This is a genomic window from Hungatella hominis (genome assembly GCF_014288005.1).
Lineage (GTDB): Bacteria > Bacillota > Clostridia > Lachnospirales > Lachnospiraceae > Hungatella > Hungatella effluvii.
Genome location: NZ_JACOPB010000015.1, coordinates 115344 through 158835, shown reverse-complemented (window position 1 = coordinate 158835; position 43492 = coordinate 115344). Strand labels below are relative to the sequence as shown.

41 protein-coding genes and 1 pseudogene (1 of these 42 running past the window's edge) are annotated in these 43492 nt (G+C 50.4%); 4 read left to right on the top strand and 38 right to left on the bottom strand.

The features are described 5' to 3' along the window. A pseudogene (locus tag H8S75_RS24805) lies at positions 1-677 on the bottom strand (hypothetical protein); the annotation flags it as partial. A 312-nt stretch (positions 678-989) separates the two neighbouring features. Between H8S75_RS24805 and H8S75_RS24800 the strand changes: the two are divergent. Further along, on the top strand, positions 990-1895 hold the full coding sequence (locus tag H8S75_RS24800; protein ID WP_187023816.1) for a DUF2156 domain-containing protein: 906 nt from the start codon (positions 990-992) through the stop codon (positions 1893-1895). Positions 1896-1982: 87 nt separating this feature from the next. Here the strand turns inward: H8S75_RS24800 and H8S75_RS24795 are convergent, their stop codons facing one another. From H8S75_RS24795 to H8S75_RS24765, 7 genes are all read right to left on the bottom strand, one after another. Then, entirely contained in the window at positions 1983-3386 is a 1404-nt protein-coding gene (locus H8S75_RS24795) for a glycoside hydrolase family 5 protein (RefSeq protein ID WP_187023815.1), read from the bottom strand. 16 nt (positions 3387-3402) lie between these two features. Next, positions 3403-4947 carry a sulfatase gene (locus tag H8S75_RS24790; RefSeq protein WP_243270442.1) on the bottom strand — a complete coding sequence of 515 codons (1545 nt, stop codon included), beginning with the start codon at positions 4945-4947 and terminating at the stop codon, positions 3403-3405. Between the two features lie 23 nt (positions 4948-4970). Continuing rightward, complete coding sequence (locus H8S75_RS24785; RefSeq protein WP_187023814.1) at positions 4971-7217, bottom strand: glycoside hydrolase family 3 N-terminal domain-containing protein; 2247 nt, start codon at positions 7215-7217, stop codon at positions 4971-4973. Between the two features lie 19 nt (positions 7218-7236). Next, the gene (locus H8S75_RS24780; protein WP_187023813.1) at positions 7237-9282 is read right to left on the bottom strand and encodes a beta-galactosidase; all 2046 of its coding nucleotides are present in this window, start codon (positions 9280-9282) and stop codon (positions 7237-7239) included. A gap of 5 nt (positions 9283-9287) precedes the next feature. Further along, positions 9288-10130 carry a carbohydrate ABC transporter permease gene (locus H8S75_RS24775; RefSeq protein ID WP_117633008.1) on the bottom strand — a complete coding sequence of 281 codons (843 nt, stop codon included), beginning with the start codon at positions 10128-10130 and terminating at the stop codon, positions 9288-9290. Between the two features lie 18 nt (positions 10131-10148). Further along, the gene (locus tag H8S75_RS24770; protein WP_187023812.1) at positions 10149-11033 is read right to left on the bottom strand and encodes a carbohydrate ABC transporter permease; all 885 of its coding nucleotides are present in this window, start codon (positions 11031-11033) and stop codon (positions 10149-10151) included. Positions 11034-11110: 77 nt separating this feature from the next. Continuing rightward, entirely contained in the window at positions 11111-12379 is a 1269-nt protein-coding gene (locus H8S75_RS24765) for an ABC transporter substrate-binding protein (protein WP_055659043.1), read from the bottom strand. A gap of 134 nt (positions 12380-12513) precedes the next feature. On the opposite strand from H8S75_RS24765, the gene H8S75_RS24760 reads away from it, so the two are divergent. Both H8S75_RS24760 and H8S75_RS24755 read left to right on the top strand, forming a co-directional pair. After that, positions 12514-14031 carry a sensor histidine kinase gene (locus tag H8S75_RS24760; RefSeq protein ID WP_187023811.1) on the top strand — a complete coding sequence of 506 codons (1518 nt, stop codon included), beginning with the start codon at positions 12514-12516 and terminating at the stop codon, positions 14029-14031. A 56-nt stretch (positions 14032-14087) separates the two neighbouring features. Then, a complete protein-coding gene (locus tag H8S75_RS24755; protein ID WP_187023810.1) occupies positions 14088-14786 on the top strand; it encodes a response regulator transcription factor in 699 nt (232 codons plus the stop codon). A 283-nt stretch (positions 14787-15069) separates the two neighbouring features. On the opposite strand, the gene H8S75_RS24750 is transcribed toward H8S75_RS24755, so the two are convergent. From H8S75_RS24750 to H8S75_RS24610, 29 genes are all read right to left on the bottom strand, one after another. Continuing rightward, positions 15070-15996 (bottom strand): nucleotidyltransferase family protein, encoded by a 927-nt coding sequence (locus H8S75_RS24750; RefSeq protein ID WP_187023809.1) that lies wholly within the window; start codon positions 15994-15996, stop codon positions 15070-15072. A 121-nt stretch (positions 15997-16117) separates the two neighbouring features. Next, on the bottom strand, positions 16118-19825 hold the full coding sequence (locus H8S75_RS24745) for an ABC transporter permease (protein WP_187023808.1): 3708 nt from the start codon (positions 19823-19825) through the stop codon (positions 16118-16120). A 17-nt stretch (positions 19826-19842) separates the two neighbouring features. Then, entirely contained in the window at positions 19843-20502 is a 660-nt protein-coding gene (locus H8S75_RS24740) for an ABC transporter ATP-binding protein (RefSeq protein ID WP_051079379.1), read from the bottom strand. 91 nt (positions 20503-20593) lie between these two features. After that, complete coding sequence (locus H8S75_RS24735) at positions 20594-21478, bottom strand: hypothetical protein (protein ID WP_187023807.1); 885 nt, start codon at positions 21476-21478, stop codon at positions 20594-20596. Positions 21479-21741: 263 nt separating this feature from the next. Beyond that, on the bottom strand, positions 21742-22647 hold the full coding sequence (locus tag H8S75_RS24730) for a cell division protein FtsX (RefSeq protein WP_187023806.1): 906 nt from the start codon (positions 22645-22647) through the stop codon (positions 21742-21744). Then, positions 22637-23353, bottom strand: coding sequence for a cell division ATP-binding protein FtsE (ftsE, locus tag H8S75_RS24725; protein ID WP_187023805.1), 717 nt, complete (start codon positions 23351-23353; stop codon positions 22637-22639). Before ftsE ends, H8S75_RS24730 begins: the two co-directional genes overlap by 11 nt. 57 nt (positions 23354-23410) lie before the next feature. After that, a complete protein-coding gene (flhB, locus tag H8S75_RS24720) occupies positions 23411-24472 on the bottom strand; it encodes a flagellar biosynthesis protein FlhB (protein ID WP_187023818.1) in 1062 nt (353 codons plus the stop codon). A 43-nt stretch (positions 24473-24515) separates the two neighbouring features. Continuing rightward, positions 24516-25298, bottom strand: a complete 783-nt coding sequence (locus H8S75_RS24715; protein ID WP_187023804.1) for a flagellar biosynthetic protein FliR — start codon at positions 25296-25298, stop codon at positions 24516-24518. A 15-nt stretch (positions 25299-25313) separates the two neighbouring features. Further along, positions 25314-25577 carry a flagellar biosynthesis protein FliQ gene (gene fliQ / locus H8S75_RS24710; protein WP_025532318.1) on the bottom strand — a complete coding sequence of 88 codons (264 nt, stop codon included), beginning with the start codon at positions 25575-25577 and terminating at the stop codon, positions 25314-25316. Positions 25578-25593: 16 nt separating this feature from the next. After that, the gene (gene fliP / locus H8S75_RS24705) at positions 25594-26373 is read right to left on the bottom strand and encodes a flagellar type III secretion system pore protein FliP (RefSeq protein WP_187023803.1); all 780 of its coding nucleotides are present in this window, start codon (positions 26371-26373) and stop codon (positions 25594-25596) included. Next, positions 26370-26744, bottom strand: coding sequence for a flagellar biosynthetic protein FliO (gene fliO / locus H8S75_RS24700; protein WP_002605076.1), 375 nt, complete (start codon positions 26742-26744; stop codon positions 26370-26372). Before fliO ends, fliP begins: the two co-directional genes overlap by 4 nt. A gap of 1 nt (position 26745) precedes the next feature. After that, the gene (locus H8S75_RS24695; protein WP_187023802.1) at positions 26746-27702 is read right to left on the bottom strand and encodes a FliM/FliN family flagellar motor switch protein; all 957 of its coding nucleotides are present in this window, start codon (positions 27700-27702) and stop codon (positions 26746-26748) included. A gap of 14 nt (positions 27703-27716) precedes the next feature. Beyond that, positions 27717-28604, bottom strand: coding sequence for a flagellar motor switch protein FliM (locus H8S75_RS24690; protein ID WP_187023801.1), 888 nt, complete (start codon positions 28602-28604; stop codon positions 27717-27719). Continuing rightward, positions 28601-29452: an OmpA/MotB family protein gene (locus tag H8S75_RS24685; RefSeq protein ID WP_187023800.1), complete on the bottom strand. Its 852-nt coding sequence runs from the start codon at positions 29450-29452 to the stop codon at positions 28601-28603. The genes H8S75_RS24690 and H8S75_RS24685 overlap by 4 nt, the downstream gene beginning before the upstream one ends. A 1-nt stretch (position 29453) precedes the next feature. Continuing rightward, complete coding sequence (gene flgC, locus H8S75_RS24680; protein WP_187023799.1) at positions 29454-29888, bottom strand: flagellar basal body rod protein FlgC; 435 nt, start codon at positions 29886-29888, stop codon at positions 29454-29456. A 12-nt stretch (positions 29889-29900) separates the two neighbouring features. After that, positions 29901-30257 (bottom strand): flagellar basal body rod protein FlgB, encoded by a 357-nt coding sequence (locus H8S75_RS24675; RefSeq protein WP_002605081.1) that lies wholly within the window; start codon positions 30255-30257, stop codon positions 29901-29903. Between the two features lie 16 nt (positions 30258-30273). Beyond that, on the bottom strand, positions 30274-30654 hold the full coding sequence (gene fliS, locus H8S75_RS24670; RefSeq protein WP_002605082.1) for a flagellar export chaperone FliS: 381 nt from the start codon (positions 30652-30654) through the stop codon (positions 30274-30276). A gap of 16 nt (positions 30655-30670) precedes the next feature. After that, positions 30671-33523, bottom strand: coding sequence for a flagellar filament capping protein FliD (fliD, locus tag H8S75_RS24665; protein WP_187023798.1), 2853 nt, complete (start codon positions 33521-33523; stop codon positions 30671-30673). Between the two features lie 11 nt (positions 33524-33534). Continuing rightward, the gene (locus H8S75_RS24660) at positions 33535-34011 is read right to left on the bottom strand and encodes a hypothetical protein (protein WP_002605084.1); all 477 of its coding nucleotides are present in this window, start codon (positions 34009-34011) and stop codon (positions 33535-33537) included. Continuing rightward, a complete protein-coding gene (gene csrA / locus H8S75_RS24655) occupies positions 33998-34276 on the bottom strand; it encodes a carbon storage regulator CsrA (protein ID WP_025531624.1) in 279 nt (92 codons plus the stop codon). Before csrA ends, H8S75_RS24660 begins: the two co-directional genes overlap by 14 nt. Beyond that, entirely contained in the window at positions 34270-34716 is a 447-nt protein-coding gene (fliW, locus tag H8S75_RS24650; RefSeq protein ID WP_187023797.1) for a flagellar assembly protein FliW, read from the bottom strand. The genes csrA and fliW overlap by 7 nt, the downstream gene beginning before the upstream one ends. Positions 34717-34743: 27 nt before the next feature. Then, positions 34744-35334: a DUF6470 family protein gene (locus tag H8S75_RS24645; RefSeq protein WP_055659071.1), complete on the bottom strand. Its 591-nt coding sequence runs from the start codon at positions 35332-35334 to the stop codon at positions 34744-34746. Between the two features lie 24 nt (positions 35335-35358). Next, on the bottom strand, positions 35359-36342 hold the full coding sequence (locus H8S75_RS24640; RefSeq protein WP_055659073.1) for a flagellin N-terminal helical domain-containing protein: 984 nt from the start codon (positions 36340-36342) through the stop codon (positions 35359-35361). 10 nt (positions 36343-36352) lie between these two features. Then, positions 36353-37828, bottom strand: coding sequence for a flagellar hook-associated protein FlgK (gene flgK / locus H8S75_RS24635; RefSeq protein WP_187023796.1), 1476 nt, complete (start codon positions 37826-37828; stop codon positions 36353-36355). Between the two features lie 28 nt (positions 37829-37856). Then, positions 37857-38303 carry a flagellar export chaperone FlgN gene (flgN, locus tag H8S75_RS24630; RefSeq protein ID WP_187023795.1) on the bottom strand — a complete coding sequence of 149 codons (447 nt, stop codon included), beginning with the start codon at positions 38301-38303 and terminating at the stop codon, positions 37857-37859. A gap of 12 nt (positions 38304-38315) precedes the next feature. Then, a complete protein-coding gene (locus tag H8S75_RS24625; protein ID WP_002605091.1) occupies positions 38316-38618 on the bottom strand; it encodes a flagellar biosynthesis anti-sigma factor FlgM in 303 nt (100 codons plus the stop codon). Between the two features lie 268 nt (positions 38619-38886). Further along, entirely contained in the window at positions 38887-39375 is a 489-nt protein-coding gene (locus H8S75_RS24620; protein ID WP_187023794.1) for a late competence development ComFB family protein, read from the bottom strand. Then, positions 39368-40141, bottom strand: a complete 774-nt coding sequence (locus tag H8S75_RS24615) for a ParA family protein (RefSeq protein ID WP_187023793.1) — start codon at positions 40139-40141, stop codon at positions 39368-39370. The genes H8S75_RS24620 and H8S75_RS24615 overlap by 8 nt, the downstream gene beginning before the upstream one ends. Positions 40142-40268: 127 nt before the next feature. After that, positions 40269-41114 carry a pyridoxamine kinase gene (locus H8S75_RS24610; RefSeq protein ID WP_187023792.1) on the bottom strand — a complete coding sequence of 282 codons (846 nt, stop codon included), beginning with the start codon at positions 41112-41114 and terminating at the stop codon, positions 40269-40271. A 556-nt stretch (positions 41115-41670) separates the two neighbouring features. Between H8S75_RS24610 and H8S75_RS24605 the strand changes: the two genes are divergently transcribed. Beyond that, positions 41671-42705, top strand: a complete 1035-nt coding sequence (locus H8S75_RS24605) for a transposase (RefSeq protein ID WP_187023791.1) — start codon at positions 41671-41673, stop codon at positions 42703-42705. Positions 42706-42957: 252 nt separating this feature from the next. On the opposite strand, the gene H8S75_RS24600 is transcribed toward H8S75_RS24605, so the two are convergent. Beyond that, positions 42958-43492, bottom strand: partial view of a flagellin N-terminal helical domain-containing protein gene (locus tag H8S75_RS24600; RefSeq protein ID WP_187023790.1) — the 3' portion only. Its footprint extends 974 nt past the window's final position; only the last 535 of its 1509 coding nucleotides appear in the window; its start codon lies off the right edge, out of view; it ends in the stop codon at positions 42958-42960.

Genomic DNA, 43492 nt, shown 5'->3' with positions numbered 1-43492 from the left:
GGACGTGGTGGCTGCGGCGGACGTGGTGGCTGCGGCGGACGCGGTGGCTGCGGCGGGCGCGGTGGCTGCGGCGGACGCGGTGGCTGCGGCGGACGTGGTGGCTGCGGCGGACGCGGTGGCTGCGGGCCGGGTGGCGGGCCCCACGGCGGTGGTCCCTGCGGCGGGCGCTGGCCTGACGGTGGGCGCTGGCCTGACGGCGGGCCCCATGTCATCGGAGTCTGCGGTACTACCTGCTGCATTCTCCAATCCGCATCCTGGGTGTTCACGCTGTTTACCTCGTACACTTCTACTTCTTCCACCTCTTCTACCGTTTCCGCAGTCTCTTCTCCCGGCTGTTCCGATGTATTTTGCAGTCCAAGCTCTGCTCCGTTTATAACTCCGTCCTCCAGAATCTGGCGGCATACGGAATCGCACACCTGATTCACTATCAGGCGGTCCGGAAATTCATCATACAGCGGACTGTTTTTATAATCCAGACGATCGCAGGCTGCCATCACATATTCCTGAATCCGCTTCATATGTCCCGGATACATTCCCTGCAGATACTCTAAATCCTGTAACATATGTTCCCTCTGCATCTTCGGCAGATTCTCCATAGCGCTTCTGTCTCCGTACAACATATACGGCTCCAGCACCTGGAAGTTATTCCCATAAGTATGCTCTAAATTATCCTGCACAGCGGTTATCACTCCCTGCTTCTTTCTATACATAACCATCTTATGCGTATTTTATCGAGATGTGATGGAAAAAACGAATTTTTTCCTGTTGCTTCTCTGTTTGCCAGTATTTTCGCCCCAACGCCTCCAGGGACAGGCCGGTCTGCCGTTCTGAATGATCTGCCATAAAAAAGTACTGGATTTCATCGCACTTTTATCTTATAATGGCCTTTTGGAAAATCAGGCTGTCCACATAATTACAGAATGGCAAATGTCTTATCTGGAAATGATAGGAGAATAGCAAGAACATTGAACGATAAAGTGAGGAAATATATGGAACTGCAATTTAAAGATCTGGACTCCAGCGCGCTGAAAACGCTGGCCCCCCTTTTTACCTTCAGAGAAAACAAGACCTGCGACAGCGTATTCTTAGGCCTTTTCCTCTGGAAAGATTACTATCAGGTACGTTACGCGGTCGGAGATGATAATACAATCTTCCTTCGTATTGCCGCGGATGGAAAGGAGTACGCTGCCCTTCCCATCTGTAAAGCGGCCGACCTGTCCCAATCCTTCGGCGTGCTGAAGGACTATTTTAACCAAACCCTGGGATTAAAGCTAAATATCTTCCTGGCCGACGAGGCCGCTGTCCGCCTCCTGAACCTGCCGGAGCACGAATTCGATGTCGAAGAACTGGAGGATGCCCGTGACTACTTATATTCCGGAGATGCCCTTCGTTCTCTCGCCGGCCGAAAGCTGCACAAGAAGAAAAATCTGGTCAACTCCTTCGTCAGGACCTGGGAGGGACGCTTCGAGTACCGCAGGCTGACCTGTGCGGAAGGCTCCGAGATCAAGAGTTTTCTCGCACGTTGGGGTGTCGCCAGGGAAGAACGCATGGAAGGCCAGCTGGAGCATGAGATTCTGGGCATCCATGAGATTCTTCGCTGCTGCTCTCTCCTCGATATCACGATGGCTGGAGTCTATATAGACGGTACCCTGGAGGCATTTACCATCGGCAGCTACAATCCCCTGGAGCAGATGGCTGTCATACACATTGAGAAAGCCAATCCTGAGATAAAAGGGCTGTACCAGTTCATCAACCAACAGTTTCTCATCCACGAATTTCCCGACGCTGTCCTGATAAACCGCGAGGATGATCTGGGTGATCCCGGTCTGAGGCAGGCAAAGCTGTCCTACTGCCCCGTAGACTTCGCCCGCAAATACAGAATCCGCCAGCGATAAATACCACCGCTGAAACCAAAGGACATGTATGCGGCGGACCAACGGTTTTCTTTTTCCGCGGTCCGCCTCTTTTTTCGTCTTTCTGCTTTAGTTTCTTCCATTGGAGAAACAAGAAACCGCCCGGCCGTCACCCCTGGTCTCCCTCCCGCTCTCCTTAAGTGCTTTGGCGTAAACAGCCAAAAGCTTCTGATACTCTTTATAATAACCGCAGTTTTCAAGCAGAAAAGATTCCGGCATACGACGGATTCTCTCCCATCCCCAGGCCTGAAGCTGCGGTTTTAACAGCTGTTCCTTCTGAAGCGTATACAGAAGCGCGCGCTGGCGGAACTGGAGCCTGTATTTCAGCGCCTCATCGACCTCCCCCGGAAAGAGAGCACACATGGTCTCCACCAGAGACTTCCCCATCTCCATTTCCCTGTAATGGGTCCATTTTCTCCGCATTTCCCCTGCAAAGCTCATCCATTCAGAGTCATCCCGCGGATATACCAGCCCCATAAACTGCGCATCCTTATAGCACCATAAGGTCCAGGATACGCCATACCGGCAGAATAAGCCCAGCGTGTCCTCCACCATCTCCATCACATGCTCCAGGCTGTGCCCCGCAATGTCGTACCCGGCCTCGCCGCAGAGCAGCGGACGGTTAAAGGGCAGCAGGCCGTCAAGCATAGTACGGAAGCGCTGTTCAAACACCTTTTGCCTTTCGCCCCGCGGATAACCCGGATCACATAAGTCTGCCTCCCAAACGGTGGGATAAAAATGGAAGGTCAGCGCAGTCTGCTCATCTCTGATTTCCTTTAAACAGGAGAAATCCATGGCAAAGGAATCCCCCTCCAGGAATATAATATGGTTCTCATCCACCTCGCGGACCGCAGCCGTCACCTTCTCATAAAACTGCTGAAGCTTTCCGTCCGCCGCCGGCATGAGAAACGGCTCGTTTAAAAGGTCGTATCCCAGCAGATACGGCTCATCCCTGTAACGGGCGGCAATATCCCGCCACAGGGATATGATCTGCTCCTGAAATACATCGTAATGCCAGAACGCAGGCGTTCCCGTCTGATTATCAGAATGCCAGTCCGGATTCTGCCCGCCCGGAACGCTGTGCAGATCCGGGAGAAGATAGATCTCATACTTGCGGCAGAATCCCAGCAGACGGTCAAAATAGCGGAATCCCTCTTCTTTCCGCAGCTCCATATTCTGATCATCCAGAAACAGTCTATAGTTAAACGGCACGCGAATCAGGTTGATGCCGGTATCCTTCAAAAGCTTAAAGTCCTCCTCCGTACAGAAGGAACAGACGAAATCATCAAAGAACCGGGCCGACTGTTCCGGTCCGAAAACCTCTGTAAAAGCTTCCTTCATCTGTTTTTCCGGCGTTGGGATTCCAAGCATAAAGTGTTCCAGATTCAGCCAGCTCCCGATGCCCAGCCCGGCGAACCGGATGCTCTGTCCCTGATAAATAAATTCATTTCCCTTTACTCTTACAAATTCCATAGTTCCTCCTCGGTTTTTACTCACCTGTTTCCTGTCTCCAGCCAAATTCCAGCTTCTCCATCTCTTCCAGCAGCCGTTCTGTAAATCCCCTTTCCGACAGCCCGAGGCGCTCATACTGTTCCAACGGTGCCTGGGCCTCTTTCATTCCCGCGGCCAGCTTCCTGCACATGGCCGCCTCCAGCTCTTCGTCCTCTATGGGATGCTCCTGGGCGTAGTCCTGCTCAAGATCGAAGAGGCAGGAGTCTTTAATAAAGCTTAAATCCCCCATACAGTCCGTTTCATTGTGAACCGGTATCCGGTAAACCGGGTATCTCGTATAGGGGAGAAAACGCCCCATTTCCATTTCCAGAGCATACTCCTCACCGAAGAACCGGCACAGCGTCGTCGGCATGGCACAGTACTGGTAACACGGCTTATTGTCCGGCGCCGCAGGCGCCCGGAAATACGTATAGCGGCCGTCGTATACATTGACCGCACGGCCGAACCAGCCATAGATTACCGCTTCCCTGGAAGGTGTATGCCTGAGAATCATCTCTGACAAATCCCAACCCTTTACGGTCTCCGGAACAGGAACAGCGTGGTGCTTCAATATTGTCGGCATCAGATCGATGTTCTGGGTCAACTGTTTTCTATACTCTCCGGCACATTCTCCGTGAGGCATTTTCACGAAGAGGGGGATGTGGGCCATCTCATTATACGCGTGCATATAATTTTTTCCGGTAAATCCGTGTTCTCCCAGCATATGACCGTGATCCGTGGTCAGGATCACCTGGGTATCCTCATACAGCCCATTTTCCTTCAGGGCATCGAGGAAACGGCCCAGCCACCGGTCCGCCATGGTCATGGTGGCCAGATAGCATTTCCGCAGATGGCATACTGCCTCCTCCGGTTCTGTGACAGGTGCATACCCCGGCCAGTTGAACTCCTTTCCGCTGTAATCATCCCCATACAGTTCATGGTAGGCGTCCGGTGCATCAAACGGTTCATGAGGGTCAAACGCCTCAACCATCAGAAAAAAATCATCCGCTCCCCGGTTCTCTTCGGCCCAGCGGCAGGCGGACAGGAAGGTGGCCGGAGTCGGATACGTCTTCTCCCCCCGCGCATATTCCTGCCGGTTTAAAAGATGCTGGACCGATTTGCGGCCGTATGCCTGCGGCTCTCCGAATGGGGGATTAACCCTCGAAATCCAGGGATCATTCTCCTGGCCGCGGTGGTAGTCCCAGGTATCGAACAGGGAACAGTAGTTTTCCCCACCCAGTTCAAAGTAATGGGCATGGTCCGTGGTAATGTGGGTGTAGACTCCATGTTTCCGCAGTTCCCCCTGAAGCGTCCGGTCGAAGGGCTCCATTCCTCCCCACCCGCGTTCCAGGAAATTCATGCGGCCGGTAAAAATATCCCGCCTGGCAGGCATGCAGGGGGCGGAGGCAATAAAATGATTATCAAACCGGACTGCCTCCTTTGCAAATGCATCCATGCACGGCGTGATTCCCACCGCATTTTCATCATAGGATTTTAAAAATCTTCTGTTTAATGTATCCATAAGGATCAATACGGTTCTCATGGTTTTCCGCTGCCTCCTGCCTCTCAAGTATTTTCTGATGCTTCCTGTTTTTTCAGCCGGAGTGGCGCAGAATGCTCCGTCCTGCTGTCCGTTCCGATGAAGACGAGAAATGCCCCCGCCTCGCTGTCCCATAAGCCCGGTTTCTGAAAGAATTTCAGATGGTCTTCCCCGATGGAGAAAGCCACTTTTGCCTCCTCTCCCGGCTGCAGTGTGAAGCGCTTCAAGCCCTTCAGCTGCTTCACCGGCCTCGCTGTGCTGCCGGTTACATCGCGGAGATAGAGCTGAACCGTCTCGGTTCCTTCCCGTTTCCCTGTATTTTTTATGGTCACAGACGCCTCGATCTCTTCTCCCGGCATCAGCTCGTTTTTGCTCAGACGGACCTCAGAAAGCTCCATGCTCGTATAGGTCAGTCCATACCCAAAGGAATACAGCGGATCGGCGGGTATGTCCTGATACCTGGAGACGTACCGTTCCGGCTTTCCCTTTCGGTAAGGCCGTCCCGTCATCAGGCTGTCATAATGGACCGGTACCTGCCCCACACAGTAAGGAAAGCTCATGGGAAGCTTTCCCGATGGCGTTCTCGTTCCGGTCAGCACATCGATAATTGCCCGGCCGCCTTCCATACCTGGCATCCACACAGAAAGCACGGCTCTGGCCCGCTCAGAAATAAAGCGCAGATCGAGAGGCCGGCCACTAAATACCACTGCCACTACATTGGGATTTACTTCGGAAACTGCGCGGAATAAGTCCTGCTGGATCTTTGGAATCTCAATAAATGCCCGGCTTGCGGCTTCCCCTGACTGAAAGCAGTGTTCACCGAGGGGCATGACCACCACATCGGCTTCCTCTGCGGCCTTTCGCGCTTCCTCCCTCCAGCGGTCTGTCTCTTCCTGCGTCGCACCGGAGGGCTTATACCGGTCAAAGCCCTCCAGCACCGTCCCCGGATCCAGCACGGGACAGCCGGTATGGTACATCACGGACCAGCCGGCCAGTGCTTCTTCCGCCGCCGCCCGTATGGTCTTTACCGCCCCGGTCTCGGCGCCTCCCGTAAAGGACCAACTGCCCAGCATATCCTGAGAATTGGTGTAGGGACCGATAAATGCGATCTTTTGATTCGGGGAAAGAGGCAGGATGGCAGCCTCATTTTTAAGCAGTACGAAGGATTTCACCGCCGCTTCATATGCCAGCTTCCGGTGTTCTTCACAGAGAGACGTGCGGGCTTCCCTCGCCTCGTCGGCTCCGTGGAAGGGATCCTCAAACAGTCCCAGCCAGTTTTTAAGCTCCAGAACTCTCAGGACACTTTCGTCGAGAAGCGCCTCATCCAGTATTCCGTCTTTAACCAGTCCGACCAGATACTCCGGATATACACCGGACATCATATCGATATCGACTCCCGCTTCCAGCGCGCGACGCGCGGCATCCGCCCCGTCTTTGGAGACACCGTGAACCACCGTCTCTCCGATCGCCGCGTAATCCGAGATCAGTACGCCGTCAAATCCCATTTCACCGCGCAGAATTTCCCGGAGCAGCGCTCTGTTTACGGTTGCGGGTATCCCGTTCACCGTCTGAAAGGCGGTCATAGCCATTCTGCTTCCGGCCTTTACGGCGCTCTCATAGGGCGGCAGATAGAATTCATGAAATGTCCCATTGGAGAGCTCCATCGTCTGATATTCCCGCCCGCCTTCCGGCGCACCGTATCCCGCGAAATGCTTGACGCAGGCGGCCAGAAAATCCGTTCCGCCCTGCTGTCTCTGATAGCCTTCCACCATTGCCTTCGCGTACAGACTGTTTAGATACACGTCCTCACCCGTGGATTCCATCACGCGCCCCCATCTGGCATCGCGCACCAGATCCACCATAGGAGAAAATGTCACATGGAGCCCGCCCGCCGCCCCCTCTTTTGCCGCCATGGCCGCACAGTCGCCTGCAAATTCCGGATCGAACATGGCGCCCTGTGCCAGCGGAATCGGATAGATAGTCTTATACCCATTGATGATATCCAGCATAAAGAGCAGGGGAATATGGTGCGGCTGTCGTTCCATATACGCGCTTTGAATTCTTTTTATATTGGCTGCTCCATAGACCCCCAGCACAGAACCGGCCAGATGGCCGTAGCTTTTCCTGATCCTGGCATTCTCCTCCGCCTCCGGCCCTGTCTGTTCCAACACTTCCGTGCCGTCAAACCAGTCGCCGGTTACCTGAAAGAGCTGTCCTGCTTTCTCCTCCAGGCTCATATCATTTAACAAATCTATTAGCTGTCTCTGCTCCATTTTCCTGTCCTCGCCTGTATTATACAAATACTTTCACCAGCATAACCCCCGCCGCATCAACCGCAAACACCTCTCCTCGACAGATCTCCCTCCCGCTCAGCAAATCCTTTCCGCTGACAGAGACCGCCAGCTCCTGTTTCTTCCCGGAATGGTTCAATAGAAACAGGTATTCCACGCCGTCTTTTTTCCGCACCGCCATCTCGATTCCCTTTTCGGATAAGGCGGCCGCCGTTTCCACCGTATCATGGGAGGCTGTTCGCATCCCCTTTTCCTTACACACATCCGTGAATAACCTGAGATAGAATTCCTCTCCAGACCGTGTTCCAACGTAATATGCCAGACCGTCTCCGTACCGGTTCCTGGTGATAACGGGCGTGCCTGCATAAAAGTCCTCCCGGTAACGGGCAAGCACCTCCGCCCCCTCCGTGTGCATAATGTCGCACAGCAGTCCGGCCGGATAGGTTTTCCCTTCATAGCAGAAGGAATTCCGCTCCGTTTCCGGCAGGGAGTCGGTCTCTTCCACCCAGATTCCAGTGAGTTTTCTGAGTTTTCCCGGGTAACCACCCAGAGTAATCCGGTCATTCTCATCCACATATCCGCTTAAATAAGAAAAAACCGCTGTTCCTCCGGCTCCAACGAATTCCTCCAGCCGCCCGGAGACGCCGTCCTTCACCATATACAGAAGCGGAGCGGCAATCAGTTCATATCCACAAAAGCCGTCCTCCATTCCGATTATATCCACCGGAATATGAAGCTTTGAAAGAGCCCGATAGTAATTCTGAAGCTCCTCCAGATATTTAAGCCTCACGCTGGGACCTGCCGAGCACTCCAGCGCCCACCACGTATCCCAGTCAAAGATCAGCGCCGCCTTTGCCGGAACACGGGCTCCGACCACCTCTTTGCCCAGTGCCTTCAGTTCCATTCCAAGAGCCTGACACTCTTTAAACACACGGGTATTTCCATGGCCTGCGTGGTCGATGACGGCCCCATGAAACTTCTCACAGCCCGCTCTGGAGCGCCTCATCTGGAAAAACATCACCGTGTCCGCCCCATGGGCCACGGCCTGATAGCTGAGGAGCCGCATGACGCCGGGGCGTTTCAGGCGGTTGTCGTTCAGCCAGTTGCAGGTACTGGGCGTCTGCTCCATCAGGAGGAAGGGCTGGCCATGTTTCAGCCCGCGCATCAGATCATGGTTCATGGCAATAGCGGCAGGATCGGCCCCCTCCGCCGGATAGTTGTCCCAGGAAATGACATCCAGGCTGGCCGCCCATTTCTTATAATCCAGCGGCTTATACGCGCCCATGAAGTTGGTGGTGATGCAGGCATCCGGGATCTGCGCCCGGATGGCTTCCGCCTCCGCCCGGTAATTGGCCAGCATGCTGTCCGAATTAAACCGTTTGTAGTCCAGTGTTATGGCCTGATACATGCTTCTGGCTTCCTCGAAATGTTCACTCACCATGCTGGGAGCCACGATCTCATCCCAATCATAGAAGGTATGCCCCCAGAATCTCGTGTTCCACAGTCGGTTCAGATTTTCAATGGTTCCGTAACGCTTTTTCAGCCAGACACGGAACGCCTTCTCGCAGTTTTCACAGTAGCACGCGCCTTCATATTCATTGCTCACATGCCAGAGCACGATATTCTTCTGTTCCCGGTAGCGCTCCGCCAGCTTCCCGGCCAGCCGCTTTGCATACTGCTTAAATACAGGGCTGTTGGGACAGGAATTGTGGCGGCCTCCGAATTTTCTCCTGCGGCCTTCAAAATCCGTTCTCAGGACCTCGGGATACCGTTTGGCCATCCACGCCGGATGAGCCCCGGTGGAGGTGGCCATACAGATAGCCATCCCCTGTTCCGTCACCCGCTTCACCGCCGAATCCAGCTCTGCGAAGTCATACGCCTCCTCTGACGGCTGGAGTGACGCCCAGTTGAAGACATTCAATGTCACCACATCGATTCCGGCCTGCTCAAGGAGTTCCATGTCCTGTTTCCATATATCCGGCGTCCACTGCTCCGGATTGTAATCTCCGCCATATAAAATCTTCGATACCTTATCAGAAAATGCCATACGTTTTACCCCTTCAAACCGGAGAATGCGATTCCTTCCACCAGATATTTCTGCCCCACAATGAAGATCAGCAGCATCGGAATCAGGGCACACACCGTGCCTGCCATAATCAGGCCGTACTCCGAGCCGTACTGGGTACGGAAGGATGCCAGGCCGATCTGAATGGTTCTCAGCTTATCGGATGTCAGGTAAATCATCGGAGCCATATAGTCGTTCCACATAAAGTTAAATGTAAACACGACCAGCGTCGCCAGCCCCGGCTTACACATGGGAAATACGATCTGAGAATAGATCTTCAGTTCTCCGGCCCCGTCGATTCTGGCCGCCTCGGACAGTTCCTCCGGAATTCCCATCATGAACTGGCGGAGTAAAAACACACCGAACGCGCTGAATATATTTATCAGGATCAGGGACCAGTGAGAGTCGTTCAGTCCCAGGGTCTTAATGATTAAGAACTGCGGTATCATGATTGCGTGCCACGGAACCATCAGCGTTGCCAGATAGCACAGGAATATCTTATCCCGGCCAGGATACTGCATCTTGCTGAAGGAGTAGGCTGCCAGGGAACAGGTGATCACCTGGCCGGCGGTGACGATCACCGCCAGTTTTAAAGTATTTAAATAGTATGTAACGAACGGAATGCGCTCGCATACCTCCGCGTAATTGGACCACCGGAATACCTCCGGAATCCATTTGATGGGGTAGGCGAAAATTTCATTGTTATTTTTAAAGGAAGACGAAAGGGTCCAAACAAACGGGATAATCATGCAGATTCCCAAAAGCAGCATGACCACAAACAGAATGCCGTTTGATACCTTCGTCTTTGTTTTATACGATTTTGTCATCATTTCTTTTCCCTCCCCGGTTTACATGTAATTAACCCATCTCTTCTGTCCTCGGAACTGAATCAGGGTTATAACCATGATGATGATGAACAGGAAATATGCCATTGCGGACGCATATCCAAACTGCAGCTTCTGGAAGCCCTCCTGATAGATGCGGTAAACCAGAACATTGGTGGAGCGCCCCGGTCCTCCCTGCGTCATGATATTGACCAGATCGAACACCTGGAAGGAGTTGATGATGCTTAAAATGGTGACCATGAACATGGTCGGGGACAGCATGGGCAGCGTGATTTTGAAGAACTTTTCCACGCTGTTTGCACCGTCGATGGAGGCTGCCTCATAGAGCTGGCTCGGTATGGACTGCAGGCCGGCCAGTATGATGATCATGTAGTACCCCGCCTGTTTCCAGATGGCGACCACCATGACAGAGCCCAGCGCCGTCTTCGTCGCGGACAGCCACTGCGGCGGATTTGCCACGCCGAGGGCCATCAGCACCTGGTTTAAAGGTCCCTGGGTCGGGTTGAAGATCATGGCCCAGACTATACCGACCGCAACCATAGAACTGATGTTGGGGAGGAAGAACATGGTCTTAAAGAGACTGCTTCCCTTAATCCCCTTATTGACACCCACGGCCAAAAGCAGCGCGAACACGATGGTTCCCGGCACCGTCACCAGAGTGTAGACCAGATTGTTCTTCAGCGATACCGTGAAATATTCATCGTGGAACATGTCGATATAGTTTTTCAGCCCCACAAAATTAAACTGGCTGAATCCGTTGTAATCCGTAAAGGAAATCACCAGCCCCATGATGATGGGGAGTGCCATAAAGACGAAAAAGCCGATGAAATTCGGAAGGATGAAGAGATATCCTTTTATGTATTTCCTAATCTTATTATTCTTTTCCATATCCATATCCTCTCTAGCGCGTGTCGGTTGAACACATATGGGGAAACAATCAGATCTTCGATTGCTTCCCCAACAGATTATTTACTCATGATGTCCTGTCTCTGCTGCTCAAATTTATCCATGGTCTCTTCCAGCGTCTTTTCCCCATACAGATACAATTCCGCATTCTCTGCAAATGCAACCTTTAAATCATTGTATTTCTCATAAGAAGGCGCCTCCGGAATCTTCTTGGAATTAAAAGCTACAGAAGATACGCTTTCCTTGCCGACCACCTCGTCAAATGCATCCTTGGCCGCATCGCCGCCGTACGCCGGGAGCATGCCGTATTTCGGAAGAACCTCGGAACCGCCCTCACCGCATAAATATTTTAAGAAATCATAGCTCTCCTGCGGGTGTTTGGCATCCTTTGGAATCGCCGCGAACTGGAATGCCCCCCAGGTAGCGCCGGGGTCCGCGCCCTCCGGAACCGGAAGCGGAGCAACTTCCCAGTTGACATCCGTCTTGCCGTCTTTTTCGTCTGTCATCAGCATATTGATCAGCCACTCGCCGTTGGGAAGCATGGCCACTCTGCCGTTTTCAAAGTCGGATAAATACTGGCTGTCGTTGGCCTTTACCTCTGCTAACGGTACGTGGGACTTATCTTCCAGGAAGAATCTGCCCAGGGTAGCCAGCCCGTCCTTTACCGCAGAGATGTCGTCGTCATTTAAGTAAACGCCCTTCTGGGTTCCGATACACTGGTAGATATTCCAGTCCACCCAGCATCCGCCGTACTTCGTACCGTCTCCGCTTGTCAGCTGTTTTGCAATATCCCCATACTGAGACCACGTCATCTGTTTCGACATGTCAATGCCGGCCTCTTTCATAATATCTGCGTTATAGAACAGCATCCAGCAGCTGGATCTCATGGGAAGTGCGGTGATCACGCCATCCGGATAGCAGGTATCCCACATGGAACCAAACTTGCTGATATCCAGGTCACTGTTCTTCACCAGATCCGTGATATCCAGCATGGCGCCCGCTTCCTTAAACTGCATAACCTGGTCCAAAGAACGGACATTGACTAAATCTGCGTCGCTTCCCGCGGACAGCATGACCTTCAGCTTGTCGTCGTACGTCTCGTTCGGCATACTGATCACTTCCACATTGACACTGTCCTGGCTCTTGTTGTAGTTGTCCACAATCTCTTTCGTGTAGTTTTCTCCATCGCTCCAGATATAGAACTTTAAATTCACTTTCTCACCGGAAGCCGCCTCTGTGGCCGCTTCTTTTCCCCCGCTGCATCCGGCCAGTGTTCCCGCTGCCAGTGCCGCTGCCAGTAGTACCGCGCTCAATCTTCTTAACTTCATTTCAAATCCCCTCCTGTTTTCTGATACCCATACGATATCACGTATTCTCACCCCCGGACAGGTTGAAATTTTATCCTCCTTTTCACCGGGAATGATTTGTGTTACTATTTAGCCATGGAAGGGAGGGGTAAACTATGTTCTATCTGCTGTTATTACTGTTCATTCTGATCCTGTTTACACTGGTTCAGAGGCTGAAAGGTAATCATGATTTTCTCATGATTCTTATTCTGCCGTACTTCGCAGCGCTCTGCAGCATCATTCTCTACGTTTCAAAAGATACCTACTATTATAATCTTATTAAGGATTATTTTTACCTTCCCGACTTCCTGTGGAGATGGCTGTTCTTCATCGATATTGGCAAGAGCAACATCATTCGGATTATGAATGCCTCCAGCTTAAGCATCTTAATCATCAGCGTTTATCTCGTCTTCCATTTTTACGAGCCTTTTTCCCTGCGGGTTCAAAAGGCGGTTAAACGGGTTGTATGGATCTACTGCCTGCTGCAGTTCATTCTCTATGATCCCTATACGAATTTAAAGGCCTACTACTTCTTATACCCGGCCCGTCTGACGGTGCAGCAGTACCTTTATTTAGAGGACAGAATATATGCGGTCACCCACACTATCAATACTGCGGTCATTCTCCTGTGCTTCCTGGGGCTCCTGGCTGCGTTTATCAAGGCACCAAAGCTGAAGCTGTTCCGCTATAACCACCTGTTTCTGGCCATCAGCTACGCCACCCTGGCGTTTGTATACATTTACTTTATCTCTTCCTCGCCGGACTTTTATTTAAAGGTTTCCAGAATCGCAGGAACTTATTCCTACCGTTCCCTGCAGCTCGGAAGCAATGCCTTTATTTACCGGGCGCTGCCCTATATTCTGGTACCGGCCGCGGCCGTCATAACCTACTGCGCCTACATGCTGACACGGCTTTCCGGCCAGGCCAGTCTCAAGGAGCTAAGTATCTCCAAAGAAATCAGTTCCTCCGAGACGACATCCAAGATCTTCTGCCACTACATTAAAAATGAGATTCTGGCCATCCAGTCCGAGGTGGAGACGCTGGCCTTAAACGCAGAGGATGGGAATGAGGTAAAGGAGACGACGGACAGCATCCTGAAGCGCTGTCAAACGCTCTATGGAAGGATCGACGAAATTCATCGGAGCACCAAGACCAGCGAGCTGAGCTTAAAGCAGTACTCTCTCCAGACTCTGATCCGGGAGACGCTCGCCATCTTCTCCCATGAGCTGGAGTCCATAAATGTCCAGCTGAACCTTCCGCCCCAGCCAATTCTGGCCATGGTGGATCCGGTCTACATGGAACAGGCGCTTCACAACATCATCAAGAACTCCATCGATGCCATGGAGGACACACCGGACGATAAAAAGGAGCTGGCCGTTACGCTCGGCAGCTCCAGACAATGGATTGCGATTGACATCAGGGACACGGGAAAGGGCATATCGAAGGAGAATTTAGAAAGCATCTTTCTCCCCTTCTATTCCTCCCATCCCTATTCCAAACACTGGGGAATCGGACTGACTCTGACCTATAAGGTCATTCACGCGCACGAGGGAAAGATCGTCGTTAACAGCACCCTGGGCGCCGGCACTACCGTGGAGGTCCTGCTTCCGAACATTACACCGGAGCGCGTCTGAAATTCACTGACAATCTGCGGACAGATCCGCCCCAAACAGGAAAAGAGGTTTCATTCATGGAAGAAAAGATAAAAGTACTTATTGCAGAAGATGTGGCCCCCATCCGCAAACGGTATGCGGCGGTCTTAAAGAAGTGTCCCGCGATCGAGGTCGTGGCCGACGTGGGAACGGGAGAGGAGGCATGCAAAGCCGCCAGAAAACTGAATCCCGACGTCATTCTCATGGACATCGAGATGGAAGCCAAAGACGCTGGAATCCGCGCCACAGGAGAAATCCTGGCCGAGATGCCAGATATCAAGATCATTATCCTGACAGTCTACGAGGAGGATGAACTGGTCTTTTCCGCATTCCGCTTAGGCGCCTGCGACTACATCTTAAAAAACGCCTCCAATGAGGAGATCGTAAACGCGGTCACCTCCGCCTACAAAGGCCAGTCCCCCATCCGCCCGGAGATCGCGGACAAAATACGCAGCGAATTCCGCCGGGTCAAGACCTATGAAAGCAGCTTTCTCTTCATGCTCAACATCCTTTCCACCCTGACGCCAAAGGAACTGGACACCTTATATCTGCTCTCCACCGGCTATAACAAACGTCAAATCTGCGAAATGCGCTGCGTGGAGATGAGCACAGTAAAGTCCCAGGTACACAGCATCTTAAAGAAGTTCAATAAGAAGAAAATCTCAGAAATCATCACCACCGAATCCGACCGAAAGCTGCTGGGAAGTATCCTGAACAATACGGAACTGAACCGTTAATCCCATCGCCGCCTTCACTTACAGAGTTACCATACAGTAATCGCCAATCTCCCAAACAGCGAGTTTAGATATATTCTTTTCTGCAGCGAAGCCAGTACACAGCCGAAAAATCGGGGAGCGGTCAGGGGCGGGGGAACCATGTTTGTTTCAGTGTGCCGGCATCTGGATACGAGTCATAAGAAAGTCCGAGCCTGGCGAACACACCTTCCTTTGGTGTGTTCGCCAGGCTCGGACTTTCTTATGGCGAGTAGGAAGCAAGACGGACACGAAAGAATCCCCATACCTAACGAGCAAACAGCTTCTCCGGATAAACGCCGTCTGCTACCAGTTCCTTAATCGCCGCCGCTACCGTCGGCTTGTCTTCCCGGTAAGTAACTCCAAACCACTTATCCGGTGTCTCCAGAACCGTCACGCGGGCACGTCCCGCACGTACAAGACGGTCGATAATCCTCGGAAGCAGATACTCCGTCTTGATGTCGCCTTCCTTCAGGCCGTCTAAAAACACAGGGAATCCGCGCTCCAGTTCCTCTAAAAATGCCGGGGCGAGTCCCCACATATTCATGGACACATGCTGGCCGATCGGCACTTCCACCGGATTGCCGTCATCGTCACGGCCTCTCGCCACATCTCCGTCCTTCTGAAGCTCATACGTCTCGGTTACGTCGACCAGCACACCGTTATCGTCCACCTGGCATACTCCGCGGGTAACTCCGCCGTTCTCACTCAATGTGTTTCCCAGGATAAATCCGCCCATGCAGATATCGAATACCTCTGATTCCGTATCCATCTGATTCACCATGTACTCGTGGATCTTCTTAAATCCCTCTTTTCCATAATAATCGTCCGCATTGATGACGATAAACGGCTCATGGATCACCTGCTTCGCGCACAGAATCGCCTGGCCCGTTCCCCATGGTTTCGTCCTGTCTGCGGGCTTCTCATATCCAGCCGGAAGATCGGTAAGTTCCTGATACGCGTACTCTACAGGGGCAATCTTCTCGATCCGTCTCCCTATGATCTCCTTAAAGTCCTCCTCCAGGTCCTTCCGGATGATGAACACGATCTTGTTAAATCCGGCCTCCAGCGCGTCATGAATCGAATAGTCCATGATAATCTCGCCACTGGGTCCTACCGGCTCCAACTGCTTGATTCCGCCGCCGAACCGGCTTCCGATGCCTGCCGCCATAATCACTAATGCCGTATTTTTCATAATGCTTCTCCTCTGTTTTTGTTCTTTCACAGACCGGAACACCTCGGGCCGGACGCATCCTGCCGGGGTGTTCCCGTCTGTTTTTTTATTAAGTGCCCTTAGTATAACACAAAAAACGTGATTATTCCACACTCTTGAGCGATTCCACCATATCAATTCCCTTCAGCTTATAATACATGACAAGATTTACGAACGCGGAAAACGCATAAGTCATCAAAACACTATATGCGTAGCTTATAGGTCTGATCTGCCTCCCGAACATCAGCATATCCACCTCCACCGTGGTCATCACGTAGCGGTGCAGGAAATATCCCATCACGATGCCAACCATGCTCCCGAGTATGGTAAGCATAATATTTTCCCGGTATACGTAGGCCGCCAGCTCCGGATTGTAAAATCCCAGCACCTTCATTGTCGCAAGTTCCCGCTGGCGTTCGTTGATATTGATATTATTCAGGTTATAGAGCACTACAAAGGCCAGAAGCCCTGCCGATATAATGAGTACCCAGATTACCACATTCAGACTGTCCAGCATATCGCTGATCTGCCCCCGCATCGTGCCGATAAAGGTCACCGTCATCACGGAATCGAAAGACAGAAGCTCCGTCCCCAGCCGGTTCTGCGTCTCCTCATTCAAATCCTTTATATCAAGAAACATGGTGTTATACTCAGGCGCCTTTCCATAGACCTTCTCATACAGAGCCGGTGTCATATACACGTAATGATGAAGATAATTTTCTGCAATTCCTCCCACCACCACAGGATAAAGCACCCCCTCATCCTCCTTCAGATAAATGGTATCGCCTTTCTTTACATTCAACAGCCCCGCCATTTTCTCCGTAATCAGCACGTGGTCGTCATCCAGAGCATACGCCTCCCGGCTCTCCCTGCTGCGCAGGTGGACGAACCGGTCCACCTCCTCCAAGTCCTCCGGAACAAATAAATAGGCTTCCTTTGTCACATCGCCTGCCGAGACATCGAGGATGGTTTCCTCCACCCGGAGCCACGCGTCCACATCTCCCTGGGAGACAAAGGACCGGAGTGCCTTCTGCTCCGCTTCATCCGCCTCGTCGTCTGTCTGTACCAGCACATCGTACGTCCAGATATCGTTATACTGCTTCTCGCCCAGTGTGGAAATGGAGTCATTTAAACCAAACCCCACCAGGAGCAGCGCCATGCATCCGCCGGTTCCGAAGATTGTCATCAGACACCGTTTTTTATAGCGGAACAAATTGCGCACTGTGGCCTTTTGTATGAACTTAAGCCGTTTCCACAGCGGTGTCACGTATTCCAGCAGCACCCGTTTTCCCTGCTTCGGCGGTACCGGCCGCATCAGCGCCGCCGGCGACGACAGCAGTTCCTTGTAACTGGAAAATACGGTTGCCAGAACCGTACACGCCAGAGCCAGACCGGAGGCCAGAAACGCATAATAGAGGTTAAACGGAGTCAGCATAACCGGAAGATTCTCATACAGGATTAAATACGCCGTCATAATGACGTAGGGAAGCAGCTTCTCTCCCGCCGCCGCACCCAGAATGCTTCCGGCCAGCGTGGCCGCCAGGGCGTAGCCGATATACTTGGAGGCAATGCTCCATTTCCCGTATCCCAGCGCTTTTAGCGTTCCGATCTGCAGCCGCTGTTCCTCCACCATACGGGTCATAGTGGTCAGGCTGACGAGAGCCGCCACCAGGAAGAAGATAAAGGGGAATACCTTCCCGATCGCCCCGATCCGTTCCGCGTCGCTGCCAAACTCCACATACGTCTGGATCGCGTTTCTGTCCAGTACGTACCACTCCGGCTCCTTGATATCGTCAATGTCCTTCTGGGCGTCGTCAATCTTCTTACCCGCATCCGCGATCTTTTCCTCCGCCTCCTGCCTGGAATCCTCGTACTTGACCTTCGCCTCCGCCAAATCCGCCTCGCCGTCGTCCAGCTTCTTCTGCGCCTCCTCAATATCCGCCTCACCCTTTGCGATATCCTTCTCCGCCTTTGGAATCTTTGCCTCTCCGTCTGCTATGTCCCGGTGGGCATCCGCGATCTTCACTTCTCCATCGGCAATGTCCCGGTGAGCGTCCGCAATCTTTCCCTCACCATCGGCAATATCCTGTTTTGCATCCGTCACCTTCTGCTCGCCGTCTATAATCTTCTGTCGGGCATCCGCCAGCTGTTCTTCTCCCTCATCCAGCTTGCGCCGGGCGTTTTTCAGCTTCATCTCGCCCTGATCCAGCTTCTTTTTCCCCTTTGCCAGCTCCCTCTTCGCCTTCGCCAGCTCCTTTTTTCCTTCTTTCACGGCCGCGTCACCGTAAGTCAGTTCCTGATAGGAGGCCTGTATCGTATGTACTCCTTCCACCAGAAGCGCCCCCTCACCGCCTGGTATCATCTCCAGATAAGGCGCATACGCATCAATTAAAAAGTCCTCCACCTGGATGCGGCCGATCTCAGAAGGCGTTATATCCAGGGGAATGCCCATGGACAGAAGCCCATTTAAGGCTTTCTTTAAATTCCGTTCCACCTCCGGCGCGTTCTTCCGGTACTCTTTCCAGCCCTCCTTCAGGGTTTCCTGCTGTTCCTCCAGTTCTTCCTTTCCCTCTTCATATTCTTCCAGCCCGATCTCGTAATCCAGCCATCCGTCATCCAGTTCCATACGGGCTCCCGGCAGCTCCTCGTCGAATTTCCTGCGGGCGTCCTCCAGCTCCTGTTCCTTGTCGGCAACTTCCTTCCTGGCGTCCTCCAGCTCCTGTTCCTTTTCCGCCAGCGTCACTTTCCCGTCTTCCAGTTCCTGTTCTTTCTCCGCCAGTGTCACTTTGGCGTCTTCTAACTCCTGCTCCTTTTCCGCCAGCGTCCGCTTTCCGTCTTCCAGATCGTTTTTTGCATTTTCTAAATCATTTTTTCCCTTTTCCAGATCCGCCCGTCCTTTTAAAATGTCTGTCTTTCCCTCGTCGATCTTCTTCTGCGCGTCTGCGATCTGCCGGGCCGCGTCGTCGAGCTTCCGGTCCGTCTCCGCCGTCTTTTCCGTCAGCTCTCTTCTGGCGTCATTCAGCTTTCGGTTCGCCTCGTCTGTCACCTCTCGGTACCGTACGGCAGAACGCGGTTCTGAGAGCGTATCCTCAATCTCTTTCGTTACGCGGTCCATATAGTCCTGGTACTCATCCGAATAGGACAGAAAAGCTTTTCCCTCCTTCGTCTGGACATAAATGTCGGTAAATACCTCCATGCTGAAATTATCAGGTATTACAGCCATAAAAGTATCGAGACTTCCATTTCCGATGGTCGTCGTCCCCCGTTCCAGAGACAGGTACCGGGAAGACATGCCGATACCCACGATCGTAAACGAATCGTATTTCAGCGTGTCGGAAAGCGCATCATCCGTGCCGGAATAGACTTTTACCGTGTCCCCCAGTGCGAACTGTCCCTGATACGCCTTTCCCCTGTCCATCATGCATTCGCCGGCCCGCTCCGGCATCCGGCCCTCCAGCAGTGTAAACTGGTTGATCGATCTGCTCATCGAAAAAATCCGCACAGTCTTCTCCCGGTCCGCGCCTTCGCAGAGTACATCTGTGGTATAGGCGCCTTCCGCGTACTCCGTCTCGGGGAGCTGGCGCACCGCCTCCACGTCATCCTCCGTCAGGCCCAGGGTGCCGACTATGCGGATATCCATCAAATTCGTTTCATCATAATAGGCATCGGCGGACAGCTCCATGTCTGGTCTTGTGGAGCGGATTCCCGCAAAAAACGCAACTCCGAGCGCAACAATAAAAAGAATCGATAAAAACCGGTTCATGCTGCGCCCTATTTCCACCATAAAGTCCTTGCGTTTTGCGTTCTTCATTTAAACACCATATTCCCCTACCACTCGATCTTTTCCACAGAAAGCGGCCTTTCGTTCAGCACAATACTCCCCGTCTTCCCGTTCTTTATCTGTATCACCCTATCAGCCATCGGCGCCAGCGCCGAATTATGGGTGATAACAATCACCGTCATCTTTTTCTCCCTGCAGGTATCCTGAAGCAGCTTAAGGATAGCCTTTCCGGTCTGATAATCCAGCGCCCCCGTTGGCTCATCACAGAGCAGAAGCTTGGGATTCTTCGCCAGTGCCCTGGCAATGGACACCCGCTGCTGCTCCCCTCCGGATAGCTGCGCCGGGAAGTTATTAAGCCGCTCCCCCAGTCCTACATCAATCAGAACCCGCTCCGCGTCGAGGGGATTTTTGCAGATCTGAAGCGCCAGCTCCACATTTTCCAGAGCTGTCAGATTCTGAAGCAGATTATAAAACTGAAATACAAAGCCGATATCATTCCTCCGGTAACCCGTCAGCTTCTTCTCCGAGTATGATGCAATGTTGACGCCGTCCACCCGGATTTCCCCCGAGGTGGCGGTGTCCATCCCTCCGAGAATATTTAATACTGTGGTCTTTCCCGCACCGCTGGGACCCACGATTACCACGAATTCACCCTTCTCTATAGTAAAACTGATTCCGTCCACCGCGTGGATGGTGATCTCGCCCATATGATAGCTTTTTCTCACGTCCTTAAGTTCAACAAACGCCAAAAATACCGCCTTCCTTCTATTTACTTTCTATCATGGAAGTCCCTGCCATTCATGACTCTTCTGAAAATCGGTTGTAATACTCTTCTGCCTGAGCTTCACTCAATTGAAACCTTTTCTGCAGTTTCTCAAGGATCTGCTCTCTGGAAATCCCGGTCTCAATATTATCCTGAATCAAAGCCCGGAGGCCTTCCTCTCTGCCTTCCTCTCTGCCCTTCTGAATTCCCTCATCCATAAGCATTTGTCCAACCAGTGTCATCTGCATCTCCTCCTTCAGCCGTTTGGCATACATTTTATCAATTACTTTATCTGTAAAGGTTAAAATTCCCGCCAGAACCTTTAACTGCTCCTCCTTCTCCGGCAAATTTCTCGCCAGCCCCACTGCCTTTTCAATAGCCTCCTGCTTACCAGTCCTCCCTTTTACTGTCAGAGGCAAAATCATCAATTCCATCATTTCTTCTTCAGTCAGCCGCTGTCCCCATTCTATTTTTCCTTTCAGCCGCCTGTATATCTCATTACTGTCTCGATTCACAAGATACGCCGACTCTACCAGCAGAATCAGCCCCTCCAGATCATATATTTCTTCTGCACATTCCACATCTGCAGTGTAGATAACCACCATCTTCACCCGTTTTAATTGATTAAGTTCTCCGCGGACTGCAAACCTTTTAATCACCCGGGCAATATAATTTAAGTACTTGACGAAATTTTCTCTGTCAAATGACGACTCATAATCGATAATCGCCAGTGACCCATCACTAAGCAAAAATAAATTATCCAGCCTTAATTCATTGCTCTCAATGGCAGGCAGATTCGTCGGCAGAATATCCATGATCTTCAAGTGCGGAAGTCCGAACGCCGCCAGGCTTTTTCCTTTCAGGGTTTCGGCCATCACTTTCGCTGTAACGTCCTTATTCTGATATGCGATTTCACTCATACCGTTCTCCTTTTATTATATTTTAATATGACAACAGATTCAAGTGTATCCATCTTAATTCACCAAACCGCATCACCCGCCTCTATTCAATTTTTTCACTGCATTTGGATAATTTTTTGACTTGTTATAACAGAGATTATCAGATTTTCGCGGACAGAATGTCCGTGCGAAACGATAGATTCAGCATACTACATATATACTCCGGCGTCAATCATATTTTAAGCGGCAGGGAACCTGATCCGGTTATCCTGCCGCTGATTTACTCACTTCTTCAATTTTCCCATTACCGAACAGCCCCCCGCAACTCCCGTCGCCAGCCCCAGAAACACAGACGCCAGCGTCAGTTTCGGAAACACCTCCGACGGCGGCAGAAGACTCACGGCTCCGCCATACAGATTGAGTCCGGCCGCCACCAGCTCCACCCCCCAGCGGTACCCTGCAAACAGCAGGAAAAGAGGGATGCACATTCCTGCCAGCCCCATAACGAGCCCCTCCACCAGAAACGGCACACTGATAAACTCTTCCCTGGCCCCCATCAGCCGCATGACCCTGGTCTTCCCTTTCTGAGACTCAATACCGACGGAAAGGGTATTGTGAATCAGCAAGATGGAGATCAGGAGAAGAATCGCCGCGCTCCCAGCAATCAGCCTTGATATGACCGTCTTGATACGCAGCAGCGCACGCACCGTATCCGCCGAGTGGGTCACCTTGCGGACTCCCTCCAGACTCTTCACATACTCCACGAAGCCCTCCTGCTGTTCTATCCCTCCGATATAAACCTGATAGTGATTGGACGCCGCCAACGGGTTATCCCCATCAAAGATTCCATCCAGCAGCTCGCCATCCTTGAAGTAATCATTTCGAAAGCCCTCCCAGGCGTCATCCGCGGAAGTATAGACCGTTCTCACGACCTCCGGTCTCTCACGGATTAACCCCCCGATCTCCTCCACCCGTTCGGGTGCTACCGTCTCCTCAAAGAACACGGCCACATAGACCTCTTCTTCCGTCTTCTGCAGCACGCCGTCCAGATTTAAGACTGCGATATAAAAGATGCCAAAGAGAAAAATACACGCCGCCATAGTAAGAACAGAGGCCGCCGTGTAAACCTTGTTATGCCATAGATTTTTAAAGCCCAGCCGGCATAAATACAGCCATGTCCTAAAAGCCATACATCAGACCTCCCCTGCTGTTATCCCTGATCACCTTGCCATACCGCAGCGCGATCTGACGCTTGTGCATGTATTTCACCAGCTCCTGGTTATGGGATACCACCAGCACAGTCGTACCCTGACGGTTAATTTTCTCCAGCAGGCGCATAATCTCTTCCGCGTTCTTCTGATCCAGATTTCCCGTAGGCTCATCGGCCAGAAGAAGGACCGGCTGGTTTACCACCGCCCGCGCCAGGGCCGTCCGCTGTTTTTCCCCGCCGGAGAGCTGTCCCGGATAACATCCGGCCTTTTTCTCCAGGCCCACCTGGCTTAAGACCTCCATGACCCGGTTTCGCATACGTTTATGGTCCGCCTCGACGACACGCTGGGCAAATGCCACATTTTCGTAGACTGTAAAATCCGGAAACAGGCAGAAATCCTGAAATACCATGCCGATATACCGCCGGTAACGGCACACCTGCCGCTCCTTCAGCTGCCTCAAATCGATGCCGTTCACCACGATATTTCCCTGGTCCGCCTCCGTCTCCCTCAGGATCAGCTCCAGAAGCGTCGTCTTTCCGGCTCCGCTGTTGCCCACCAGAAAGACGAATTCCCCCTTTTCAATCTGAAGGCTCACATCGTCAAGGGCTTTTTGCCCCGTTCCATATGTCTTTGTCACTCTGTCGAATAAAATCATGGTGTTATCCACAGTACTCCTCTTTTCCATCACGGTTATCCACGAAATCAAATACCTTTCCCCGAATATCAATACCTGTCTCCGGGATCAGATGTCTTTCTTCTTCAGCTTATAAACAAATGCCAGCACCTTCGCTACGGTCTGGTAGAATTCCTCAGGAATTTCCATATCCACCTCAACACTGGCATACAGCCCCCTTGCCAGAGGCTTGTCTTCCATAATATAAACTCCGTTGGCCTCACCGACCTCCACAATCTTGAGCGCCAGATGATCCGCGCCTTTCGCCAGTACCACGGGAGCCCGGTTCGCATTGGAATCGTATCCCAGCGCTACCGCGAAATGGGTCGGGTTCCTGATGATCACATCCGCCTTCGGGACATTCTGCATCATACGCATGGACGCCATCTGGCGCTGTTTCTCCCGAATCCGTCCCTTGATCTGTGGATCACCCTCCGTCTGCTTGTACTCTTCCTTAATTTCCTGCTTGCTCATGCGCAGATTCTTCTCATACTCCCACCACTGGTATAAGTAATCAAAGGCGGCCAGAAAAATAAAGGCGACCCCCACCGTGTTCACCAGCGACACCGCAGTGTCCCCAACGTACACGAAAGCCGCCTGTACCGAACCGTCCATCAGACGTGCAAACTCGTGGATTCTCCCCTCTATATAACTGTAAATCACCCAGGCCAGGATGGTAATCTTAATCAGCGCCTTTAAAAGCTCCACCACCGAGCGGATGGAAAACATCCGTTTAAAGCCTTTTAAAAGGCTGATCCGGTCCATCTTAAACTTCATGACATCCGTGGAGAATGACATCCTGGTCTGAAAGAACGTCATGACCACTGCGACTGCCACTCCGATAAAAAGCAAGGGAAGCGCCGCCTGTCCGAACAGGAGCATGGCCTTTAACAGCTTGTCGGACAAATCGTCCGCCGCCAGGGGCGTCGTGGATGCAGCATAAGAAAAGAACAACTCCATAGCCGTCTTCAGCGTGCGGTAAATCTTGGGGGCCAGCGCATTCAGGGAATTAAACAGCACCAGCAGAGAACAGACGGCGATGACGTCGTTGCTCTGAAATACATTTCCTTTTTTTCGTTCGTCCTGCCGCCGTTTCGGGGTGGCTTTCTCAGTCTTTTCGTCTGCCGCCACGTTCATCACTCCCTTCTGTATACAGAATAAAACCTGGTACGCACTATGATGCGAACATCATCATGACCTTCTGTACCTCACTCATCATCATCCCGTAATAGGAGTCAATAAACGCCCCGATCGGACGCGCGAACAGCATCATTAATAAAATACCCAGCAGAATCTTTGACTGGATATTAATAACAAACACGTGAATCTGGGGAATCAGCTTCATGAGCACGCCCATGGACACCTCCAGCACGAACTCCGCTGCCACAAAAGGCAGGGCCAGCTTGATTACCATCAGAAAAACACTGCCAAATATACTCACTAGATACCAGGCAATATCCTGAGTCACCAGTCTGGCCGCCCCCACGGGTATCACCTCATACGTATAGGCAAACAGCTTCACCGTCAAAAGATGGCAGCCGGTCGCAAAGAAATACAGAAAAAAGAACACATTGATAAACTGTCCTAAGATAGCGGTCTGGACACCTCCCGCCGGATCCATGACCTTGCCCATGGACAGTCCGAACACCGTATCCATCAAATCTCCTGCCACGTAAACCATATAGAAAAACAGCTGGAACACGCTTCCGATCACCAGCCCCATGATCACCTCGCGGATCAGAGCCTCCGCCATCTGAAAGGTGCTGTAGGCCTGTATGGCGGTAACTCCCTGAGCCGCCGCCGGCGCGATCACCAGGCTGAGCGTCAGCACCAGGCCGGTCTTCACCATGGCAGGAATCCCCCTCCTGGCAAACACCGGATGGACAAAGATCAGTCCGCCCATACGCGCAAATACCAGCAAAAACACATCGAAATACTCTAAAACGCCGTTGTCCATAGCCTATTCCCCGCGTTAAAGCGACGCCATGATCGCAAACAGCTCCACCACAAACTCGTCCATCACCTTAAACATCCAGGACCCCAGAGCCAGAAGCACCAGCGCAATCACCAAAAGCTTTGGGACAAATGTAAGCGTCTGCTCATGAATCTGCGTCGCCGCCTGAAAAATAGCGACGATCAAACCCACGACAATGCTGACGATTAACAGCGGCCCTGCTATTTCAAATGCAACCATCATGGCTTCCTTCATCACTTCCATCACCTGGTCCGCAGTCATACTATGTACCCCCTCATCATCGGAATCCGGCAACCAGCGTCTTGATTACAAGACTCCAGCCGTCTACCAGAACAAACATCATAATCTTAAATGGCAGTGCGATCATGGTAGGCGGCAGCATCACCATACCCATAGACATCAGGGTGCTGGACACCACCAGATCGATAATCAAAAATGGGATATAGATCAGAAATCCCATGGTGAACGCTTTATTTAACTCACTCAAAATAAAGGACGGAACCAGCACCGTCAGCCCCAGTTTCATGTAAGCTTCCGGTCCTCCCGACACATCCGGCACCTCAGCCTTTGAGATGGAGAGAAACAGATCCAGACTCTTCTTCTCCGTCTGCTTTAACATAAATTCCTTCATCGGCTCCTGTGCCCGGGTAAACGCCTCTTCCCTCGTGATATCCCCTGCCTTATAAGGCTCGTAAGCCTGCGTATTCACCTTGGCAAACACGGGGCTCATGATGAACAGAGTCAGAAACAGAGCCAGTCCGATCATCACCTGGTTAGGCGGAGACTGCTGTGTGCCCAGAGCATTGCGCAAAAATGAGAGAACAATGATAATCCGAGTAAAACTCGTCATCATAATCAGCAGAGACGGCACCACAGCCAGAAACAGAAACAGGAACATGATATCCAGCATATCCATGGGCTTTCCGCTTCCGGAGCTTCCCTCCAGCGTCAGAGAGATATCCGACGCATATGCGATCTGTCCGCATGCCGCGGACACCCTGATAAATGCCGCCAGACAGAGAAGTCCCTTGGCAATTTTCCTTTTCCCCTTCATCATAAGTCTCTCCCGTTTCTCTTCTGTCTTCCGTCCTGCTGCCGTCCGTCTTTTTTGACCAACGTTTTGAGCTGCTCCGTAAATACAGACGCAAAGTCCGGCGAAACCTCCGCCGGACTCTTTTTCTCATAAGTCTCCAGTTCCTCCAGTCTGGTGATACCGGCCGGAGATACTCCCACAAGCAGAATCCGTCCCTGAACATCGACAATCATTAAGTAGCTGTCCCGTCCCACCGCCAGGCGGTCCAGAATCTTCATATCGCCGGACTGCTGCCTTCCGTTCATCCCTCTCCCCAGCATCCTTGTGGTGATGTATGCCAGAACGAGAACCAGTATCAGTACAATCAGATAAAATAACACTTTAAGAACCGCCATATTAATCCCTCTTGCCGACTATCTCAATAATTCTTGCGGCAAACTTCTCATCTGTCACTAAAACGTCGCCTTTTCCTATCAGTTTACCATTGACCACCACATCAGCCGGCGAACCCGCCTGCTTATCCAGTGTTAGAATCTGCCCCTTCTGCAGGGCCAGAATGTCCTTTACGCTGCAGACCGTGCCGCCGATGCGGACAGACACGTCAAGCGTAATATCCCGGAGTTTTTTCCTCTCCTCACCGATGTTTTCCACCTGATTGTCCACAGGCACATACTTAAATTCCGGAAATGACACCTCCCGGAACGATACTGTTTTCTCTTTTTTCTTGAAAGCCAGATCCTCCGCCTGCAACGGTTCCTCTGCTGCCGTCTCCTGTCCCATGACCGGAATTCCGAATATCTCCTGAAGTTCCTCCGTGGCGATTCCAATAACCTCGGCCGCCAGAACACCGTCGATCTCCAGATGGAGGCGGATCAGCACCAGCTGCTGCTCCCTGTCCCACCGGCGGATCGTATCCAGAATCCGTTCCGCACTGTCAAATGCCGTGACACGGGTCAGTATCTCGCCCATCTCACGCCCCAGGAAATCACCCAGATCATCCATGGCCGCTCCCATACACTGGGACGCCACCTCTTTTAATGTACTTAAAGCGATCTCGTCAAGCGGACTCTCCGTATTTACCGGCAGTCCCATAATAAAATTGGAGATCTTCACCATATCCGCCCTGTCAAATACGTACAGCTGCGGAACACGCAGCCCCTCAGCCGTTCGTTCTGCCTCGATCACCACATTGAAATGGGGCAGATATTCCACCAGGACCTCCATATCCGTCTCGCCAAGCTCTGTCACCGTCGCCCTGGCATTCCTGCCAAGAAGAGAAGCCAGCGTATTGCAGACAGGCACCGATTCCATTTCCAAAAGCTCTGTCAACGCTTCCTGATCCAAATATCCCATACTCTTCCTCCCGGCTATAATACCTTATTAATCTCGACCGCCTTGCGCAGCTTCGTATGACCAAGCTTCGCCTCGAAGCAGGCCACGTCTTCCACGTAAATATCAATGCTGCTGTCCACTTTTTTATTGAGAGGCACTACGTCCCCCGGCTGAAGCTGGAGAATATCCTGGGCATCCAGAGAAAATTCGTGGAAAATCGCCCGCAGCTCCACTTCCGATTCCAGCAGATGCTGCTCGATATAGCCTCTCTTGGCCAGCTGCTTCGCCTCGTCCTTCTTCTGGCTGACCGCGTAGGAATACCCAAACTTCGAAGTCAGCTCCTCCACATTAGGTGCCGGCATCACCAGATTTAATACCGCCGAAAGCTTGTCGATCAGCACCTCCAGCTCCACCTGTATCACCACGTCCTCGGGCGCGCTCACCTGAAGCAGGTGAGGATTCGTCTGAAGGCCGGTCAGCGCCGCATCCACGTCCAGATATTCCTTCCAGGAGTCACCGATAAATTCCGTGATCTTTCCCAGTAAATACTGGAGAATCGCCTTTTCAATGTCTGTAAAATCACGGCTCAGCTCATACTCCGTGCCTGCGCCGCCGAGAAGGCGTTCAATCATGAAAAAGGCCAGTTTGGTGTCCACCTCGAGCACCAGAGGAGCCTCATTATAATCCTTGTTGTCAGGGATTAGGGTAATCATGCCAAAAAGAGACCGGTCAGGAACTGAATTGCTGAATTCCTGATACCGTCTCTCCACAATACCCGTTACGCTTATTTCGCAGTAGGACTGCATCAGTCCCGTCAGATACGGTGCAAGAGCACGTGCAAAACTGTCATATAAGTTCTCCACCGTACTCATGCGCTCTTTCGTAAATTTCTTGGGCGATTTAAAATCGTATGTCTTTATCACTGTGCTGTACCTTCCTGTCCCCCGCTCATATCCGCCGGCATGTCGACCGGAAACAGCGGATCCATCGTCTCCATACCGTCTATGTTATCCTCAGATATCTTATATTCATTTCCCAATATGATCATGTCCACCCGGCGGTTCATCTCCCGCCCTTCCTTCGTGCTGTTGTCCGCGATGGGGTAGTATTTGCCGTAACCGCGGCAGATCAGCTTCTTCGGTTCCATCCCGACATTCTCCTCTAAGTAGATCGCCACGTTATCGGCGCGTTCAGAGGAAAGCAGCCGGTCGTTGATAAGAGAATTAGCCGCCTGAGCCGTGTGCCCGTTAATATAGATGGCCATAATCTCATCCTGCCTGTCCTTCAGCATAATTCCCAGAGCCTCCAGCATGGATTTGCTGTTCTCCTGTAAGACCGCACTGTCCGGGGCGAACAGCAGATCATTCTTAAACCGTATGTAGACCGCATTCTCGCTGTCGGAGACAACGGCATCCAGATTCTCCATCTGGAAATACGACTGGATGTCCTTCGCCATATCGGCCATAGCCAGAGATGAGGCAGACTGCGCCCCCGCTCCGCTGCCGGTGTTAAACTGAGAACCTTCTCCCTCCGGGGCATTGGCTCCCTCACTGATGCTGGGATACTTCAGATCCTGCGGTACATCCTCTAAGTCGCTGGTTGTCTCAATTCCCAGCTGACGCTGCATCGCCGCCGCGATCTCTTCCAGCTTGCTGATATTTACATTGGAAATACTGTATAGCAGTACAAAGAAGGTCAGGACAAGGGTTATCATATCCGCGTAGGTATTTAACCACTCCTGACCGCCTCCTTCTTCTCTTCGTTTCTTCATGTTATTTACCAATCTCCAGGGCTTTTAATGCCATGCTCTTTGCAATATTCAGCGCTGTCACATTGGCCTCATAGGCGCGGGTGGCGGCCATCATATCCACCATCTCCTCGGCGCTGTTTACGTTCGGCATCATGACATACCCGTCCTCATTGGCGTCTGGATGATCCGGATCGTACACCGGAACGAGAGGATTCTGGCTCTCCACCACTTCCTCCACATAGACTCCGCCGCGGTCCGCCTTCGTCATAGCCCTGCCCAGCTCGGACTTAAAATCCAGCTGATTTTCCCGCAGCACCACCTGTTTCCTACGGTAGGGGCCTCCCTCTGCCGTTCTTGTCGTATTCTGGTTCGCCAGGTTCTGCAGGATGATATCCGTGCGGAACCGTTCTGCCGTCAGGGCCGAACCCGTTATATTGAGAGAATCCAAATACCCCATAAGCCGCTCCTTTTATTTACCCGTATTGTTAATCACATATCTGAGCGTAGAAAGCTTTCCCGACATCCGGGACGTCATCGCTGAATACTCAGTGTACGCCTTCCATAAGTCCAGTTCCTCTTTTTCCACCTGTACGTTATTCCCGTCCGGCCTGGCCTCCGTGTCGTTATCTGTACCGACAACCGCCTGGTACACAGGACCGTTCCCATCTGCCGCCTCTTTTAAGACCTGCTTAAACTCCACCTTTTTCGCCTTAAAATCCGGTGTCTCCACGTTAGCGATGTTATGGCTGGCGACCTGCTGCTTCAGCCACATCGCATCCAGCCCGCTCTGCAGCGCCCGAAACGCTGCGTCCTCAAATAATGGCATATGTACGCTCCTTATCTCATCCGGTATGTCCCATCCGAACCTGCTTATCCGCCTGGGAAAACGCCTCCTTCAGTTCGGTAATCATGGGGAGAACTTCCTCCACCGGTTCCGGACTCTTCTTAATGTTCGCCTGAAGGATCTGATAGTTAAAATATTCATAAAGGGAAGCCAGCCCTCCCGACACCTCATACTGGTGATCCAGTGTGGTTGATAAGTGGGTGACGATAGCCTGCGCCTTCTTAAAATGGGCGTTGCTTCCTTCATAATCGTTCTGTTCCAGGCTCACGAGCCCCTTGTTCAAGCGGTTGATCACCTCGTCAAACAGCAGATTGATCATATCGCCCTGTGTCATGGTCATGACAGACTGTTCTTTATATCTTGCATATGGGTTTTGCATAATGATTACTCCTTTATCATGATGAGAACTGCTGGGTCAGCCAGGAGCTCTGGCTGTTCATGTTGGAAATGGCCTGCTCCATAGCGTTAAACTGCTTCCAGTAACGGGTCCTCTCCAGTTCATACTTGGTATTTAACTTCGACAGTGTCTCGGATATGCGCTTCATCTCATCATAGATCGTGTTGCTGGTAATCAGCACATCCTTGGTACCCGCGTAGCGAACCATGCTTCCCGGACTTCCGCTGCTGACATTGGCTGCTTCCTTGATCGCCTCCTGCAGCTTTACCGCGACGCCCTGCTCCTTATCCGTAAAAAGCTTCCGGATATTGTCAGCATTCGTCGCCACCATGGACTTTAACGTCTCCTCGTCGATGATCAGCTTGCCATTGTCGCGCCAGTTATCGGAGGTCTCGATCCCGATATCGTAAAGCGCAAGCCCCGCGTCCTCTACACTGCTGTAAAGCACCATTCTCATATCACTCAAAAAGCTGGAGACGTTGGAATCGTTATGAAGGAGCCCCTTCTTCGATTTTTCCTCCCAGAGTTCGATCTCCCGGTCGCTCATCTCTTTCTTCTGGGCGTCTGTCAGCGGGGCGTACTTCTTGTAGGTTGCCTCCTCCGCCACATAGCTGTTCAGCTCTTCAATCAGAGTGTTATAATCTTCTACAAAACTCTTTAAACTATCTATTATTTTATCAGTATCCCGAGACGTAGTCAAGCTAATTGGGGGGTCACCGGCACTGGTTGTGCCTGTTAATTCTATGGTAATTCCATCCAATTCAAAAGTATTGGTATTTCGCTCCATGGTAACGCCGTCGACGGTGATTTTAGCGTTTTGACCAGCGGTGATTTGGGCGGTCATTTTTGGGTCGTAAGTATAAACAGACGTACCAAATAAATCTTTGATGTACTGGTCTGTGGCATCATCCATGCCGGATATGGAGACACTGCCTCCTCCGCCTGAAATTTCCAGTTTTCCATTCGAAAATGTCACACTGGCTCCGGATACAGCTTGAATCGCATTTACAATTTCCGTATCCGCGTTCGAACCTGACAGATCAATGACCTGCAATGTGCCATCCGGTGAAGTAATCTGAATGGATCCAGAATTGGGCCTGGGTGACACTACATTGGACTGAACGGTACGAGCCGTTTGCACCAAAGAAATATTTTCTGAACCAAACAGCGCTTTAAGCGATTTTTTTCCCTCACTGTCCGTTCCCGTGGAATCTGTGCCTGCCTTAATTTCCAGAGGACCGGAAGTTCCGGTAATATTAAGCCTTCCATCCTGGAAGGAGGCACTGACTCCTGCCACTGCATTCAGTTTCTGAACCAGCGAATCAATACTTCTGTTTAAATCAATTGTTACGTCTCCTGCGGTTCCTTTTACCGTAATTTTGCCCCGCAGTCCTACCGGATCAGACCCGGATAACAGGTTATCACCCGCGCCGAATCCGAGACTGGCCGCAAATCCTTTGGTCAAATTATCCGCAGTAAAACCAACCTTATGTTCTGCAGACGTCAACACCACCATATCGGTTCCAGGCACAGCAGGATTTTCTCTTGTACTAAATCGTACCGCCTCTGTCCCAAACTTCCGGTCCAGCTGTGAATTAATCGCATCTAAAACGCTCTGTGAGGTCTCATATTTACTGTTTCCGTTTTTCCCCTCCAGCGTAATCTCTACATCTTTTCCATCGACCTGAAACACCAGCTTCTCATCATTTCCGCTGTTTAATACTCTCCTGACCTCGTCTAAACCGATTGCAGTGCTTCCCGTCAGCTCCTTTGAAAAAAGAGAGGACTGAACTCCGGTAGCTTCCACGCCAAACATTGAAGTAAGCAGAGTTCCATAGGTCTGCTTCATCGTAATGTTTGATATCGCACCAGTCGAAGTCGATTCCATAATAAACTTATCCGCCGCTGAAGAATACGACACTTTCACTCCCGCATCGCTGTTATTAATGGCACTGATGACATCGCTCAGCGTGGAATTATCCGTCAGCCCCTTGATTGACACACCGTTAATCTCAAACTCATATCTTCCGCCCTGGGGTTTATTAGCAAAGTTCATATTTTTCAGGGAAGTTCCGTAATCGAGCTTATTGGAGAATCCAGTCCCAAATCCAAGATTTTTCACGGTATCCGCATCTCCTGAGGACTGAATAATCACTCTTCTCGAAGAGTCCACAGAATTGGAGGTTGGATTTCCCGCTGCATCCAACTGCACTAATTCCATGGTTCCGCTATTGCTTCCCGATGCCGGTGTATATTTCATACCAACCGCAGTACCGAAATTCCGATACAGCGCCTGGTTAATATTCTTTAACGTGTCCGTATCATCTGCACCTGCCGTAAATGTGATTGTACGATTCACCCCATCCAGCGTAGCCGAGAACGAATATGTACTGCCATTTGTAAACTGCCTTAAATCCGCGCCGCTGCCAACCGGTGTTCCGGTCACATTTCCCGCCGTTTTCACAGTACAGGCCGTGGCGAGACGGTCAATCGAGTCAATCTTCATGCTGCTGACCGCATTTCCTGACACCGATGTGACCTTGATATTCGACGAACTGCTGACACCGGTCATGGTATTGTATAAGCTGCTGCTCATCAGGTTCGTGTCGCCGCTTCCATAATAAGAGAAATACTTATCGCTGAAGGTATTGATCTTCGTTATGAGGCTGCGGTAGATATCCTGCTTCCACTCCAGCTGCTGTTTTAGTCCGGTCTGCTTGTCGATCTTGGACTGGGTTCCAGACAGCATGCTCTGTACCATGCTTTCCGTATCCATGCCAGAGGCAAGCCCCGCTATATAGTTTTTATTGCCGCTGTTGCTGACGGTATTAATCGATGACGTCGATGACATCGCGCTTCCCCCTATCTTTTCTGATTATAGAGCATGCCCTTCGCTCCCTGGTCCATCTGTTTTAAATATCCTGTAAATTTCGTATTTGTGTTGTTCTTCCTGATTTTCTCCTGCAGAAGATCCCTGACCCGTTCCATCTCGGCCCGCGCGCCGGGCTCCAGTTCCTGTATTCTCGATATCACACGGAAGATTTCCTGACCCTCAGAAAAAAGTGCCTGTTCCTCTTCATTTAACGTCCTGAAATCCCACCTGTTCTTCGAAATCTCATAGAGCCGCCTGCCCTCCGGTGAAAAATGCTTCATCGCCTTCATCCGCTCATCAATTCCGTCTATCTCTTCGATCAGGCGCTGCCTGGCCGCGATCCCGGCCTCAAACTCTTCCGCCTCCCTGTATTCCTGCGAGGCGATGCGGCTGGTCTCCTCCTCATACTGAAGAAAGCAGGCTTTCTTCTCATGGAGAAGTTTCCGCATCTCATCAAGCATCTCCATGATTTTCCTCCTGCTTCTCTTCCTCTTCTTCGGCCGTCATTGCCCGTAAATTTCTGGACAACTGGAATACCTTTAATAAGTCGACCTTATCCGATGCCTCTTTATTATTCTCAACCGTCAAATACAGCTCTGTACGGCAGATCTTCATATCCTCAGGAGCCGATATTCCCAGACGCACCTTGTCTCCCTTTACCTCGGTAACGAATATCTCGATATCGTCGCCGATTTTGATTGATTCGCCCTTCTTTCTGGATAGTATCAGCATTCGTCATCCCCCGCTTCCTCATCGAAAATAGGCTGTCGTATGGCGTAATCCTGTTCCAGGATCACCTGTACCGCCAGATTCGTCTTGTGGTTGATGATAATCGGGCTCTTTAAATTGACTGTAGATTTGCGGAAGGTATCCCCTATGACCATGAGGACCCAGCAGTCTAAATCGTCCTCGGGCACTGCCTGAAGCATGATCAGAACGTCCTGCATGACCACCGGTGCGTAATCCCGCCTTACCTCCAGGGGATTCAGCATGATAAAGCAGACATTCTTCTGTTCAATCGACTGCAGCCAGCAGATTCCATTTCCCATGTTGGAATCATTGACCAGAACGAACTGGGTGAACTCCTCAAAGCCAAAGATCGGCTGCTTAAACGTTATGATATTTTTCTCTTCTATTTCGAGGATTCCAAAATCTCTTGTCTCTATCTTCAAGTTTTTCCCTCCGCATCTTTCACCATGTTATTCTTCATAAGCCGGATTTGCACTCGGCGGAACGTACATGGGCTCACCTATGTACTCGATATCCACTCTTGGATACTGCTCCACATTTACATTCAGCTCGCCCGGCACGTAAACCGATTCCGTCTTCTGTACCTTCGGCTCAAAATTCACGGAGGCCGGTGCGAAATCAATGGCCAGATCCGCCGGAGTCCAGGAAATATCCGCACCCACGGAAGGGATAAATCCGATTCCTGTCGTCACATTCGTCTGCGCGAGCATCTGATTTTTCATGATATCCGCCACCGTGACTCCATCCTGAATCTGCATCATCTGGTTGCCGACTCTCGAATACTGGGCTGTTGCATCGGCGGCGGCTTTCAGCCCCGCCTGGGCCGCATCACTCATCAATCCCCTGGCCGTCTTAAATCCCATGCTGTCTCTGGAGCGTGAGCTATCAATATTTACTTTAATATTTTCAGATTTCATATTCAGGTGCCCCGGGTTCTGTATGATGCCGATCTCCGGGTCCGGGATCTCGCTGTCCAGCCTGGCCCGCTGCGACGTCATAGACAACCTGATGGGCGTTGTCGTAATTTTCAATACATTCATGTCATGACACCTCTTCTCCTGATATTATTTCATGAAATCAAAAATCGAGGGTGGTATAATGCTGGATCCAAGCTGCAGGGTTACCATCCAGGCTGTTTCATAAGACTTGTTATTGACGGCCTCCGTCTCCACGCTTACCGCCTCAAGATTCTTCTGGGTCTCCTTGAGATTGACAAGGCCGCTCTCCAGACGATCCTTCGTGCGGTCTAAAAGCTTCTCCCTTGTACCGATCTCAGAGGTTGCTATCGAAATATTGCTCTGCTTCTTCTTAAGCTGTGTAAGCGTGTCCATGGCGCCGCTCTTATCTCCATCCTTTAACTGGCCTTCTATCTTCCCAATCAGGCTGTACAGGTTATTGGGGAGTCCCTGATCATCGGTACCATAGCCCAGCACATCAACACCCGATGTGGAAATCCGGATTCCGGTTCCTGCCGTGTTCGTGCCGCTGGCGTAGGTTCCAAAGCCAATATCCAGATAAACCGGTTTATTTTCATTGAAATGGGTAGCCGGATCATCCGGGTCATAAGCGTCTACCGCCTTGCCGTTAAACAGCAGGTTTCCATCCGCGTCCAGCGTAAATGGCGCCTCCCCGTTTGCCGAACCGGAAAACAGGAATTTATCTCCATATCTGGCATTCATGGTCTGTAGAATCTCTTCCTTCAGTCCTCCCAGCTCCTCGGCAATCGCATCCAGACTGTCCTGGCTGCTGGCGCCGCCCGCCCTGGTTGCCTTCTCGAAAACGGTCTCCAGTATAGAATTAATCGTTGCAATATTGGAATCTGCCGTGTCCAGCTCTCCCACTGCATTTTTCACTGTATTGATATGTTCCTCGCTCCTGGCGATCTGATCACGCACGGTAAATGCCTTGGCAGCCGCCGCCGGATCCTCGGAAACATGATTATACTGCCTCTGAGAAGTCAGCTTCAGGTTTGAGGACGCCAGATTCGCTACATTTCTCTGGAGGTTCCTGTTATACATTGCCGTCATCATATTTTCTGTAATTCTCATATGCCCCTCTTTACCTTCCTACCAACCCCATCTGGTTGATAATCATATCCAGCTGTTCATCCATGGTTGTCATCAGTCTTCCCAGTGCCGAGTATGCCTTGTTATAGGTCATCATGTTAATACCTTCTTCGTTAAGTGACACTCCCGACACGCCCATGCGGTCCGATTCCACGCTCTCCGCAATTGCGAGAGACGCCTTGAGCCTGGAGTCATTGGTCTTTTTATCGGTTCCCAGTGTATTGGTGTATCCCGTGATGAACTCACTGAAGGTCCCAGTAAATTTGTCACTGCCTTCCCCGAATTCAAAATCCTTCTCCAGAGCCGCTTTCATGGCAAGAATATCCTCATTATCGAGATCTCCATCCGGATTCTTTTTTCGGATAATATAGGCGGAATCCTTTGTCCACATATCACTGATCCGGATATTGCCGGCGCTGACCTTTCCATTAAAATCTCCCTGAATCAGAGTCTTAAACGGTCCCGGCTTATTCGGATCATCCTCGTGAACCATGCTGTTAAATACATTTGCCATGGTCTGCGCGAAATCGTCCAGTTTTCGCTCATAGTAGGGAATTCCTGCGTTCAATGAATTATTGCCGGTCAGCATATCTTCGAATCCCTTGATTGCTCCGGCCCCCAGATTGGCCGTCGTCCCGTCTCCCCAGGAAAGCGTGGTTCCATCCAGTCCGATTCTCACCGCATCGTTGCTGTAATTTCCGCCGTTGGCGTCGACCACCAGCTTCCCGCCCAGCTTCACCTGAATTCTTCCCTGATCCAGTGAAATGACTTCCAGCTTCCCGTATCGTGACAAATCGTCGAGAATGGTATTTCTCTGATCCAGAAGGTCATTCGGTCCGTAGTTCACGCCGTCATAATCATCGTTGACAAATATCTCGTGGGCGATGGATTTATTCAAATCGCTGAGCTGTTTTAACTTCGTGTTAATGTCATCCACAGCGATAGACAGATCATTTTTCGTCTGTTCCTCCAGACTCTTTAAGTTGGTATCGTATTCATTCAGCACCTGGGTAATGCCCTTAAATGCATTCAGCACAATATTGGCGTTGGTCTCCTGGTACGGATGCTGGCTGAAATCCGCCAGTGCCTGAGAAAGTACGGTAAGCGCATCCTTGATACCGGTCCCTTCCACCTCGGGATCACTCAAGATACCTTCCATCTGCTCCATGACAGCTGCCTTCTGGTCGAAATAACCCACGTCCGAATACTGCTCCCGGAATTTCGTATCCAGATAGGGATTTCTGATCTGGCTCACACCGCTTGCGTCCACGCCCTGGCCAGCCAGCGGTATGGAGCTGTACTGGAACCTGTCGCTTCCGTAAACCTGTACGGAAACGGTATCGAGGCGTTGTCTCGTATAGCCCTTTGTATTAATATTGCTGATGTTGTTGCCGATGATATCGAGAGCCTTCTGGTTCACCATCAGCCCGCGTTTGGCCGTTTCCAGCCCCATAAATGTCGGTCTCAATTCTTCACTCTCCTATACCGGTCCCCCATCAGACCTTTTTCTCAAACCGCTGGCCTTTGGGTCCCACCGTCTTCCCGTAGATGCCGGTTGGATTTCCCACCAGCCGCGCATCCAGTCCCATCTTCTCCAGTTCCGACTTAGCCAGGCTTTCCGCCTTTTCATTATAAAAACGGATATTACCGATCGCCCCATCCAAACGCCGGTATAAGTCTGTCAGCTGTTTCCGTTCCTCTCCGCCGCACGACTCCGCGACCTCCTGAAGCGTCTTTCCAGTAAGCCCCATTCTCCCAAACAGTTCCTGACGTCTCTGCTCCATATTCTGAAGCTGTTTATCCATGGCCTGCTGCATCATGATGGATTCCTCGATCTTGTCAAGTTCCTTTGTCATCAGAAGCCCCAGTTTTTCCACCTGCTTCTGTTCCATTTTTTCAAGCATTTCTGTATATTCCGTCAGAAAACGAATTATCTCTTCCAATTTTTTCCCTCTCTATAAACCGCTCATCAGCCTTTTCGCAATCTGTTCCGCCGACACCTGGTACGTGCCTTCGGACACCTGCTGTTTTAACGCCGCGATCTTATCCGCCGGGGCGCCCTCGTCCATGGACTTCCTAAGCGTCGCCGCAAATGACGATGCTTCGCTCTTTTTCGCGCCGTCACTGCTGATGCAGATGGCGTCACCACGCATTTTTTTATCGGCCGATGCCGGGACAGAAACGGATTTTTCTGCATGCCTGCCACTGTTTACCGCGTTTTGATAAACGGAATAATTCCTCGTAACTTTCACATCCATATCCCCGACTTCCTTTCTCTCACTGATTGTTCTGCTAACTCTATAATATTTATCGGACAGTATCCTGGAAACTTTATAGTTTGAGGGATATTTTTTAGTTTTTTTGAATTTATTTTGGGGGAGTGATGTACTTTTATGGATAAAAAAACGAACCTGCGGCGGCGGAAGGGCTCAGAAAATGAATTCTGAGGCCGGCGCCGCTTGACTGGTTCGTTTTGGGGATAGTTTGGTTTAGTAAGTTTTATAGGATAATTTATTTTGAAGTGGTTCAATGACGAGGTTCCTTTTTCACCATCAGGATTGCCTGAATCAGTGCGCTGGTCACCTCTGAGGCGAACATCTCCTCATTCTTTCTTCTGCGTTCGTCATCCTGTTCATTCATAACCACATAGTGCGGCTTCAGGCGGTTCAATGCCAGCGCAGCAATATCTTTTTTACACTTATCGCATTTGCAGCAGTTAAAGCGGTCGAGTGTTGCATCCAGCTTCGATATAACCAGTTCCTCCATCAGGTTGACCAGAACCATATTCTGTTCTTCCTTTACTGGCATGGAAACCGCCGGCCGGCGAATAGCCTTCGCCATACTGGCGGCAGTCGGAACAGGAGATATATTTCCCATAAGTCCGGCAGCTCCCGCTTCCATGGTGACGGCGCTTTCATCCACCCCGGGAACGACATTTCCTCCCTTTTTCGCGGCAGAAGGCATAATCTTCCGGTACATCATCTCTTTATCTATTTCTGATCTGCTCTTAGCCATTTGCTTCAAGCCCCCTTTGGAAGAGTTCGTCCGCCAGTTTCTCATAGTCCTTTACTGCATTGCAGGCAGGAGCATATTCCAGCACTGATTTCTGCAGCGACTGGGCTTCACGAAGTGCCACGCTTTCCCGGATGTAGGCGTTCATGACCGGGAAATCCAAATCAGCAGCCACCATATTAAGCGTGCCTTCCACTTCTCTGCTGAACCGGGTTCTCGGGTTATGCTTCGTTAAAAAAGCCCCTAAAACCTTTATATCGGGATTACAGTAGCTTTTCACCCGTTCAATTGTCTCGTTTAACTGCATAATTCCCTGCAGGCTGAAAATGTCCGACAGCATCGGCATCAAAATATAATCAGCCGCTGTAAATGCATTTACCGTCAGAATTCCCAATGCCGGAGGAGAATCAATAAATATGTAATCGTAATAGGGCTTCAGCGAATCCAGGGCCATCTTCAAAAGGAACTCTCTTCTTGCCCCTGTAAATTCAAGTTCAATACTGCTGAGCAAAATATTGGAAGGAATCAGGTCCACCAAAGACGATTTCTGAACCGCATACTTAGGCTTTAATTCTCCCTTCAAAACATCGTAAATCGTTGCACAGCCATCTGTTTCAGCGCCCATACTGAAACTTAAATTCCCCTGTGGATCCATATCCACCGCCAGTACCCGGTAACCTTTTGACTTAAATACCGAGGCAAGCACATACGCCGATGTCGTCTTTCCGACACCGCCCTTTTGATTTGACAACGCAATGGTAGCTGCCATGAGAATTCCCCCATAACTTACAATTTTCCACACAATATGACATTATTGTTATTATAGCAAGAAACAGGAAAACATACAATTGGATTTTTCTTCCGGTTAGAGGCATTTACTGCTTGTTTTGGCACACTTATACTTCCTTCAGGTGTTTCTCCAGCATTTCGCACAACCTCGGAATCTGAGACTCAAACTCCACGCCATACCATCTGGAGCTGCCGGAAGCAGCGGTTGCCTCAATACAGAGAACGACAAAATCCGCAGCCAGTGTCAACGCGCTCGCCAGGCTCAATCCACGCATTACACCGCCCAATACCACCGAGGAGTAGAGATCACCAGTTCCATGGTAACTTTGAGGACAACGATGAGTAAAGTAGGAAAAGCTCTCTCCGTCACGATTCAGATAGGCCACTCCCAATTTTTCAGGTTCAAAGCTGACACCGGTCAGAACAGCCGTTTTACATCCCAGCTCCAACAGCCGCTCCAGCATTTCCCGGATATAAGCCTCATCATAATCCGTGCGCCAAGGCATACCAGTAAGCAGACTGGCCTCCGTAATATTGGGCAGAATCACTTCCGCCTTCGCGCAAACCTTCGCCATAGCCGCCGGAAAATTCTCATCAAATGCAGGATATAGCTTCCCATTGTCCGCCATAGCCGGATCAACCAACACCAGATTATCCCCAGTGGTAAACTGATCAAAGAAATCACAAATCTGCCCGCATTGCTCCGCCGATGCAAGGTAGCCGGTATAAATACCATCAAATGAAATCTGCTCCGTCTTCCATGCCTCGGAGATCGGCGCAATCTGATCGGATAAGTCCTTACAGGTAAAATTCTTAAACATCGTATGCGTGGACAACACCGCCGTTGGAAGGATACCGCATTCCACTCCCATAGCAGAAATAACAGGAAGCGCAACGGTAATAGAACAGCAGCCAACACAGGATATATCCTGTAGAGTAATAATTCGTTTCATTTATCAAATCCTCCTTATATGTATACTTATTACAGTGAAGTATAACAAATATTGGACTGGTCATAAATACCCAGAGCATATGAAAATGACCAGTCCAGTTATAGCGGCGGCGGCCTGCAGGAATAGAAAAATTAAATGTTGAGAGGAGAGATGCGCTAATGGGCAGATAGGCAGATGAGAAATGATAGATAATTCCGGAAATTTGAAATATAGCGCGATAATATTTTCACTCTAAATATAGGTAAAAAATAAAATGTCCTATAAAATTACGTTTAAAACAATAACAAAAGTCATTGCATTTTACTCTCATTTATGGTATAATCCACTTGTATTTACATTATCTTTGGCATTTCATCTGCCAAATACGCAAATCATGATATTTCATATACCGGCAGTATCGCCGGGTATTTTCAAAAATGGTTACTGGGAAAAGGCCCGCTGACAGCTGCATTTTACGGTATTTTATAAAACAAAACCAGAAAATGTTTTTATTTTACCTGCCATGTGCCAGGAGTCTGCCGATCTATTTCCCTGCCAAACAGGAAAGGGGAATTCTATGGGGCAAAAGGATATTTCTCTGGTTCGTTACTTTGAAGACGAGGACCGCTATGCGGATTTAATTAATGGCTTTATATTTGGCGGAGAACGGGTTGTTTCGGGCGCTGATATCCAGGAGCTGGATTCCCGTATAACAGGATTTTTATCAAAGATCAAAGACGGATTTAAGATTCAGAAATACCGGGATTCTGTAAGAAAAGTAGTATTGGGTCTGGGATTTGCCATCATTGGCCTTGAAAATCAGGATCGAGTGCATCACGCCATGCCCATTCGGATTATGCTGGAAGACGCAGCCGGTTACGATAAACAGATGCGTCGAATCCAGAAGCATCACCGGAACAGAAAAGATTTACATGGCGATGAATTTCTGGGAGGCTTCTCTATCCGCGATAAGGTATACCCAGTCATCACCATCTGCATTTATTACGGTGACAAACCTTATGATGGAGCGAAAGAACTATATCAAATCCTGGAATACGAAACCTTACCGGATAAACTGAAAGTTTTCTTAAACAATTACAAAATACACGTCCTCGAAATCAGAAGTTTTCATGATATCGATCGTTTTAAAACCGATTTACGTGAAGTATTCGGATTTATTCAACGCTCCGGCGACCCTGCTGAAGAACAAAAATTTACATTTGAGAACAAAGAAAGGTTTCAGAAAATGGACGAGGATGCCTTTGACGTCATAACAACGGTAACCGGTTCGAAAGAACTGGAACTTATGAAGAATGAATATAGGGATGAAAGGGGGAAAATCAATATGTGTGAGGCTATACTGGGAATGATTGAGGCGGGAAGAGTGGAGGGACTATCCGAAGGGGAAACCAGAGGAAAAATAAAAGGCGAAGCCAAAATTGTTGCTATAATCAGGAAAAAGTATAATAAGAAGAAAAATTTACAAATTATCTCTGATGAACTGGAACTGGATTACTCCTATGTAAAAGAAGTGGTAGACTTGATTCATGAGCATCCGGACTGGACAGACTTGCAGATAGGAGAAACGCTGATAATGCGTGATAATTTTTAAATAGACTGGACAACCCAAATATATCATAGGAATATCAATTAACTTTGACATGTAATATTTGAACATCTAGTATATCAGAAAAAAAGCATTTATGTTTATCTCACTCTGATGCAAAAGTATTTAGACAATAATAATCCTAAAACGAGAGCTGCCTGTCTTAAACAAACCGCTCCCGTTTTAGGAATTATAATAATACAATTAAACTATAGTTCACATTCCTGCTACATTAATTACAATATATAATTAAATTTATTACTGTAATAACTGTAATACAGACTGTGGCTGCTGATTTGCTTGTGCAAGCATCGCCTGTGCAGACTGAACCAGTACGCTGTTCTTAGTATAATTCATCATTTCCTTTGCCATGTCTACGTCACGGATACGGGACTCCGCAGATGTGATGTTCTCTGTGGTTACCCCTAAGTTGTTGATGGTGTGCTCAAGACGGTTCTGGATAGCACCAAGTTTGCCACGGCTGGTAGATACGGTGTTGATGGCTGTTTTGATTTTGGCCATGGCATCTGAAGCACCATCTCTAGTACTAATATTTACTGATGTTAAATCTAAGGCATCAACATGCATGTCACCTATGCTAAGCTCCAACTGGTTATAAATTTCATTCGTGTCGCCAATTTGCAGAGTAAGACCTCCGCCTGCAGATAATCCCGTTCCTGCCGTTCCATTTTGACCAAGCTGTAATTGATGTGCTGTTCCAGAATCTACAGCAAAAATATCTGCTCCAGTTTTATTACCATCAAAACTTATCCTCATTTCTGCGCCAGCATCT

What these genes read in the sequence shown, in the direction of transcription:
- fliP (WP_187023803.1), bottom strand. Translation starts at nt 26,373, where the DNA reads ATGATGAAGGGGAAAAGGAAAATTGCCAAGGGACTTCTCTGTCTGGCG.
- H8S75_RS24750 (WP_187023809.1), bottom strand. Translation starts at nt 15,996, where the DNA reads ATGAAAAATACGGCATTAGTGATTATGGCGGCAGGCATCGGAAGCCGG.
- H8S75_RS24740 (WP_051079379.1), bottom strand. Translation starts at nt 20,502, where the DNA reads ATGGGCGAGATCACCATCCACGCGGTGGACGGAATCAGTTTTACTATA.
- H8S75_RS24760 (WP_187023811.1), top strand. Translation starts at nt 12,514, where the DNA reads ATGTTCTATCTGCTGTTATTACTGTTCATTCTGATCCTGTTTACACTG.
- H8S75_RS24795 (WP_187023815.1), bottom strand. Translation starts at nt 3,386, where the DNA reads ATGGAATTTGTAAGAGTAAAGGGAAATGAATTTATTTATCAGGGACAG.
- fliS (WP_002605082.1), bottom strand. Translation starts at nt 30,654, where the DNA reads ATGCAAAACCCATATGCAAGATATAAAGAACAGTCTGTCATGACCATG.
- H8S75_RS24615 (WP_187023793.1), bottom strand. Translation starts at nt 40,141, where the DNA reads ATGGCAGCTACCATTGCGTTGTCAAATCAAAAGGGCGGTGTCGGAAAG.
- ftsE (WP_187023805.1), bottom strand. Translation starts at nt 23,353, where the DNA reads ATGGAAAAGAGGAGTACTGTGGATAACACCATGATTTTATTCGACAGA.
- H8S75_RS24730 (WP_187023806.1), bottom strand. Translation starts at nt 22,647, where the DNA reads ATGGCTTTTAGGACATGGCTGTATTTATGCCGGCTGGGCTTTAAAAAT.
- H8S75_RS24685 (WP_187023800.1), bottom strand. Translation starts at nt 29,452, where the DNA reads ATGAAGAAACGAAGAGAAGAAGGAGGCGGTCAGGAGTGGTTAAATACC.
- H8S75_RS24620 (WP_187023794.1), bottom strand. Translation starts at nt 39,375, where the DNA reads ATGGCTAAGAGCAGATCAGAAATAGATAAAGAGATGATGTACCGGAAG.
- H8S75_RS24800 (WP_187023816.1), top strand. Translation starts at nt 990, where the DNA reads ATGGAACTGCAATTTAAAGATCTGGACTCCAGCGCGCTGAAAACGCTG.
- H8S75_RS24770 (WP_187023812.1), bottom strand. Translation starts at nt 11,033, where the DNA reads ATGGAAAAGAATAATAAGATTAGGAAATACATAAAAGGATATCTCTTC.
- H8S75_RS24785 (WP_187023814.1), bottom strand. Translation starts at nt 7,217, where the DNA reads ATGGAGCAGAGACAGCTAATAGATTTGTTAAATGATATGAGCCTGGAG.
- H8S75_RS24745 (WP_187023808.1), bottom strand. Translation starts at nt 19,825, where the DNA reads ATGAAGAACGCAAAACGCAAGGACTTTATGGTGGAAATAGGGCGCAGC.
- H8S75_RS24640 (WP_055659073.1), bottom strand. Translation starts at nt 36,342, where the DNA reads ATGAGAATTACAGAAAATATGATGACGGCAATGTATAACAGGAACCTC.
- H8S75_RS24765 (WP_055659043.1), bottom strand. Translation starts at nt 12,379, where the DNA reads ATGAAGTTAAGAAGATTGAGCGCGGTACTACTGGCAGCGGCACTGGCA.
- H8S75_RS24605 (WP_187023791.1), top strand. Translation starts at nt 41,671, where the DNA reads ATGGGGCAAAAGGATATTTCTCTGGTTCGTTACTTTGAAGACGAGGAC.
- H8S75_RS24755 (WP_187023810.1), top strand. Translation starts at nt 14,088, where the DNA reads ATGGAAGAAAAGATAAAAGTACTTATTGCAGAAGATGTGGCCCCCATC.
- H8S75_RS24775 (WP_117633008.1), bottom strand. Translation starts at nt 10,130, where the DNA reads ATGATGACAAAATCGTATAAAACAAAGACGAAGGTATCAAACGGCATT.
- H8S75_RS24645 (WP_055659071.1), bottom strand. Translation starts at nt 35,334, where the DNA reads ATGAATGTATTGAAAATTACGACAACGCCCATCAGGTTGTCTATGACG.
- H8S75_RS24610 (WP_187023792.1), bottom strand. Translation starts at nt 41,114, where the DNA reads ATGAAACGAATTATTACTCTACAGGATATATCCTGTGTTGGCTGCTGT.
- H8S75_RS24695 (WP_187023802.1), bottom strand. Translation starts at nt 27,702, where the DNA reads ATGGGATATTTGGATCAGGAAGCGTTGACAGAGCTTTTGGAAATGGAA.
- fliD (WP_187023798.1), bottom strand. Translation starts at nt 33,523, where the DNA reads ATGTCATCGACGTCATCGATTAATACCGTCAGCAACAGCGGCAATAAA.
- H8S75_RS24780 (WP_187023813.1), bottom strand. Translation starts at nt 9,282, where the DNA reads ATGGCATTTTCTGATAAGGTATCGAAGATTTTATATGGCGGAGATTAC.
- H8S75_RS24660 (WP_002605084.1), bottom strand. Translation starts at nt 34,011, where the DNA reads ATGGAGATGCTTGATGAGATGCGGAAACTTCTCCATGAGAAGAAAGCC.
- fliQ (WP_025532318.1), bottom strand. Translation starts at nt 25,577, where the DNA reads ATGACTGCGGACCAGGTGATGGAAGTGATGAAGGAAGCCATGATGGTT.
- flgC (WP_187023799.1), bottom strand. Translation starts at nt 29,888, where the DNA reads ATGGGGTATTTGGATTCTCTCAATATAACGGGTTCGGCCCTGACGGCA.
- H8S75_RS24625 (WP_002605091.1), bottom strand. Translation starts at nt 38,618, where the DNA reads ATGGATGTGAAAGTTACGAGGAATTATTCCGTTTATCAAAACGCGGTA.
- fliO (WP_002605076.1), bottom strand. Translation starts at nt 26,744, where the DNA reads ATGGCGGTTCTTAAAGTGTTATTTTATCTGATTGTACTGATACTGGTT.
- H8S75_RS24790 (WP_243270442.1), bottom strand. Translation starts at nt 4,947, where the DNA reads ATGAGAACCGTATTGATCCTTATGGATACATTAAACAGAAGATTTTTA.
- H8S75_RS24715 (WP_187023804.1), bottom strand. Translation starts at nt 25,298, where the DNA reads ATGGACAACGGCGTTTTAGAGTATTTCGATGTGTTTTTGCTGGTATTT.
- csrA (WP_025531624.1), bottom strand. Translation starts at nt 34,276, where the DNA reads ATGCTGATACTATCCAGAAAGAAGGGCGAATCAATCAAAATCGGCGAC.
- H8S75_RS24735 (WP_187023807.1), bottom strand. Translation starts at nt 21,478, where the DNA reads ATGAGTGAAATCGCATATCAGAATAAGGACGTTACAGCGAAAGTGATG.
- H8S75_RS24675 (WP_002605081.1), bottom strand. Translation starts at nt 30,257, where the DNA reads ATGCCATTATTTGAGGACGCAGCGTTTCGGGCGCTGCAGAGCGGGCTG.